Origin of the sequence: Pseudomonas sp. SJZ131 (assembly GCF_007828705.1) — a bacterium.
Lineage (GTDB): Bacteria > Pseudomonadota > Gammaproteobacteria > Pseudomonadales > Pseudomonadaceae > Aquipseudomonas > Aquipseudomonas prosekii.
In genome coordinates this window covers 115,185-155,846 of sequence record NZ_VIVC01000005.1, presented here as the reverse complement: position 1 = coordinate 155,846, position 40,662 = coordinate 115,185, and the positions used below count along the sequence as shown (strand labels likewise).

The 40,662-nt window shown below is 59.4% G+C and carries 38 protein-coding genes (1 of these 38 cut by a window edge); 14 read left to right on the top strand and 24 right to left on the bottom strand.

The window, feature by feature from the left end:
• Window positions 1-307: 307 nt before the first annotated feature.
• On the bottom strand, window positions 308-781 hold the full coding sequence (gene bfr / locus FBY12_RS21685) for a bacterioferritin (RefSeq protein WP_092278624.1): 474 nt from the start codon (window positions 779-781) through the stop codon (window positions 308-310).
• A 198-nt stretch (window positions 782-979) separates the two neighbouring features.
• Window positions 980-1,198, bottom strand: a complete 219-nt coding sequence (locus tag FBY12_RS21680; RefSeq protein WP_008057530.1) for a bacterioferritin-associated ferredoxin — start codon at window positions 1,196-1,198, stop codon at window positions 980-982.
• Between the two features lie 314 nt (window positions 1,199-1,512).
• Between FBY12_RS21680 and FBY12_RS21675 the strand changes: the two genes are divergently transcribed.
• Window positions 1,513-2,115: a peroxiredoxin gene (locus tag FBY12_RS21675; RefSeq protein WP_121733910.1), complete on the top strand. Its 603-nt coding sequence runs from the start codon at window positions 1,513-1,515 to the stop codon at window positions 2,113-2,115.
• Window positions 2,116-2,190: 75 nt separating this feature from the next.
• Here FBY12_RS21675 and rnt read toward each other — a convergent pair whose 3' ends face one another.
• A complete protein-coding gene (gene rnt, locus FBY12_RS21670; protein WP_092278628.1) occupies window positions 2,191-2,868 on the bottom strand; it encodes a ribonuclease T in 678 nt (225 codons plus the stop codon).
• Window positions 2,865-3,911, bottom strand: a complete 1,047-nt coding sequence (gene pyrC, locus FBY12_RS21665; RefSeq protein ID WP_145255789.1) for a dihydroorotase — start codon at window positions 3,909-3,911, stop codon at window positions 2,865-2,867. The genes rnt and pyrC overlap by 4 nt, the downstream gene beginning before the upstream one ends.
• 159 nt (window positions 3,912-4,070) lie before the next feature.
• On the opposite strand from pyrC, the gene FBY12_RS21660 reads away from it, so the two are divergent.
• Window positions 4,071-4,979 (top strand): OmpA family protein, encoded by a 909-nt coding sequence (locus FBY12_RS21660; protein ID WP_145255786.1) that lies wholly within the window; start codon window positions 4,071-4,073, stop codon window positions 4,977-4,979.
• A gap of 128 nt (window positions 4,980-5,107) precedes the next feature.
• A complete protein-coding gene (locus tag FBY12_RS21655; protein ID WP_092278635.1) occupies window positions 5,108-6,325 on the top strand; it encodes an argininosuccinate synthase in 1,218 nt (405 codons plus the stop codon).
• Between the two features lie 125 nt (window positions 6,326-6,450).
• Here FBY12_RS21655 and FBY12_RS21650 read toward each other — a convergent pair whose 3' ends face one another.
• On the bottom strand, window positions 6,451-7,149 hold the full coding sequence (locus tag FBY12_RS21650) for a hypothetical protein (RefSeq protein ID WP_145255783.1): 699 nt from the start codon (window positions 7,147-7,149) through the stop codon (window positions 6,451-6,453).
• A gap of 549 nt (window positions 7,150-7,698) precedes the next feature.
• Between FBY12_RS21650 and FBY12_RS21645 the strand changes: the two genes are divergently transcribed.
• Window positions 7,699-8,325 (top strand): response regulator transcription factor, encoded by a 627-nt coding sequence (locus FBY12_RS21645; protein WP_092278639.1) that lies wholly within the window; start codon window positions 7,699-7,701, stop codon window positions 8,323-8,325.
• 43 nt (window positions 8,326-8,368) lie between these two features.
• Here the strand turns inward: FBY12_RS21645 and FBY12_RS21640 are convergent, their stop codons facing one another.
• From FBY12_RS21640 to metG, 8 genes are all read right to left on the bottom strand, one after another.
• The gene (locus tag FBY12_RS21640) at window positions 8,369-8,548 is read right to left on the bottom strand and encodes a PA3496 family putative envelope integrity protein (protein WP_092278641.1); all 180 of its coding nucleotides are present in this window, start codon (window positions 8,546-8,548) and stop codon (window positions 8,369-8,371) included.
• Between the two features lie 106 nt (window positions 8,549-8,654).
• Entirely contained in the window at window positions 8,655-9,293 is a 639-nt protein-coding gene (nth, locus tag FBY12_RS21635; protein ID WP_092278643.1) for an endonuclease III, read from the bottom strand.
• Window positions 9,290-9,898 carry an Rnf-Nqr domain containing protein gene (locus FBY12_RS21630; protein WP_145255780.1) on the bottom strand — a complete coding sequence of 203 codons (609 nt, stop codon included), beginning with the start codon at window positions 9,896-9,898 and terminating at the stop codon, window positions 9,290-9,292. The genes nth and FBY12_RS21630 overlap by 4 nt, the downstream gene beginning before the upstream one ends.
• Window positions 9,891-10,502 (bottom strand): RnfABCDGE type electron transport complex subunit G, encoded by a 612-nt coding sequence (locus FBY12_RS21625; RefSeq protein WP_145255777.1) that lies wholly within the window; start codon window positions 10,500-10,502, stop codon window positions 9,891-9,893. The genes FBY12_RS21630 and FBY12_RS21625 overlap by 8 nt, the downstream gene beginning before the upstream one ends.
• Window positions 10,499-11,491 (bottom strand): RnfABCDGE type electron transport complex subunit D, encoded by a 993-nt coding sequence (locus FBY12_RS21620; RefSeq protein WP_145255774.1) that lies wholly within the window; start codon window positions 11,489-11,491, stop codon window positions 10,499-10,501. Before FBY12_RS21620 ends, FBY12_RS21625 begins: the two co-directional genes overlap by 4 nt.
• Complete coding sequence (rsxB, locus tag FBY12_RS21615) at window positions 11,478-12,686, bottom strand: electron transport complex subunit RsxB (RefSeq protein WP_145255771.1); 1,209 nt, start codon at window positions 12,684-12,686, stop codon at window positions 11,478-11,480. Before rsxB ends, FBY12_RS21620 begins: the two co-directional genes overlap by 14 nt.
• Window positions 12,683-13,252 carry an Rnf-Nqr domain containing protein gene (locus tag FBY12_RS21610; RefSeq protein WP_145255768.1) on the bottom strand — a complete coding sequence of 190 codons (570 nt, stop codon included), beginning with the start codon at window positions 13,250-13,252 and terminating at the stop codon, window positions 12,683-12,685. Before FBY12_RS21610 ends, rsxB begins: the two co-directional genes overlap by 4 nt.
• A 128-nt stretch (window positions 13,253-13,380) precedes the next feature.
• Window positions 13,381-15,432, bottom strand: a complete 2,052-nt coding sequence (metG, locus tag FBY12_RS21605; protein ID WP_145255765.1) for a methionine--tRNA ligase — start codon at window positions 15,430-15,432, stop codon at window positions 13,381-13,383.
• Between the two features lie 316 nt (window positions 15,433-15,748).
• On the opposite strand from metG, the gene apbC reads away from it, so the two are divergent.
• A complete protein-coding gene (gene apbC / locus FBY12_RS21600; protein ID WP_121757244.1) occupies window positions 15,749-16,843 on the top strand; it encodes an iron-sulfur cluster carrier protein ApbC in 1,095 nt (364 codons plus the stop codon).
• A gap of 140 nt (window positions 16,844-16,983) precedes the next feature.
• On the opposite strand, the gene FBY12_RS21595 is transcribed toward apbC, so the two are convergent.
• Window positions 16,984-17,742 carry an SDR family oxidoreductase gene (locus FBY12_RS21595; protein ID WP_145255762.1) on the bottom strand — a complete coding sequence of 253 codons (759 nt, stop codon included), beginning with the start codon at window positions 17,740-17,742 and terminating at the stop codon, window positions 16,984-16,986.
• Window positions 17,743-17,906: 164 nt separating this feature from the next.
• Here FBY12_RS21595 and FBY12_RS21590 point away from each other — a divergent pair, with 164 nt between their 5' ends.
• The 4 genes from FBY12_RS21590 to groL all read left to right on the top strand — a co-directional run bounded on the left by FBY12_RS21590 (window position 17,907) and on the right by groL (window position 21,414).
• Complete coding sequence (locus FBY12_RS21590; protein ID WP_145255759.1) at window positions 17,907-18,638, top strand: HugZ family protein; 732 nt, start codon at window positions 17,907-17,909, stop codon at window positions 18,636-18,638.
• A gap of 66 nt (window positions 18,639-18,704) precedes the next feature.
• Entirely contained in the window at window positions 18,705-19,181 is a 477-nt protein-coding gene (locus FBY12_RS21585; RefSeq protein ID WP_109501974.1) for an FxsA family protein, read from the top strand.
• A 246-nt stretch (window positions 19,182-19,427) separates the two neighbouring features.
• Window positions 19,428-19,721, top strand: coding sequence for a co-chaperone GroES (locus FBY12_RS21580; RefSeq protein WP_019827816.1), 294 nt, complete (start codon window positions 19,428-19,430; stop codon window positions 19,719-19,721).
• A gap of 49 nt (window positions 19,722-19,770) precedes the next feature.
• On the top strand, window positions 19,771-21,414 hold the full coding sequence (groL, locus tag FBY12_RS21575) for a chaperonin GroEL (RefSeq protein ID WP_092278663.1): 1,644 nt from the start codon (window positions 19,771-19,773) through the stop codon (window positions 21,412-21,414).
• Between the two features lie 526 nt (window positions 21,415-21,940).
• Here groL and FBY12_RS21570 read toward each other — a convergent pair.
• The gene (locus FBY12_RS21570; protein ID WP_145255756.1) at window positions 21,941-22,684 is read right to left on the bottom strand and encodes a phosphatase PAP2 family protein; all 744 of its coding nucleotides are present in this window, start codon (window positions 22,682-22,684) and stop codon (window positions 21,941-21,943) included.
• Window positions 22,685-22,903: 219 nt separating this feature from the next.
• On the opposite strand from FBY12_RS21570, the gene colR reads away from it, so the two are divergent.
• The 5 genes from colR (at window position 22,904) to FBY12_RS21545 (ending at window position 26,640) form a co-directional block, all read left to right on the top strand.
• A complete protein-coding gene (gene colR / locus FBY12_RS21565; RefSeq protein WP_054045155.1) occupies window positions 22,904-23,587 on the top strand; it encodes a two-component system response regulator ColR in 684 nt (227 codons plus the stop codon).
• Window positions 23,577-24,857: a HAMP domain-containing sensor histidine kinase gene (locus tag FBY12_RS21560; protein WP_145255753.1), complete on the top strand. Its 1,281-nt coding sequence runs from the start codon at window positions 23,577-23,579 to the stop codon at window positions 24,855-24,857. The genes colR and FBY12_RS21560 overlap by 11 nt, the downstream gene beginning before the upstream one ends.
• A gap of 172 nt (window positions 24,858-25,029) precedes the next feature.
• The gene (locus tag FBY12_RS21555; protein WP_121733942.1) at window positions 25,030-25,698 is read left to right on the top strand and encodes a class I SAM-dependent methyltransferase; all 669 of its coding nucleotides are present in this window, start codon (window positions 25,030-25,032) and stop codon (window positions 25,696-25,698) included.
• 4 nt (window positions 25,699-25,702) lie between these two features.
• Window positions 25,703-26,416, top strand: a complete 714-nt coding sequence (locus FBY12_RS21550; protein WP_121733896.1) for a lipopolysaccharide kinase InaA family protein — start codon at window positions 25,703-25,705, stop codon at window positions 26,414-26,416.
• Window positions 26,417-26,418: 2 nt separating this feature from the next.
• Window positions 26,419-26,640 (top strand): hypothetical protein, encoded by a 222-nt coding sequence (locus FBY12_RS21545; protein WP_092278671.1) that lies wholly within the window; start codon window positions 26,419-26,421, stop codon window positions 26,638-26,640.
• A gap of 195 nt (window positions 26,641-26,835) precedes the next feature.
• On the opposite strand, the gene FBY12_RS21540 is transcribed toward FBY12_RS21545, so the two are convergent.
• The 9 genes from FBY12_RS21540 to FBY12_RS21495 form a co-directional block, all read right to left on the bottom strand.
• A complete protein-coding gene (locus FBY12_RS21540) occupies window positions 26,836-29,862 on the bottom strand; it encodes a multidrug efflux RND transporter permease subunit (RefSeq protein WP_145255750.1) in 3,027 nt (1,008 codons plus the stop codon).
• A 13-nt stretch (window positions 29,863-29,875) separates the two neighbouring features.
• Window positions 29,876-31,024 (bottom strand): efflux RND transporter periplasmic adaptor subunit, encoded by a 1,149-nt coding sequence (locus FBY12_RS21535; protein ID WP_145255747.1) that lies wholly within the window; start codon window positions 31,022-31,024, stop codon window positions 29,876-29,878.
• A 260-nt stretch (window positions 31,025-31,284) separates the two neighbouring features.
• On the bottom strand, window positions 31,285-32,382 hold the full coding sequence (locus FBY12_RS21530) for a DUF1513 domain-containing protein (RefSeq protein WP_121733893.1): 1,098 nt from the start codon (window positions 32,380-32,382) through the stop codon (window positions 31,285-31,287).
• Window positions 32,383-32,396: 14 nt separating this feature from the next.
• Window positions 32,397-33,461: an imelysin family protein gene (locus tag FBY12_RS21525; RefSeq protein WP_145255744.1), complete on the bottom strand. Its 1,065-nt coding sequence runs from the start codon at window positions 33,459-33,461 to the stop codon at window positions 32,397-32,399.
• 30 nt (window positions 33,462-33,491) lie between these two features.
• A complete protein-coding gene (locus FBY12_RS21520; RefSeq protein ID WP_145255741.1) occupies window positions 33,492-34,919 on the bottom strand; it encodes a di-heme oxidoredictase family protein in 1,428 nt (475 codons plus the stop codon).
• Window positions 34,920-35,210: 291 nt separating this feature from the next.
• Entirely contained in the window at window positions 35,211-36,566 is a 1,356-nt protein-coding gene (locus FBY12_RS21515) for an imelysin family protein (protein WP_092278683.1), read from the bottom strand.
• A 302-nt stretch (window positions 36,567-36,868) separates the two neighbouring features.
• Window positions 36,869-38,920 carry a bifunctional diguanylate cyclase/phosphodiesterase gene (locus FBY12_RS21510; RefSeq protein WP_092278685.1) on the bottom strand — a complete coding sequence of 684 codons (2,052 nt, stop codon included), beginning with the start codon at window positions 38,918-38,920 and terminating at the stop codon, window positions 36,869-36,871.
• A gap of 955 nt (window positions 38,921-39,875) precedes the next feature.
• On the bottom strand, window positions 39,876-40,472 hold the full coding sequence (locus tag FBY12_RS21500; protein WP_092278687.1) for a superoxide dismutase: 597 nt from the start codon (window positions 40,470-40,472) through the stop codon (window positions 39,876-39,878).
• 177 nt (window positions 40,473-40,649) lie between these two features.
• Window positions 40,650-40,662: the end of a LysE/ArgO family amino acid transporter gene (locus tag FBY12_RS21495; protein ID WP_145255736.1), read on the bottom strand. It continues 590 nt past the right edge of the window; 13 of the gene's 603 nt are visible here — the last part of the coding sequence; its start codon lies beyond the right edge, outside the window — the gene reads right to left on this strand; the stop codon is at window positions 40,650-40,652.

The following is a 40,662-nucleotide window of genomic DNA, read 5'->3' as shown; positions in this document are numbered from 1 at the left end:
GACGTATGCGATCTGCTTCTGCCGTTGTAGGAGCAAAGCTTGCTCGCGAAGCAGGCGCCGCGGTTTATCAATAACACCGCGTCATCGTTCTTCGCGGGCAAGCCTCGCTCCTACAGGACGTATGCGATCTGCTTCTGCCGTTGTAGGAGCAAAGCTTGCTCGCGAAGCAGGCGCCGCGGTTTATCAATAACACCGCGTCATCGTTCTTCGCGGGCAAGCCTCGCTCCTACAGAAGGCATGCAATAAAAAGCCCCGCACCTCATAAGAGGGCGGGGCTTTTTAGCGTCTCGAGTTTAGCGAACGCTAATTACTCTTCGCCCATCTGCGATTGCAGATAGTTCTCAAGACCAATCTTGTCGATCAGGCCCAGCTGAGTTTCCAGCCAGTCGATATGTTCTTCTTCGGCTTCAAGAATATCTTCAAGCAGTTCACGGCTACCAAAGTCACCCACTGTTTCGCAGTGTGCGATCGCGACCTTCAAGTCCGCGTGACCGGTGCGTTCGATACGCAGGTCGCACTCAAGCATTTCGCGGGTGTGCTCGCCAATCTGCAGCTTGCCCAGGTCCTGCACGTTCGGCAGACCTTCGAGAAACAGGATGCGCTTGATCAGCTTGTCCGCATGCTTCATCTCGTCGATGGATTCTTTGTACTCGTGCTTGCCCAGCTTGTTCAGGCCCCAATCTTCGTACATGCGTGCATGCAGAAAGTATTGATTGATCGCGACCAGCTCATTGGCAAGGATCTTGTTGAGATGCTGGATGACTGTAATGTCGCCTTTCATGATCGGGTCCTGTCCTGTATTAACTGACTATGGGCCAGAGTTTGAGCCGCACAACTAACAGTGTCAAACCTAAGTTATTGAAAGTTATATGAAAATTAATCGGAATAAGAATGTTTGTGTTCCGCGTCTGGAACCTAAGCGATTGATTTTCAGGCATAAAAAAACCGGACATGAGCCCGGTTCTTTGAAATTGGGTAGTTATGCGGCTGTAAATTCAACTGGAAAAGGAATCGCAGCCTGGGCCGTTTGCAGCTTGGTAAGGGTTTCGCGAACCACTTCCTTGGCCAGGCAGGCGCATTTGCCGCATTGGCTTGCTACGCCGGTAGCCTGACGGACTTCCTTGTAGCTGCAGCATCCTTCATAGATTGCATCGCGGATTTGACCGTCGGTGACGCCAGTGCAGAGGCAGACATACATAAGTGAGAACCGTCGCTGGTTGTGACTCAATTGCGGTGGATCTTAATGTTAACGAGAATGATTGTCAAAGTGGTTTCTGTAAACCCTGTGCAACAACTGGCAATGTCTGACGAACGGTTTTAATCGGGGTAATCGGCCATTAGCGCTCTCGGCAGCAAATTGCCGTGCCATCAAAAAACCATTAAAGACAGCTCAAATACGCCGTGTATGATGGGCGGTCCTTACCAAGCAGGTTCGTGTCACAGGGATGTCGCTTGCGGGTGGCAGGCTGACGCGAAACCCGAGCTTCACGTTATTAGACCAGGAGATATCCAATGAGCGTACTCGTAGGCAAACAAGCACCGGACTTCACCGTACCGGCCGTTCTCGGCAACGGCGAAATCGTCGACAGCTTCACCCTGTCCTCGGCCATCAAAGGCAAATACGGCCTGGTGTTCTTCTACCCACTGGACTTCACCTTCGTTTGCCCGTCCGAGCTGATCGCTCTGGACAACCGCGTTGCTGACTTCAAGGCACGCAACGTTGAAGTGATCGCCGTTTCGATCGACTCGCACTTCACCCACAACGCATGGCGCAACACCCCGGTGAACAATGGCGGTATCGGCCAGGTTCAATACACCATGGCTGCCGACATCAAGCAGGAAATCATGAAGGCCTACGACGTTCAGTCCGCTGACGGCGTGGCATTCCGTGGCGCGTTCCTGATCGACGACAAAGGCGTTGTCCGCTCGCAGATCATCAACGACCTGCCGCTGGGCCGTAACATCGAAGAGCTGGTCCGTCTGGTCGACGCTCTGCAATTCCACGAAGAGCACGGCGAAGTCTGCCCAGCCAACTGGAAAAAGGGCGACAAAGGCATGACCGCTTCCACCGAAGGTGTTGCGGCTTACCTGACCGAGCACGCTGCGGCGCTGTAAGCCCAAGCGTCAGGCATAAAAAAACCGGCCATTGCGGCCGGTTTTTTTGTGGGCGGGATAAACCCAGCGACTGCATCAGTCGTTGAAGTCTTCCCAGCCGCCCATTTGTTTCCAGCGATTGACGATGCCGCAGAACAGCTCAGCGGTCTTCTCGGTGTCGTAGCGTGCCGAGTGAGCCTCGCGACCGTCGAAGTCGATGTCGGCAGCCTGGCAGGCCTTGGCCAATACAGTCTGGCCGTAAGCCAGGCCTGCAAGGGTCGCGGTGTCGAAACTGGAGAACGGGTGAAACGGGTTGCGTTTCATGTCCAGACGCGCGACCGCGGCGTTGAGGAAGCCCAGGTCGAAGCTGCTGTTGTGGCCGACCAGAATCGCCCGTTTGCAGCCGTTGGCTTTCAGCGCCTTGCGGATCCCGCGGAAAATGTCGGTCAGCGCGGTTTCTTCGCTGACGGCCATGCGCAGCGGGTGATCAAGTTTGATCCCGGTGAATTCCAGTGCCGCCGCTTCCACGTTCGCGCCTTCAAACGGCTCGACGCGGAAGAAGTAGGTGTGGTCGGGATACACGAAGCCTTTTTCATCCATCGCGATGGTGGTCGCGGCGATTTCCAGCAATGCGTCGGTGGCCGAGTTGAAACCACCGGTTTCTACGTCGACGACAACCGGCAGGTAACCACGAAAGCGCGCTGCCATTGGATGGCGAGGACCGCCGCCGCCGCCCTGACCGTCCTGTTCGTCGTCGAAATGGTCTTCACTCACGCGTGTTCCTCCAGCAGGCGCCAGCGCAGTTTTTCACCGGCGCGCAGCGGGATTACGGTCAGCTCGCCAAATGGCAGGCTGGTTGGGGCGGTCCACTCTTCGCGGACCAGGGTAATGCGATCGGTGTTCACTGGCAGGCCATAGAAACGCGGGCCGTTGAGGCTGGCGAAAGCTTCGAGCTTGTCCAGCGCATTGCGTTGTTCAAAGGCTTCGGCGTACATCTCGATCGCCGCATAAGCGGTGTAGCAACCGGCGCAGCCGCAAGCGGCTTCTTTGGCGTGTTGCGCATGCGGCGCCGAGTCGGTGCCGAGGAAGAACTTCGCGCTGCCATTGGTGGCGGCGTCAAGCAGGGCTTCCTGGTGCGTATTGCGCTTGAGAATCGGCAAGCAGTAGAAGTGCGGCCGAATCCCGCCCACCAGCATGTGGTTGCGGTTGTACAGAAGGTGATGCGCGGTGATGGTCGCGCCAACGTTGGCCGGGGCCGCGTTGACGAATTCCACGGCGTCGCGGGTGGTGATGTGTTCGAACACCACTTTGAGCGTCGGGAAACGCTCGACCACACGCCGCATGTGCTCATCGATGAAGATTTTTTCGCGGTCGAAGACGTCGACATCGCCACGGGTGACTTCACCGTGAATCAGCAAAGGCATCCCGACTTCGGCCATGGCCTCGATCGCCGGGAAGATCTTGTCGATGCTGGTGACGCCAGAATCCGAGTTGGTGGTGGCGCCGGCCGGGTACAGCTTGGCGGCGTGAACGAAACCGCTGGCCTTGGCCTCACGAATTTCTTCGGGCTGGGTGCGGTCGGTCAGGTACAGCACCATCAGCGGTTCGAAGCGACTGCCGGCCGGGCGTGCAGCGAGAATCCGCTGGCGATAGCCGTCGGCTTCAGCGGCGTTTCGCACCGGAGGTACCAGGTTGGGCATGATGATGGCGCGACCAAAGGTGCGCGCGACATCCGCAACGGTATTGGACAAAACAGCACCATCGCGAAGATGAATATGCCAGTCGTCGGGACGCAGCAGGGTCAGGCGGTCGGACATGAGGGGATTCCAGGCGGGTCAAACTGAGGGGAATGCTACCGGAAAAGACTCTCTCAGGCACTCGCTATCAAGTTTTGCAGGAACCTGACGATATCCAATGGGTATGCCGTAAACATGTGTGTGTCGGTCTTTTTGTTGTAGAAGCCAGTGGAGCCTCCCGTGCGCCAGCGTTATTTAGCCTTGCTCAGTGTGTTTGCCAGCCTTCCCGCAATGGCGCTCACTTTCCAGACACGTCTGGAGAGCATCGAGTGGACGGTCGAAGGTGACAAGTTCGAATGCCGCCTGACCCAGCCGATCACCGATTTCGGTTCGGGCGAGTTCGTGCGACGTGCTGGCGAGCAGGCGATCTTTCGTCTCAAGGCCTACAACTCGGTGATCGGCGGCGGTTCCGCGACCTTGCTCGCGGCCGCTGCGCCGTGGCAACCGGGGCGCGGCGACATTAACCTGGGTTCGGTGAACATCGGCAGCGGCAACGTCCTGTTCAACAGTTCGCAAGTGCAGGCCGGGCGCCTGATCAGCGGTTTGATGGACGGCCGCAGCCCGGTGATTCGCCGCGCTTCGGGCGATGGCCGGGTGTCTGAGGTACGACTGCTGCCGGTGAAATTCAGCAAGGCTTTTAATGACTATCAAAGTTGCGTAGCCAAGCTGCTGCCACAGAATTTCGAACAGGTGAAGCAGTCCGAAGTCGGCTTCCCCGGTGAAGGCGTTGATCTCGATCCACACGCCAAAGCCAAATTGCAGGTGATGCTGGAATTCATCAAAGCCGACCCGACTGTCAATCACATTGAGCTCGACGGTCACTCCGACAACAGCGGCAACCGCCTGACCAATCGTGAACTTTCACGCCGTCGCGCCTTGGCGGTCATGGACTTCTTCAAGGCCAATGGCATCCAGGAGTCGCAGATCACCATGCGTTTCCATGGCGAGCGCTACCCGCTGGTGCCGAACTCGAATGCGGCCAACCGGGCGAAGAATCGCCGGGTCGCGGTGCGCCTCGAACGCGTCGCGCCGACCGACAAACCGGCACCGCAATCGTCCTCGGCGGCGAGTGCTGCGGCCACTTCCTGACTCGGCGGTCATCGTCGCGCCGGCGTAACAATCTGTCGCTTCGTCGTCATAAGCTGTCGCGCCTCTGTAAATTATTCCGTATGAGCGGTAGACTTCCCGGCTTTCCGTAAACCCCGTGGAGTGATGGCATGGCGGACGTAAACAAGGTCGTTCTGGCGTATTCCGGCGGCTTGGACACTTCGGTGATCCTCAAGTGGCTGCAGGATACTTATAACTGTGAAGTAGTGACCTTCACTGCTGACCTGGGGCAGGGCGAAGAGGTCGAACCGGCCCGCGCCAAGGCTCAGGCCATGGGCGTCAAAGAAATCTACATCGACGATCTGCGCGAAGAGTTCGTGCGTGACTTCGTCTATCCGATGTTCCGCGCCAACACCGTTTACGAAGGCGAGTACCTGCTGGGTACTTCCATCGCTCGTCCGTTGATCGCCAAGCGCCTGATCGAAATCGCCAACGAAACTGGCGCCGACGCCATTTCCCACGGCGCGACCGGCAAGGGCAACGACCAGGTCCGTTTCGAACTGGGCGCCTACGCGCTCAAGCCAGGCGTGAAAGTCATCGCCCCGTGGCGCGAATGGGACCTGCTCTCGCGTGAAAAGCTCATGGATTATGCTGAAAAGCACAACATCCCGATCGAGCGTCATGGCAAGAAAAAATCCCCGTACTCGATGGATGCCAACCTGCTGCACATCTCCTATGAAGGCGGCGTGCTGGAAGACACCTGGACCGAGCACGAAGAAGACATGTGGAAATGGACCGTCTCCCCGGAGAAGGCTCCTGATAAAGCGCAGTACCTGGAACTGACCTACCGCAATGGCGACATCGTTGCCCTGGACGGCGTTGAAATGACCCCGGCCACCGTGCTGGCGACGCTGAACAAAATCGGTGGCGAACACGGTATCGGTCGCCTCGACATCGTCGAGAACCGTTACGTGGGCATGAAGTCCCGTGGCTGCTACGAAACCCCTGGCGGCACCATCATGCTGCGCGCTCACCGTGCGATCGAATCGATCACCCTGGACCGCGAAGTCGCTCACCTCAAAGACGAGCTGATGCCGAAATACGCCAGCCTGATCTACACCGGTTACTGGTGGAGCCCTGAGCGTCTGATGCTGCAACAGATGATCGATGCGTCCCAGGCACACGTGAATGGCGTTGTGCGCCTGAAACTGTACAAGGGCAACGTGATCGTCACCGGCCGCAAGTCCGACGAGTCGCTGTTCGACGCCAACATCGCAACCTTCGAAGAAGATGGCGGTGCTTACAACCAGGCCGACGCGGCGGGCTTCATCAAGCTCAACGCCTTGCGCATGCGCATCGCCGCGAACAAGGGTCGCAAGCTGTTCTGAGACCTTGGTTGCGCTGATTGAAGATATGGCCCTGTCGTTTTGTCGACAGGGCCATTTTCGTTTCTGGTGGCTGACATCTGTTTTTCCGCCCCCGAGCGTTTCCCGCCCAGCCTTGCTTTTGCCGATCATTCATCTTCCGTTTGATCCAGTACTGTCACCGCCAGTGAGCTCAGGTTGTAAACAACACTGAAGGCGCAAATGTCTTTTTGTTGCTGTTGCGAATACGCGAGCAAGCCTGCCTGAAGCAATTTCTGCGACTTGTTGCACGCCAAAAACACAATCGCTTTCGCCGGATGACCGCGTGGGCTGTGGATGCCATGCATCAACGTGCCGAAGTCCTCGGCAGTGTTCATTCCGCGCGTGTCGATGATCTGCAGCTTCTTTAACGGCCTAGGCAGATGAAAACTGTGCTGCACACCCGTGCGGGTCTGCAGATGGATGTGCGTAGGTGAATCCTGTGCGCTGTAGCCTGGGCGCCAGAGTTGCCGAGGCGAGGGCGGAACCTTGCTCCTCAGTCTGGCAAACGCACCTTCGCGCTCTTCAGATTTCGCGCTCGATGGGCGTTCGGCGTCATCAAGGATTGTCAGAAAACTCTTGTCCTCTGCAAAGTCTGACGGCGCATAGAGGGATCGATAGTTGAAGTTGAGCGTCAGAAAGAAAAGGAACAGCAAGTAAAAAGGAAAGCTGATCAAAAACCATACATAGACTTCTCGTTCGTCATCACCGAGGAAAGGTAAAGACACCGCGGCGGATGTTTCGGAGAGCGTTGCGAATATGGCAATAATTGTCATCGGGTTGGATATCTTTTTCGGTATTTTTTTCATGGCTGTTGCTCATAGATATAAAGGGGTTCTCATGGGTTGAAGTGGTAGTCAAAGTTTAAGGTTTGCGATTTTTATTGTTGTTGCTGTGTTCGGTGTGCGTGCTGTAGTGCAAGTGAGTGACTTTAGTTGGGTTGAATTATTTTTGTTTGCCCTAGTTGTTTCAAGACTTTATCAAACACTTTCGGAGGAATTTGTCCGCTAAGAAAATGGTTGGTGAGTTATGCGACCGGCATGAATTTTGATTCGACAATATTGGTTGCTTTTAAACGCTGTTATCCATTCAATATGTACTGATTCAGCGCTCAAACCTGCACTTGCGTGCGGTGCAGGTTGTAGGCCGATACAAAAAAATCTTCTTCCTTGTGCTCGGCTGTCGGGTTTCGCGTTTTTTTGCCCTGTGCATTCAGGGTTTTTTTGTAGGAATAATCCGCGTTAGTTGTAGGGAATGTCTCTCGCTGTAGGTGCTTGGGGGGGGCAGCGTCCCATGGGCGAAACGACTACGTTATTGTGCGGGCTCTAAAAATTCGAACAGCGAAATTGGACTTGCCCATGAATAAAGTGCTGATCGTGGATGATCACCCCGTCATTCGTCTTGCGGTGCGTTTGCTAATGGAACGTCATGGCTACGAAGTCGTCGCAGAAACAGATAACGGTGTCGATGCATTGCAACTTGCGCGTGAACATATGCCGGATATTGTCATCCTGGATATAGGCATACCGAAGCTCGACGGACTTGAAGTCATTGCGCGCCTGACATCCGTGCAACTGCCTTTGAAAGTATTAGTGCTGACCTCGCAGGCGCCGGGGCATTTTTCAATGCGCTGCATGCAGTCGGGGGCTGCCGGTTATGTATGCAAACAACAGGATCTGACGGAACTGCTGAGTGCAATAAAGGCTGTATTGTCCGGTTATAGTTACTTTCCCAATCAAGCGTTGCATACCGTCCGTGCAAGTCTGGGTAATGCCAGCGAAGCGGATATGGTTGATCGGTTGTCAGGCCGGGAAATGATGGTGCTGCAACAACTGGCTCGGGGTAAGACCAACAAGGAAATTGCCGATGGCATGTTCCTCAGCAACAAGACGGTCAGCACTTACAAGACGCGTTTGTTGTTGAAGCTTAATGCACGATCGCTGGTGGACCTGATCGAACTGGCGCAGCGCAATGGACTGGTTTAATGGCAGCAAAGAAAAAGCCTCCGTTGCGGGAGGCTTTCAGGTGTCATAGATCAAAATCGTAATCGGCCAACTGCTTTTGCAACCGGCGCTCCTCCAGCAGATTGTCGATGGTGCGGCGCTTGCTCAGGTTGGTTTTCGCGACCTCGACCACCGGTTCAGCGTCATCGGCCTCAACGGGGGTGAAGTCTTCTTCCACTTCCAATTGCTCTTTGCCAGTACTCATTTTGTTACTCCAGGCCAAGAGTGCCTTTGGCGCTCCTTATATCGACATTCTCCCGGCGGGTAAAAAAGATTTTTTCAATCGACAAATCAATAAAGCTAATAGCCGCTCAATCGTCCGAGGTCTTTTGCTTGTACTCGCACAAATCCTCGATTCGGCAACTGCCGCAGCGAGGCTTGCGCGCCAGGCACACGTAGCGCCCATGGAGGATCAGCCAGTGATGTGAATCGAGCAGAAACTCCTTGGGCACAAACTTCATCAGCTTCATTTCCACTTCGACCACGTTCTTGCCCGGGGCAATCCCGGTGCGGTTGCTGACGCGGAAAATGTGCGTGTCCACGGCCATGGTCAGTTGCCGGAACGCAGTATTGAGCACCACGTTGGCAGTCTTGCGGCCCACGCCCGGCAAGGCTTCCAGCTCTTCGCGGGTCTGCGGCACTTCACCGCCGTGGCGCTCGACCAACAAACGACAAGTCTCGATGACGTTTTTTGCCTTGCTGTTAAACAGGCCGATGGTCTTGATGTAGTGCGACAGACCTTCGACGCCCAACGCGTAAATCGCCGCCGGGGTATTGGCCACCGGGTACAGTTTGGCCGTGGCTTTGTTGACGCCAACGTCGGTGGATTGCGCCGACAGGATCACCGCGATCAGCAGTTCGAATGCTGAGGAATAGGCCAGCTCGGTCTTCGGTTCCGGGTTGTCTTCGTGAAGCCTGCGAAAGATTTCGTAACGTTTTGCGGCATTCATGGATGATGCGTTTCCTCGAAAGCGGTCGATTGTGAAGGCGTTGGGCGGACCCAGGCTTGCCACCCGGCGATCAATAATCCCAACAGGATAAATCCGCCAGGGGCGAGGGTGGCCAGGCGCAAACCGCCGTCGGCATTCAGCACCAGGCCTGGCCAATCTGCAGCGCCGATCAGCCACGACAGATGCGCCGCCAATGTGCCGTTGCCGATGAGTTCGCGCAGCGCACCCATGACCAGCATCAGCGCGACGAAGCCGCCGCACAGACGCATTCGGTCACGCCGTGGGCTGCGGAAAAAACCGTTGTACTCCAGCACCATGCATTGCAGCGCGATCAGCCCGGCGTACATTCCCAAATGTTGCTGCCATTGCAGCGACCACGCTTGCCCGGCGATTTGCGCGCAACTGGTCAGCGTCGCGGCCAGCAACACGCCAGCAGGCAGGCGTGCCCACGGCGCAAGGCGCGAGCGCAGTGGCGCCATCGCCACGCCAAACAGCGCAATCACCAACAGCAACATCAGGCTCACGCCCATCGCGCTCATCAGCGAACCAGTGGCGCCGATCAGTGGCAGCAGCATCAGCGAGTTCTGCAAACATGGTTTATTCATTGGCGACGCTCCCGACCAGCGTTTGCCGATGTTCGTCGAAGTAGCGCAACGCATCGTGAATCGCTTTGATCACGGCCCTTGAAGTCGTGGTCGCTCCGGCGATCTGATCGAATTGACCCTGATCCTTTTTCAATGCCCAAGCGCTATCAGCGGGATCGTTGCGCGACTTGCCGCTGAAGCTCTGCAGCCAGGCATTCGGCCATTCGGCAATCCGTCCGCCCAAGCCTGGGGTTTCCGCTTGCTTGAGGGTTTTCACCCCCAGCAGTTTGCCGTTGGCATCGATGGCAATCAGCAACTCGATGCTGGCGGTGTAACCCGTAGTTTGGCTGCGCAGCAACACGGCGCTGGTTTGACCGGCATGGGTCGCCCGGTAGCCCGTCAGCAACGTACTGGTGCTCAGCGACACTTTGTCGAGCGCCAGTGGTCGGTCCAGCGGCTGATTGTCGTAGCTGGCGGGCGGCAGCATATCGAGCAAGGTGCGGCTGTCGATCTGCCGCTGTTCGCTGGCGATGCGCGCCGTGCTCAGCTGTTGCAGCGCGTAAGTCCCGCCGAGCCCCAGCCCGCCCACCAGCAGCAACGTCGCAATACTCGCGGCCCGGTTCATGACGCGGCTCGCTGCTGTCGTGCGACGACAAACCGGTCGAGTGCCGGTACGCAGAGGTTCATCAGCAGCACGGCAAACGCGACGCCATCGGGGTAGCCGCCCCACGTCCGAATCAGGTAGGTCAGCAGCCCGACGCCGACACCGAACAACAACCGCGCGCCGGGGCTTTTGGCGCCGGACACCGGTTCAGTGACGATGAAGAGCGCGCCCAACATGCTTGCGCCGCTGAGCAGATGAAACAGCGGCGAACCGTTCGAGTCGGAGCCCGAGCCGTTCCAGCACAGCAGGCTGATGACGAACAGGCTGGCGAGCATGCCGACCGGCGCATGCCAGGTGAACACGCGGCGTTGCAGCAAAAATACGCCACCGGCGAGAAACGCCAGGTTGAGCCATTCGACGCCGCGCCCGCCGAACCGCCCGAACGCCGAATGGCTGGCGAACAGTTCATCAATGGTCAGGCTTTTATTAACGCGCAAGGCGTCCAGCGCCGTCGCTTGCACCCAGGCGTCCGGCGTCTGGCTGAGGCTGAAACCGAAAATCTGCTGCAGGCCGGTAAACAGATCCACGCCATGCGCAGCCGGCCAATGGGTCATCGATTGCGGAAAAGACACCAGCGCCAACGCCACACCGAGCATCGCCGGGTTGAACGGGTTGCTGCCGACGCCGCCATACAAATGCTTGCCGAACAACAACGCTGCCGCCGCCGCGCTGACCGTCAGCCACCACGGGCAATAGGGCGGCAACGCCAGTGTCAGCAGCGTTGCGGTGACCAGCGCGCTGCCGTCGCTCAAGCTCGATTGGACGGGCCGCCGGCGCAGTTTGAGCACCGCGGCTTCGACCGCCAACGCGGTCAGCGCGGTCAGCATCAGGTTGATCAGAACGCCCCAGCCGTACAACCAAAACATCACCAGCAAGCCCGGCGCAGCGGCGAGCAAGACCAGTTTCATTGCCTGCTGCAGGCGTTGATCCACCGATTCAAGGGGCGACATAGGCCTCCACTTGCTGTTCGGCTTGCGCGAGTCGGGCGCGGGCCTTTTCCAGCACCTCGCTCGGCGTATCGGCTTGCCGCTCGAGTTTGCTGACGTCGGCGCGGGCGTAGGCCAATTCGGTTTTCAGCTGGCGAAGCTGATTGTTGATCGGGCGTTTTTCGACGCGCGTCAGTTCAGGCAACGGTTGCTCGCTGACGGCTTCCGCTGCGTGCAAGGCTTGTTCGGCGTTCTCCAGCGCCTGCTGCAAAGCTTGAATTTGCTCTGCCGGCGCTTCGTTGGTCTGGGCTTTTTTCAGTTCGGCGCGACGCATCGCCAATTGGATTTTCGCCCTTTTCAGCTCCGCGTCTTTCGGCGTGGCAACCGGCGCCGGCGCTGGCGCCGCACTTTCCAGTTGCGCCAGCGCGCGTTCGGCAGCTTCAAACTGTTGTTGCAGGACGATCAGTTGCGATTGCTGTTCGAAGGTCGGCGGATGGCCGAAAGCTTTCAGCGATTTGTTCAGTTGCGCCCGACTCATCGCCACGTCGATCTTGGCTTTTTTCAGCGCCGCGTCAGCCGTCGCGGCTTTCTGTGCGCGAACCCGTTCCAGCGCGGCTTGCACTGGATTGACCGCCGCCGCGCTTGGTTGCGCGGCACGTTGCGCGCGGGCCTGACGCTCGGCGATGCGCTGTTGTTCTTCACGTTGCAGGCGTGCGTTGCGTTGCTCGAAGCGGCGCCGTGCGCGGTTGCGTTTGAGCGCCCGCGCCCGTTGTTCTTCAAGGCTGAAGGCCAAGCCACCGACAATCGGCAGCACCGTGGCCAGCGGCAATGGCTGCATTTCAATGCAGTCCACCGGGCAGGGCGCCACGCACAAATCGCAACCGGTGCATTCATCGACAATCACCGTGTGCATCAGCTTCGCCGCGCCGACGATCGCATCGACCGGGCAGGCCTGAATGCATTTGGTGCAACCGATGCATTCGGCCTCGCGGATATAGGCGATTTGCGCCGGCGCCGCGCCGCGACTGGTGTCGAGTTCGAGCACCGGCACCTGCAGCAATTCGGCGAGCGCGGCGATGGTTTCGGCGCCGCCCGGCGGGCACTTGTTGATTGCCTCGCCGCTGACGATGCCGGCGGCGTAGGGCTGGCATCCGGGGTGGCCGCACTTGCCGCACTGGGTCTGTGGCAGGAGGGCGTCGATGCGTTGAATCAGACTCATGTTTTGATCAGTCCACTGAATCCGAGAAAAGCCACTGCGAGCAATCCGGCGCCGATCAACTGGATCGGCAAGCCACGAAAGGGCAGGGGAACATCGTTGTCGAGGGTGCGTTGGCGCAAATCGCTGAACAGGCTCAGCACCAGCCAAAAGCCCAGCCCGGCGCCGAGGCTCAGCGCTGTGGCCTGCAGCAGTCCTTTATCGTCCTCGGCATTGAGCAAGGTCAGCCCGAGCACGCCGGCATTGCCGAGCAACAACGGCCACAGGCCATCGAAGGACAGTCCGGGCAGCGCCCGCGCGAGCAATTTCAGCAGCGGCGCGATCAGCAGAACGCTCAGCGGCAGAAACACAAACAGCCGCAACGCCGTCAGGTCCAGCGGCACCAGCAACCCGCGATAGAGCAAATCACCGAGCACGCCGACGATCAACATCAGGCTCGCGGTCGCCACACCCAAGGCGTGAACCTGCCTTCGTTCGGCGGCCAATAGCGGATCGACGCCCAGCGGCCACTGCAACACGAGGTTGTTGATCAGGGCGGCGCTGATAATCGTGAGGAGCAATGCGGTCATGATCGTGCCGGTCACTACGGGCTGTGTGCCAAGGTCAGGCATTATCCGGCAAGGAAGGAGGGTGGGCCAGACATGAAAATCCCACAGTCGCGCGGGGCACGACTGTGGGATCGGTTCAGCGCGAAATCTTACTTGATGCGTTGACCCGGCTTGGCGCCGCTGTCAGGGCTCAGCAGGTAGATTTCTTCGCCGCCAGGACCGGCGGCCATCACCATGCCTTCGGAGATACCGAACTTCATTTTCCGTGGCTTGAGGTTGGCGATCATCATGGTCAGGCGACCATCGAGCTTGGACGGATCCGGGTAAGCACTCTTGATCCCGGAGAAAACGTTGCGTTGCTCGTCACCGATGTCGAGGGTCAGGCGCAGCAGTTTGTCGGCGCCTTCCACGGCTTCAGCCTTAATGATCAGCGCCACGCGCAAATCGATGGCGGCGAAGGCATCAAAGTCGATTTCCGGCGACAGCGGTTCCTTGAGCAGTTCACCGTTGCCGGCCGGTGCAGTTGCGCCGGTATCGGTGGCGCTGGCGGTCAGGTCTTCTTTCGAGGCGTCGGTCATGGCTTGGACTTTTACCGGGTCGATGCGGGTCATCAACGGTTTGAACTCGTTCAACTGGTGATTGCTCAGCAGCGTGGCGTGGTCGTTCCAGGTCAGCGGCGCGACGTTGAGGAACGCCTCGGCGTCGGCGGCCAGCAGCGGCAACACCGGTTTGAGGAAGATCACCAGTTGGCGGAACAGGTTGATGCCCAGAGCGCAAATAGCCTGGACTTCGTCGTGCTTGCCTTCCTGTTTGTTCAGCGACCACGGCGCTTTGTCGGCGATCCAGGCGTTGGCGCGGTCGGCCAGGCCCATGATTTCGCGCATGGCGCGGGCAAAGTCGCGAGCCTCGTAGGCATCGGCGATGCTCGGCGCGGCGGCGAGGAAGGCGTCGGTCAGTTCCGGCGCGGCGTTGCCTTCGACCAGTACCCCGGCGTTGCCTTTCTGGATGAAACCGGCGCAACGGCTGGCGATGTTGACGACTTTGCCGACCAGGTCGGAGTTGACCTTCTGCACGAAGTCTTCGAGGTTCAGGTCGAGGTCATCGACGCCGCGGCCCAGTTTCGCCGCGTAGTAATAACGCAGGTACTCCGGCGACAGGTGATCGAGGTAAGTGCGCGCCTTGACGAAGGTGCCGCGGGACTTGGACATCTTCTGGCCGTTGACGGTCAGGTAGCCGTGGACGTTGATGCCGGTCGGTTTGCGCAAACCCGCGCCTTCGAGCATCGCTGGCCAGAACAGCGCGTGGAAATTGACGATGTCCTTGCCGATGAAGTGGTACAGCTCGGCGGTGGAATCCTTGGCCCAGAACGCATCGAAATCCAGGTCCGGACGACGTGCGCAGAGGTTCTTGAAGCTGGCCATGTAGCCGATCGGCGCGTCCAGCCACACGTAGAAATATTTGCCCGGCTCGCCCGGAATCTCGAAACCGAAATACGGCGCATCGCGGGAGATGTCCCACTGTTGCAGGCCGGCGTCCAGCCATTCGGCGATCTTGTTGGCGACGGCGTCTTGCAGGGTGCCGCTGCGGGTCCAGGCCTGAAGCATTTCCTGGAAGTCCGGCAATTTGAAGAAGAAGTGCTGGGAATCCTTGAGCACCGGGGTGGCGCCAGAGATTGCCGACTTCGGATCCTTCAAATCGGTCGGCGCGTAGGTCGCGCCGCATTTTTCGCAATTGTCGCCGTACTGGTCTTCGGTGCCGCATTTCGGGCAGGTGCCCTTGATGAAGCGGTCGGCCAGGAACATTTTCTTTTCCGGGTCGAAATATTGCGTGATCGAACGCTGGGCGATGTGCCCGGCGTCGCGCAGTTTCAGGTAGATCTGACTCGACAGCTCACGGTTTTCATCGGAGTGAGTGGAGTGGAAATTGTCGAAGTCGACCAGGAACTCGGCAAAGTCGGCGCTGTGTTCAGCCTGGACGTTGGCGATCAGTTGTTCCGGGGTGATGCCTTCCTTTTCCGCGCGCAGCATGATGGCCGAACCGTGGGCGTCGTCGGCGCAGACATAAATGCATTGGTTGCCGCGGTGCTTCTGGAAGCGCACCCACATGTCGGTCTGGATATATTCCAGCATGTGGCCAAGATGGATCGAACCATTGGCATAGGGCAGGGCGCTGGTGACGAGGATCTTGCGTGGCTCGGACATGGGGCTCGGCTACTTGATGAAACGGAGGTCGGCCACTATAAAGCGCCGGGCAATAATTTTCACCCCCGCCACCTAAGGGCTCATTTTGACAATCATGCTTTTGTGGCGAGGGGGCTTGCCCCCGTCCGGCTGCGCAGCAGTCGTGAATCCAGACGACTCGGTCTGTCTGACAGATTGCAGGGGCGGCTCCGCCACCCAACGGGGGCAAGCCCCCTCGCCACAGGAAGCGCTCCAGCCACAGTAATCTGTTCGCCACACATCCGCGTCCGGCGTACGATACCCGCCTGATTTTCCAGTCTTGCTATCGGAGTTGCCCATGAGCGCCGTCAATCGCGCAGCGGTGGAAGCCGTCCTTCGCCAATACACCGACCCTTATCTGAACCAGGATCCGGTCAGCGCCGGGTGCGTGCGCACTATCGAGATTCAGGGCGATCGCGTCAGCGTCCAGCTCGAACTCGGTTATGCCGCCGGCCTGTTCAAAAGCGGCTGGGCGCAGATGCTGGAAATGGCCATTCAAGGCCTCGACGGCGTGACTGCCGCGCGCGTCGAGATCACCAGCGTGATCGCCGCGCACAAGGCTCAGGCACAGATTCCAGGCTTGGCCAACGTCAAGAACGTGGTCGCCGTGGCCTCGGGCAAGGGCGGCGTCGGCAAGTCGACCACCGCCGCCAACCTTGCGCTGGCGCTGGCCCGCGAAGGCGCCAAAGTCGGGATTCTCGACGCCGACATCTATGGCCCGAGCCAAGGCATCATGTTCGGCATCGCCGAAGGCACGCGGCCGCAGGTCAAGGATCAGAAGTGGTTCGTGCCGATCGTTTCGCATGGCGTCGAAGTGATGTCGATGGCGTTCCTCACCGATGACAACACGCCGATGGTCTGGCGCGGCCCGATGGTCTCCGGCGCCTTGCTGCAACTGGTCACGCAAACCGCGTGGGGCGACCTCGATTACCTGGTCATCGACATGCCGCCAGGCACCGGCGACATTCAGCTGACCCTGGCGCAGAAAGTCCCGGTGGCTGGTGCGGTGATCGTCACCACGCCGCAGGATCTGGCCCTGCTGGACGCGCGCAAAGGCGTGGAAATGTTCCGCAAGGTCAACATTCCGGTGTTGGGCGTGGTGGAAAACATGGCCGTGCACATCTGCTCCAACTGCGGGCATGCCGAGCATCTGTTCGGTGAAGGTGGCGGGGTCAAGTTGGCCAATCAGTATGGCGTCGAACTGCTGGCCTCACTGCCGCTGGCGATGGACATCCGCGAGCAGGCCGACAGCGGTAAACCAACGGTAGTCGCCGAGCCGGACGGCCCGATTGCCCTGGTTTACCAGGAACTGGCCCGGCATGTCGGCGCACGGATCGTGTTGCAGGAAGCGGCAAGCCCGGCAATGCCGAACATCACCATCAGCGACGACTAATCGCGCAAAGGTATTTGTAGCAGCTGCCGAGGCACGAGGCTGCGTTGGGCTGCGCAGCGGCCCCCTAGGTCGGTCCCCGAGGCGGTCCTGCGGACACGCAACGCAGCCTCGTGCCTCGGCAGCTGCTACAAGGTTTTGTTTTAGATGCGCAGCCCGCCGTCCATCTCCAGAATCCGTCCGGTGTAGTAGTCGTTCTCGAAGATATACGCCGCCGAATGGGCAATCTCATCCGGTTTGCCCATGCGCTTCAGCGGAATCCCGGAGGTCATCTTCTCCAGCGCTTCGGGCTTCATGCCCAAGGTCATCTCGGTTTCGATAAAGCCTGGCGCAATGCCGGCGACCCGAATCCCGTAGCGTGCCAGTTCCTTGGCCCAGGTTACGGTCGCTGCAGCGACGCCAGCCTTGGCGGCGGAATAGTTGGTCTGGCCAACGTTGCCGGCACGCGAGATCGACGAAATATTGATGATCGCGCCGCTGTTTTTCAGCTCGACCATTTTCGCCGCGACCTCGCGGGTGCACAGGAACACGCCAGTCAGGTTGACGTCGATAACCGCCTGCCATTGCGCCAGGCTCATCTTGGTCATCTCGCCGTCCTTGACCTTCAGCAGCAGGCCGTCGCGCAAGATCCCGGCATTGTTGATCAAGCCGTGAATCGCGCCGAAATCTTCGGCCACTTGCGCCACCATGTGCGTCACCTGTTCTTCATTGGCGACGTTGCACACATAGGCGCGAGCCTCGACACCCTTGGCTTTGCACGCGGCAACCGTGTCGTCGAGTTTCTCCTGGTTCAGATCGACCAGCGCCAATTTCGCGCCTTTGCCGGCGAAATACTCGGCCATCGAACGGCCTAAACCCTGGCAACCGCCAGTGATAATGATTACTTTGTCAGTGAGTTGCATTCGCATGCCCCAATAGCAGGTCTGAGTGGTTGTCCTTGAAGAGGGCCTCTCGATCTGCGCCTGAAGTGGCCGGCTGCACATGAGAACTGCCCCGAGCGCGACTGGAAACTTATTCCCAGGCGCCTGTCCGTTTTTTCGACGGATTCTATATAAGGAGTCATAAATTGAGCGTTGAAGCGGCCAAGAATGCACGAGAATTGCTTCTCAAGGAATACCGGGGCGTGTTGTCGACGCACTCCAAAGCCATGCCCGGTTTCCCGTTCGGCTCGGTGGTGCCTTACTGCCTCGACCAGCAGGGCCGGCCGCTGATCCTGATCAGCCGCATCGCCCAGCACACGCACAACCTGCAAAAAGACCCGAAGTGCTCATTGTTTGTCGGTGAGCGCGGGGCTGAGGATGCGCAAGCGGTCGGGCGCCTGACCTACCTCGCCCAAGCGCAGAAGCTTGAAGGCGAGGCGGCCATCGAAGCGGCGGCCGGGCGTTATTACCGCTATTTCCCTGAATCGCAGAGTTACCACAAGGCCCACGATTTCGATTTCTGGGTACTCGAACCGGTGCGTCATCGCTACATCGGCGGTTTCGGCGCGATTCATTGGGTCGATCAATTGACCCTCGCCAACCCGTTCGCCGGCAAGGCTGAAGTGAGCATGGTCGAGCACATGAACGCTGACCACGCCAAGGCCATTGCGCACTACGTCGAACTGGCCGGCCTGCCGACGACCAGCCCGGCGCAACTGGCCGGCATCGACACCGAAGGCATGCACCTGCGCATCGGCCAAGGGCTCTACTGGCTGCCGTTTCAAGCGCCATGTAATACGCCGACACAAGTGCGCGAAGCCTTGGTTTTCCTGGCTCACGCCGAACATTGGCCGAAAAATGCCGAGGCCGACGCTTGAATTCACGAAACGGCGACGTCATCTAGGGAAGACTGGCAAGGCATTCTTGCGTTGAGGAACCATTAGATGCGCCCTTTTTTATTGCTCTTTGTACTGTTTCCGGTGTTGGAGCTGTTCGTATTCGTCAAGGTCAGCGGCGCGATCGGGTTTTTCCCGGCGCTGCTGCTGGTGATTCTCGGCTCGATGCTCGGCGTGTTCGTGCTGCGCATCGCCGGTCTGGCGACTGCACTGCGCGCCCGGGAAAGCTTGAATCGCGGCGAACTGCCGGCGCAGACCATGCTCGAAGGCTTGATGCTGGCATTGGCCGGCGGCCTGTTGATCCTGCCGGGTTTCGTCACTGACGTGCTGGGTCTGATCATGCTGCTGCCTATTTCGCGTCGACTGCTGGCGAACAAAATGCGCCAGCGCGCCGAAGAGGCAGCGATCCGCCAACGCGCGTTCGCCGATGACCTGCAGCCGCGCGGCGGTCCTGCGCCGCGCCAGCCACTGAGTCGCGAGCCGGATGTGATCGAAGGCGAGTTCGAACATCGCGATCCCAAGTAAAGCGTTCAGCGCCACGGCACCCTCGGGTGCCGTGTTCGTTTGCGCCGCAAAAACACAAAAATTTTGTCTGTCCGCCCTTGTAATAAGCTTATGCGCCCTTATGTAACGGTCACCGCAAGGTTTCTGGCGAACACGCCAGACAGACTTCCGCGGTTCGCTTGACGAACCGCACCCGGCACCGCCGGATTTGTTAAACCCGCCGGGAACACACCGGCCGATGAAAACCACAATTAGGAGAGATCGACAATGAAGCTTCGTCCTCTGCATGACCGCGTCGTCATCCGTCGCAGCGAAGAAGAAAAGAAAACCGCTGGCGGTATCGTCCTGCCAGGTTCGGCTGCTGAAAAAGCCAACAGCGGCGAGATCCTCGCTGTCGGTACCGGCCGCGTGCTGGACAACGGTGAAGTGCGCGCACTGGCCGTTAAAGTGGGTGACAAGGTTGTGTTCGGTCCGTACTCCGGCAGCAACACTGTGAAAGTTGACGGCGAAGACCTGCTGGTAATGGCTGAGAACGAGATTCTCGCTGTTATCGAAGGCTGATTCCCCGCTCATTTTCCCGTTACTACAAAGTATTTAAGGAATATCGATCATGGCTGCTAAAGAAGTTAAATTCGGCGATTCCGCCCGCAAGAAAATGCTCGCCGGTGTCAACGTCCTGGCTGACGCAGTAAAAGCGACCCTGGGCCCTAAAGGCCGTAACGTGATCATCGAGAAGAGCTTCGGCGCTCCGACCATCACCAAGGACGGCGTGTCCGTCGCCAAAGAAATCGAGCTGAAAGATCGCTTCGAAAACATGGGCGCGCAGCTGGTCAAAGACGTTGCCTCCCGTGCCAACGATGACGCCGGCGACGGCACCACTACCGCTACCGTTCTGGCTCAATCGATCGTCAACGAAGGCCTGAAAGCCGTCGCTGCCGGCATGAACCCGATGGACCTGAAGCGCGGCATCGACAAAGCGACCATCGCTATCGTCAAAGAGCTCAAAGCCCTGTCCAAGCCTTGCGCTGACACCAAGGCAATCGCTCAGGTCGGCACCATCTCGGCCAACTCCGACAACTCCATCGGCGACATCATTGCCGAAGCCATGGAAAAAGTCGGTAAAGAAGGCGTGATCACCGTTGAAGAAGGCTCGGGCCTGGAAAACGAACTGTCGGTTGTTGAAGGCATGCAGTTCGACCGTGGTTACCTGTCCCCGTACTTCGTCAACAAGCCGGAAACCATGACCGCCGAGCTCGACGGTCCGCTGATCCTGCTGGTCGACAAAAAGATCTCCAACATCCGCGAAATGTTGCCAGTACTGGAAGCCGTTGCCAAAGCCGGCCGTCCACTGCTGATCGTTGCTGAAGACGTTGAAGGCGAAGCCCTGGCGACTCTGGTAGTGAACAACATGCGTGGCATCGTCAAGGTTGCAGCCGTCAAGGCTCCAGGCTTCGGCGACCGTCGCAAGGCAATGCTGCAGGACATCGCTGTTCTGACTGGCGGTACCGTCATCTCCGAAGAGATCGGCCTGAGCCTGGAAAGCACCACCCTGGAACACCTGGGTAATGCCAAGCGCGTGATCCTGTCCAAAGAAAACACCACCGTGATCGACGGCGCTGGCGTTGAGACTGATATCCAGGCTCGCGTTCTGCAGATCCGTCAGCAAGTGGCTGACACTTCGTCCGACTACGACCGTGAAAAACTGCAAGAGCGTCTGGCCAAGCTGTCCGGCGGCGTTGCAGTGATCAAGGTTGGCGCTGGTTCCGAAGTTGAAATGAAAGAGAAGAAAGCCCGCGTTGAAGACGCCCTGCACGCAACTCGTGCAGCCGTTGAAGAAGGCGTGGTACCTGGCGGCGGCGTGGCACTGGTTCGCGCTCTGCAGGCTATCTCCGAACTGAAAGGCGACAACGCCGATCAGGACGTTGGTATCCAGTTGCTGCGTCGCGCTGTTGAAGCGCCACTGCGCCAGATCGTTGCCAACTCCGGCGACGAGCCAAGCGTAGTAGTCGACAAGGTCAAGCAGGGTTCGGGTAACTACGGTTACAACGCTGCTACCGGCGAATACGGCGACATGATCGAAATGGGTATCCTCGACCCGGCCAAAGTGACTCGTTCGGCTCTGCAGGCAGCGGCTTCCATCGCCAGCCTGATGATCACGACCGAAGCCATGATCGCCGAGATCAAGGAAGAAGGCTCTGCTGGCGGCGGCATGCCAGACATGGGCGGTATGGGCGGCATGGGCGGCATGATGTAAGCCAGCCCGACCCCGTACACAAAAACCCCGCTGGCGTTAAGCCCGCGGGGTTTTTTATTGCCCGGCATGCGCCAACACCAAACCCTGTAGGAGTGAGCCTGCTCGCGATAGCTGACGACCCGTCAGCATTGAAGTGACTGACCCACCGCCATCGCGAGCAAGCTCACTCCCACATTAAAACTTGGCCAGCCACAAATTCCGTGAACAACGCTAAACCCGTGGGAGCAAGGCTTGCCCGCGAAAGCGGTCTTCCAGTAGACATTGATGTTGGACGTGCCGGCCTCTTCGCGGGCAAGCCTTGCTCCTACAGGGATCGTGGTGATCCGCCAATTGCCGCTCCACCACAGATCACCTGTAGGAACGTGGCCAGCCACAAATTCCGTGATCGATGCCAATCCTGTGGGAGCAAGGCTTGCCCGCGAAAGCGGTCTTCCAGCCGACATTGATGTTGGACGTGCCGGCCCCTTCGCGGGCAAGCCTTGCTCCTACAGGGATCGTGGTGATCCGCCAATTCTGGAGCTACACCTCAGGCGTTGGCCGTTTGTACATTTCCCAACCGCTCATCCCTGGAAGCCGGTCGATAGAGGATGTAGTAATACGACCCCAGGCATATCAACCAGCAGAAGATTGCGGTCCACACGTTGTGCGAGAAGAAGTGTGCGCCTTGCATCATGCGGCTGATCGAGAACACCGAGCCCAGCGCGAACGCGAAGATAAACGCATTCCTTGCCAATCGTGGCCGCCGATCGCGCAATACAAAAAACAACGCAAACAAGGTGAAACCGGTCGCCGCATGCCCGCCCGGCCAGCAACGGCCCGGCTTGTCGGTGGGCGGACGCGGGCTCAGCAGTTCGCTGTACTGTTCGTGCCCGCCAAACTGCTCAAGGCTCCACGGGCACTGCACCGCCGTCACCACTTTCACCGGAGTGACAAACGAAGTGGCCAAGCCCAGCGACAACACCAAACAGCCCAATTCGCGCTTGAACGGCTTGAGCCGCTGAACAAAAAATGCACCGACAAAGCCGATCACCGCAAACAACGAAAACCCGATCACCACCTGCTTGGCCCGGTCATGCAGGATGTCTTCGAGAAAATAACTGTGCCGACCAATAAAATCCCCGGCCAGCGGATCGTAAAACAGCCGGGCCAGCGCCATGTCCAGATCCGTCAGTTCCAGCAACACCAGAATCATCGCCGCAACGGCGGGAACCCCAAGGCATACCCAGAAATTCAGCGGGCGCGAGGCGGGGCGGGCAGGGGTCGAAACCATGGCAATTCCTTGATCGTCGGGCAGGTTCTGGGGAGGTCAGCCGCGCGGAGTTTGGGCTCGCAACTGTCGCGGCGCCGTGAATGGCGAGTGAAAAACTCGTTAAAACCGGACGTGCCACGTTGATCAAATATCCCCTGCACTCAGGCCTAGCCGTGAGCCACACTTGGCCGTAAGCTGCGCGAGCCGAAGACGGCCGTTACTGTGTGCGGAGGAGTGCCCATGCGAATTTTATTGGTTGAAGACAACCGCGATATCCTCGCCAATCTGGCGGATTATCTGGGGCTTAAGGGTTACACCGTGGATTGTGCGCAGGACGGCTTGTCGGGGCTGCACCTGGCGGCCACCGAGCATTACGACTTGATCGTGCTCGACATCATGCTGCCCGGCATCGACGGCTACACCTTGTGCAAACGCCTGCGCGAAGATGCGCGGCGCGACACGCCGGTGATCATGCTCACCGCGCGCGATCAGCTCGACGACCGCCTGCAAGGCTTCAAATCCGGCGCCGACGATTACCTGATCAAACCGTTCGCATTGTCCGAACTTGCCGCGCGCATCGAAGCGGTGATGCGCCGAGCCCAGGGCGGCGGGCGTCGCGCGTTGCAGGTCGGCGATCTGAGCTACGACCTCGACACTCTCGAAGTCACCCGCGAAGGCCGTTTGCTCAAACTCAACCCGGTCGGCCTGAAGTTGCTCGCCGTGCTGATGCAGAAAAGCCCTCACGTATTGCGCCGCGAAATCCTCGAAGAAGCGCTGTGGGGCGACGATTGCCCGGACAGTGACAGCCTGCGCAGCCACGTTCACCAATTGCGCCAGGTGATCGACAAACCGTTCGCCAAACCGCTGCTGCAAACCGTGCACGGCGTGGGTTACCGCTTGGCCGAGGGCCGAGATGGAGTTTAAGCAGAGCCTTGCCCAACGGATCATCATTGCCTTCGCGCTGATGAGCGCATTGGTTGCCGGGGCGTTCGCCATGGGCATCGTCGCCACCGTGCACCTGGTCGAAGAGAAGCTGATTTCTGCCGGTCTTGGCGGCGATTTGCAGCGCCTGTTGCTGATGGACAGCGTCTCGGACTGGAGCCATCGTCCGGAACCGGACCAGTTGTTCTACTTCAGCGGCGGCCCGGGCGACTTCGAGTTGCCCAAAGACCTGCGCCACCTCGAGCCGGGTTTCCACGAAGTGTTTCGCGAACAATTGTCGTATCACGCGATGGTCGAAGTGGTCGACGGCCGGCGTTATGTGCTGTTGCAGGATCAAAGCGATTTCGAAGAACGTGAACGCGTGCTGTTTGCCGTGGTGCTGGTCGGTTTTGTACTGAGCCTGGCGCTGGCGGTGTTCCTCGGCTGGATCCTCGCGCGCAAGGTCATGGCGCCGGTGGTGCGGCTGGCGCGGCAAGTGCGCCATCGCGACCAGTTGCTCGGATTGGCGCCGCCGCTGGCCCCGGATTATGCCGCCGATGAAGTCGGTGAGCTGGCCGTAGCGTTCGACGCCACCCTCGGGCGTCTGCGTCAGGCATTGACCCGCGAGCGGTTGTTTACCAGCGACGTCAGCCACGAATTGCGTACGCCGTTGATGGTCCTCGCCAGCTCCTGCGAACTGCTGCTGGAAAACCCCGGCATCGACCAGCGCGGGCGCAATCAGGTCGAGCGCATCGCTCGCGCCTGTGAAGAAATGCGCGAACTGGTGCAAACCTTCCTCACGCTTGCCCGCGCGCAACGTGAAGACTCCAGCGCATCGCCGCAGCAAACCGTGACCCAGGTCGCCGACAGCTTGCTGTGCCTGTGGCGCGATCCGATCGAATCGAAAGGCCTGATCCTCAATTTCGAGCCGGGCAATCCGCCGGACGCGCGCTACAACGCAACGTTGTTGAACGCGGTGATGGGTAACCTGTTGCGCAACGCGCTGCACTACACCGAAACCGGCTTCATTCGTCTGGCCCTGACCGAAACAGGCTTCATGGTCGAGGACAGCGGCGTCGGCATTCCCGAAGAGAAGCGCGAAGCGATGTTCGAACCGTTTGTGCGCGGCAGCGAAAAGCGCGGCGAAGGCCTCGGGCTGGGCTTGTCGCTAGTGCAGCGGATCTGTGAGAACCAGGGCTGGACGGTCAGCCTGACGACCATGGAGCCCAACGGTTGCCGCTTCGAAGTTGAACTGACTCAAACCGCGAAGTAAAAGGCCTAGAACCTGAAATCTTCTTCATAAAGACGATTGCTACTAGTCAACGTTTGTAAAACCCTGAAATACTTCAGTGTTTTGCTCAACGAAGTTTTCACAAAGTCATGACCTGACGCTGACACGGCGCTACCTAAGGTGGTCGCCATCAGCAGTTCAGGAGATTTTGATGATGACTACGCCGATCAAACTGGATTTTTCCGAGAAGTACGACGATCAGCACGCGCAGAAATATCTGCGCAAACACCAGAACGGGATCGGTCGTCGCTTGTCCCATTGGCGGGATGAACAATTGGCCCGCAAGGCGCTGGCCTTGGCCGGCGATCCTGGACTGGTGCTTGATTTGCCGAGCGGAGCGGGGCGTTTCTGGCCGTTACTGGCCGAGAAACACAACCGTGTAATCATCGGGGCCGACAACTCCGAGTCGATGCTGAAGATCGCGACGCAGGCGCAACCTGCCGACGTAGTGAAACGGGTACAACCCTTGCACACTTCTGCATTCGACATTGCCTTGCCGGATAACGCCGTCGACAACATTTTCTGCATGCGTTTGCTCCATCACGTTGGCGAAGCCGAGCACCGACTGGCGATTTTGCGCGAGTTCGAGCGTGTCACCCGTGACAGCGTGATCATTTCGCTGTGGGTGGACGGCAATTTCAAAGCCTGGAAACGCAAGCGCGCGGAAGAAAAACGCGGGCAGGAAGGTTACCAAAATCGCTTTGTGTTACCGGCCGCTACGGTCGAGAAAGAGTTCGAGCAGGCTGGTTTCCGCATTCAGGAACAATTGGATTTCATACCGCTTTATGCCATGTGGCGAGTTTACGTATTACGCAAGAGGTAGCAGGATGGCAGTGCAATATGCGGCAGAAACGGAAGTTGCTCCTCAGGATCGCTTCGACTATTTCTGGAATCAGCGCGGCGAATGGGTAGAAGAACCCAACGTTCGACGCGGTGGCGAGAGTGGCGTGCAGCGGGTCGTGGGCAGCGATGGACAACTGCTGTATGCCAAGCGCCAGACCGGCCATATCTATCGCAGTTGGCTGCACCCGTTCGGCCGCCCGACCGTGTTGCGCGAACGTGATGCGCTTAATGGCGTTTCGGCATTGGGTGTGCGGGTTCCGGAAATGGTCTTCTGCGGCGCGCAACGTGACCCGGTGCACAAATGGCGTGCGCTGCTGGTGACGAAGTCGCTAGACGGTTTTCAGGAAATCGAACATTGGCGCGCCGGTGGTGGTGTCGAGCGCCACGGTCAAGTGGTCTGGGAGCGTGTGCTCAAGGATCTGGCCGAGAACCTCGCCCGCATGCACAAAGGTCGGTGGCAGCACAGTTGCATCTATATCAAACACGCCTTTGTGCGAGTAACCGGCGAAGGTGAGGCCGCGACGGCGGAAGTGGCGCTGATCGATCTGGAGAAGTGCCGTCAACGCCTGACCGCCTACCGCGCAGCTTCGCACGACATGAAGCAATTACGTCGCCACTCGTCGTTCAGCGACGCGGACTGGCGCAAACTCGTCTACTTTTACGAGACGGCGTTTGGCAGCGCTATCAAGGGTTTATAGCGATGAAACTCGAAATTGCACGAGGTGTGTTTCTCATAGGTGCCTTGGCAGTTGCTTCATTGGCGATGGCTGCCTGGGAGCAGCCGCGCACTCAAGTCCTCAGTGCAGTGAGCGATGGCGCTCACTGCCCGTTGCCACGGATTGCCAAGGCATCCGTGGCGACACAACCTGATCATGACTTGTTGCTGTTCATGTTCGGTCTTTCCCAAGGATTGAGGCCGTAGCATTGAACAGATTGAAGCCAAAATAAAAAGCCTCGCAGATGCGGGGCTTTTTTTTGCCTTCTGTTTTTTTGCCTACTGTTTTTTTGCCTTCTGTGGGAGCAAGGCTTGCCCGCGATGAACGATAACGCGGTGTAACTGACACACCGAGGCGCCTCAATCGCGGGCAAGCCTTGCTCCTACAGAGATTATGTAAGGTCAGGGTTTATCGGGTTTGGCCAGCAGCGTGTACACGCACGGCAACACGAACAGGGTAAACAGCGTGCCGATCGACATTCCCGTGGCGATCACCGTACCGATATCAAACCGGCTGACCGCGCCCGCGCCGCTGGCCAGAATCAGCGGCACCATGCCGAACACCATCGCCGCCGTGGTCATCAACACTGGCCGCAGGCGAATCGCCGCCGCTTCCTCCACCGCGTCACGCGGGCTCAGGCCCTTTTCCTTGCGCAGTTTGTTGGCGAACTCGACGATCAGAATCCCGTGCTTGCTGATCAAACCGATCAGCGTCACCAGCCCGACCTGGGTGTAAATGTTCATGCTCGACCAACCGAGGAACAGCGGAATCAACGCCCCGCAAATCGACAGCGGCACGGTCACCAGAATCACCAGCGGGTCGCGGAAGCTTTCAAACTGCGCCGCCAGTACCAGAAAAATAATCGCCAGCGCCAAGGCAAACGTCACCCACAACGCGCTTCCTTCCTGGACGAATTGCCGCGACGCGCCGCCGTAATCGAAGGCAAACCCGGCCGGCGCTTCTTCGCGGGCGATTTGCAACACGGTCTCGATGGCCTCGCCCATGCTCACCAGCGGAAACCCCGACAGCTTGGCCGCATTGAGTTGCTGGAATTGCTTGAGCTCCCTCGGTCGTGCGCGATCAGTCACGGTGATCAGAGTCGACAAGGGCAGCAATTCGCCCTGCGTGTTTTTCACGTAGTAGTTGTTGAGCCAGTCCGGGTTGTCGCGGAAGGCCCGCTCGACCTGGGCGATCACTTTGTAGCTGCGGCCCTCGATGGTGAATCGGTTGATTTCCGCCTCGCCCAGCAGGGTCGCCAGCGTGCCACCCAGATCCTGCATCGACACACCCATTTGGGCGGCTTTCGCGCGGTCGATATCAACCACCACTTCCGGTTTGTCGAACGCCAGGTCGAGGTCGACGAAAGCAAACTTGCCCGACTCGGCAGCGCGTTTTTTGATCCGATCCGCCACTTGCAGCAACAACTGGTAATCGTTGGCCGTGTTGATCACGAACTCGAACGGCAAGCCTTCGCCAGTGCCCGGCAGTGACGGCAGGTTGAAACCGAATATCTGCAGGCCCGGAATGCCTTCGAGTTTGCTTTGCACCTCGGGCAGGATCTGCATTTGCGTGCGGTCGCGCTCGTTCCACGGTTTCAGCAGGAAACCGCCAATCCCGGATTGCACACCGTTGTAGCCATTGATCTGGAACGACGAGTAGTACTCCGGGAATTGCTTGAAGTTCTCGATGAACTCGTCGGTGTAGGCATTCAGGTAATCAAGGTTGGTCGGCTGCGGGGCGGTGGCCATCATGAAAATGATGCCCTGATCCTCGTCCGGCGCCAGTTCGGTTTTGGTGAACTTGAGGAAAACCGGAATCAGGCACAGCACGATCACTGCGAACACCAACACCACCGGCCGCGTGTTGAGCGTGCCGTGGAGCATGCTTTGATAGCGGCGCTTGAGGCTTTCGAAGATCCGGTCGAGGCGATGCGCCAGGCCGCTGGGGTTTTCGTCGTGGCGCAGCAGCAGGGCGCACATCATCGGCGACAGCGTCAGGGCAACGATCCCGGAAATCACCACGGCACCGGCCAGCGTCAACGCGAATTCCTTGAACAACGCGCCGGTCAGGCCGGTGAGGAACCCAATCGGCGCATACACCGCCGCGAGGGTGATGGTCATCGAAATCACCGGCATGGCGATTTCTCGCGCGCCTTCAATCGCGGCGTCGAGCGGGGTTTTGCCTTCCTCGATGTGCCGGTGAATGTTCTCCACCACGACAATTGCGTCGTCCACCACCAGGCCGATGGCCAACACCATCGCCAGCAGGGTCAGCAGGTTGATCGAGTAGCCCATCATCTGCATGAAAAACATCACGCCGATCATCGACAGCGGGATCGTCACCACCGGAATCACCACCGAACGCAGGGCGCCGAGGAACAGGAACACCACGACGATGACGATCAGTACCGCTTCGAACAAGGTCTTGATCACTTCGTTGATCGAGGCCTGAATAAACAGTGTGGCGTCGTAGGCAATTTCGCTTTTCAGGTTGGGCGGCAACTGCGCTTCGAGCTCCGGCATGATCTTGCGCACTTCCTTGATCACGTCCAGCGGGTTGGCGCCGGGCGTTGCCTTGATGCCGATGTAGACCGACGGCGTACCGCCGAACGAGCTGATGGAGTTGTAGTTTTCGGCGCCCATTTCGACCCGCGCGACATCGCTGAGCAGCACGCGGCTGTCACCGTCGACCTTCAGCGGAATCGCCGCAAACGCCTCGGCGGACTTCAATTCGGTGTTGGCGTTGATGCTGGTGACCACGTACTCGCCTTTCACTTCGCCGGCGGCGGAGAGGAAGTTGTACTGGCGCACCGCGTTGGTCACGTCGCTGGCGCTCAGGCCGAAACCGGCAAGTTTTACCGGGTCGAGCCACAGGCGCATGGCGAACACCTGATTGCCGAGAATTTCCGCTTCGGCCATGCCCGGCAGCGTCGCCAGTTTTGGCTGGATCACCCGCGAGAGGTAATCGGTGATCTGCGGGTTGTTCAGTTCCTTGCTGAAATAACTGATGTACATCAGCGCCGAGGCATCTGCGGCTTCCTTGCTCAGCACCGGGTCTTCGGCGTCTTGCGGCAGCTGGTTTTTCACCTCGTTGGCCTTGGCCAGCAACTCGGTGAACAAGCGGTCGCTGTTGGCGCCGATGCGCGCGTAGATCGAAATCACCGAGAAATTCTGTCGACTCACCGAAGTCATGTAGTCGATGCCTTCGGCGCTCGCCAGGCTCTGCTGCATCGGCTGGGTGATGTAGCCCTGGATAGTTTCGGCGTTGGCGCCGGGGTAGGCCGTGGTCACCGTGATCAGGGCGTTTTCCATTTGCGGGTATTGGCGCAGCGGCAGCTTGCTCCAGGCCTGGAAGCCCAGCAGCACAATCAGCAGGCTGACCACGGTGGCGAGCACCGGGCGGCGGATGAACGGATCGGTAAAAGCCATGCGGATTCCTTGATCAGTCAGTGCGTGGCTGACTGTTCTTATCGGTCAGGGTCTTGTCGTCGCTGATTGCAATGTGCGCGCCGTTGTCCAGTTTGAGCTGGCCGGCGGTGACCACTTGTTCGCCGTTCTGCACGCCTTTGTTGATCATCACCCAGCCATCACGGCGCTCGCCGGTTTCGATGAAGCGGCGTTCGGCGATCAGGATCGGTTGGCCCTGATCATCTTTTTCGACGCTGCCATCCTCGGCTTTTTTCTGTCCGACCACGTAGAGCGAATTGCCGTAAAGGGTGTAGGTGATCGCGCTTTCCGGCACGACGATGTGCGCTTGCGGGTCTGGCAGCAGCACTTGCAGGCTGGCGAACATACCCGGCAACAGTTTGCCGTCCGGGTTGGCGAGGGTGGCCCGCACGAGGATGTTGCGGGTGCTGTTCTCGACTTTCGGGTTGATCGCGCTGATGGTCCCGGCGAAGCTTTCGCTCGGATAGGCCGAAACGATCACCTGCACCGGTTGGCCGAGGGCGATTTTCGGCACCGATTGCTCGGGCAGGAAGAAGTCGACATACAGGCTGCTGAGGTCTTGCAGGGTGGCGATCATGGTGCCGCTGGCGAGGTAGTCGCCGACGTCCACCTGGCGAATGCCGATGGTGCCGCTGAACGGCGCGAGAATGCGTTTTTTCGCCAGCGAGGCCTTGAGCTGATTGACCGTGGCTTTGTTCTTTTGCAATTGCGCGGAGAGCCGGTCGAACTCGCCTTTGGAGATCGCGCGGCTGTCGACCAGTTGACTGCCGCGACCGAAATCCAGCTGGGCCAAACCGAGGTCAGCCTGGGCGGTTTCGAGCAGGGCGCTTTCGACCGCGCTGTCGAGTTGCAGCAGCGGCTGGCCGGCCTTGACCTTCTGCCCGGATTCGAACATCAGGTCTTTGACGGTGCCGGCAATCTCCAGACTGAGGTTGACCCCTTGCAACGCCTTGAGCGTGCCCACCGTGGGCAAGCGCATTTGCCACGGCTGTTCGGCGACCGTGGCCACGGCAACACTGATGGGCGGTTTCGGTTTGGAGAACCCCTGAATCATCGTGTAGACCGAAAACGCTTTGTAAGCGCCCAGAACCAACACGATCAGCAGCACAACCCCCAGCATGATCAGCATGCGGCGACGCAGCATATTTCCACTTCCTTGGAGAAAATCAGGTGAGACAGGCGCTGACATTACTCCGAGTGTGGCAGTGAATCCAACTGCTGCTTTTTGCCATCTGGCTTTGCCTGAAGCCAATCCCTGTGGCGAGGGGGCTTGCCCCCGTTCGGCTGCGTAGCAGTCGTGAAACCGGCGAATGCGTGATCACTGCAGGAATGCAGGGGAGCGCTTCGCACTCCAACGGGGGCAAGCCCCCTCGCCACAGGGGCAATGTGCACAGGAGGGCGTTTTCAGATCAGGTGAAGATGGTTGTCCCAGAGCCCTGCCGGCAGGTCCAGCGGTTTGGCCACCAACTCAGCCTGACGACAATCGTAATAGCGGCAACGCCCCTGACCTGAGGTCACCACAAAACCGTCGGCCACCGCGCCAACCCCGGCGCAGTCCGGCAGCGGCGCATCGAGGCGCACTTCGCCGCTGTCCAGGTCCCAGATGAAAAACCGGTTACCGCGCGGCGCGGTCAACGCCACCAGCCGCAGATCGCTGTGCACCGCGACGCTCGCGGTGTAATGCCCCATCGCCTGCAACTGATGTTCCGGCACCGGGAACGCCACGAACGGCTGGCCCGGACGCTTGATCGCCAGCAGCTCCGACGATTCATGGGACGGCCCCATGAATTGCTGGCCGGCGACAATCGTGCCGTCGCTGGCGATGCCCATGTGGCGCACGCTGTTCATTTGCTGGGCGAGGGTTTCCTTGCTCAGCAACGTGCCGTCGCGCTGCATCAATACCAGGCTTGGCTCCATGGCATTCAGGTTCATCTCGACGCGGCTTTCGGCCTCGGTGCGAATCCCACCGTTGGCCACCACCAGGGTTTCGCCGTCAGGCATCCATGACACCTGATGCGGGCCGATGCCGTGAGTGGCAATCTCGCCGCTGTGGATAAGTCGCTCGCCCTCGAACTTATACACACCGAGCAAGCCACGGCCCGGATCGGACGTGTCGTTCTCGGTCGCGTATAAAAACTCGCCATCCTTGTGAATCACCGCGTGCCCGTAGAAATGCCGGTTCGGCCGCGAGGTGACGGTTTGCAGCAGCGTGCCGTCGCGCAGGTCGATCAGGTAACTCTCGGTGCCCGGCCGCCGCGCGACAAACAGCGCGATTGGCAGCGTCGGGTGATTGATGATGTCGTGGCAGCGCTGGCCGACTTCGGTGGCGAACACCCGCGTACCATCCAGCCGATAGCCGACGGCGTAATGCTTGCCGTCGGTATCGTCGCGCGCCGACAACAGCAGCGGGCTTTTGTCCTTCTGTTTGAACAGCGTCCAGCCGCCCAGCGTCACTGCTCCCAGCAGCAAACTACCTAAAGTCAGAGCCTGACGTCGCAGCATGGCACTCGTCCTCATCAGTCACCGTCGTTGGCGTTGAAGCCCAGTTGAATGCCCAGCGCCTTGGCCAGTTCGCCTTCGTGCAGGCGATGGACGACGTTGAGGCTGTCGTAGATATCGTTGAGTTGCTGGCGCCCGGCATCGTCGTTGAGCATTTCGCTGAGCGAGCGCTGGTTGCTGGCGAACAGTTTCAAGGAGGCGGCATAAGCGGCGTCGATCTTGTCGGCCAACGGCTTCTGTTCGCTTGGCAACAGACCGCGCAGGCCTTGGTTGTCGACACCTTCCCAGACCGTTTTGGCGGCGGCAAGGCTGGCTTCCAGAGCGGTCAGCGAAGACGCGCTGCGCCATGCATCGGCCTGGAACGGTTGCGGCACGCCTTTGCTCTGGCGGCCCATCGGCGTGCCGAGTTTTTTCTTCAGGCTGTCGAGGGCGGTGACTTGCACGCGCAGCAGGTCGGCGATGGCTTCGTGGGAATCGGCGTAACGCTGATTGGGGAATTTGCTCATCTGCGCGAGCATGCCGTCAGTGTTGTTCCAGCTCTGCAGAATCTCTTCGGCGAGAAGTTTCTGGTGCTCGCCAATCGCTTTGAGCAGCGGGCAATACTTGGCTTTCTGCTCTTCGTTGGCAACGTCAGGCTTGCTGTCGAAGAGGATGTATTCGTAAGCCGACAGGCCTTGCACGACGACGCTGGATTTCGCCAGCGCAGCGGCATCGATCTGTGGCTGGGCGATCACCAGTTGCTCGACCTGACGGCCGACGAGGTTTTTCTTGTCCGGCCAGAACTGCACCGACCAGGCGCGATTGCCTTCCGCCAACGGCCCGATCAGCAGCGGTTGCAGCTGTGCCCAGGCTTTTTGCGCGTGGAGGAAATCCTTGCGCGCGGTGTCGAGGGTTTCCTTGCCTTCGCAGTAGGCGAGGGCGCTGACGGCCAATTGGCGATCGGCTTCAACCCAGCGCGTGTAGGTCGGCAAAATGACCGATTTGGCGATGGCGGCCGAGGTCACGGCTTGCGGGTCTTGCGGCGAACAGGCGCCGAGGGCGAGCGCTGCAAGGCTGGTGAACAACAATTTGGGACGGAACATGTCGGGCTCCCGATTCTTTTATAAAAGTGTTTAAAGAGAATTCAAAAACGCCAGCAACGCAGCGCGCTGCTCGGCATTGAACGCTAAAACCTGTTGCTGCGCCGCCGTCGCTTCGCCGCCATGCCAGAGCACGGCTTCAAGTAGATTGCGCGCGCGTCCATCGTGCAAAAACTGGGTGTGGCCGCTGACCGCTTGCGTCAGGCCAATACCCCACAGCGGCGGGGTACGCCAGTCGCGGCCACTGGCCTTGAATTCGGTGCGGTTGTCGGCCAGGCCGTCGCCCATGTCATGCAGCAGCAGATCGCTGTAAGGGCGAATCACTTGATTGGCCAGTTCAGGTTCGGCGGCGTCGGCACGGGTGGTGTATTTCGGTGTGTGACAGGACTGGCAACCAGCCTGGAAAAACAGGTTTTTCCCGGCCAGCACCTGCGGCGCATTGACCTCGCGGCGAGCGGGCACGGCGAGGTTGCGGCTGTAGAACAGCACCAATCGCAGAATGTTGTCGCTGACTTCCGGTTCGCCGTCGGCGCCGTTGCCGTTGGGCGCCTGTTTGCACGCGGTTTGCGTCTCGGTGCAATCGTCGAAGGGCCGCAGGCTGGTGGTCAGGCCCATGTCGCCAGAGAACGCGTGGACGTTTTGCTGATTGAGGTTCGGTTGTCCGGCCTTCCAGCCAAATCGTCCGAGCACGGTTTTTTGCTGTGTATCGTCCCATACCTGGTTCGGCCGGCCGGCAATGCCGTTTGTGTCTTTTGCCTGCGCTTGCGCATTGGCGAGGATCGCTTCGTCGGGGATCGCTTCGAGCAGGCCGAGGCCGATCATCGGCGGCGCGACGCGGGCCGAAAAGCGCGTGTCGGGGTGCATCGGGCCGTAGCCGAGTTGGCTGATCTGCAGCGTCGGTTTGCGCAGTTCGACTTCGCTGCCGTCCTTGAAGCGCACCGGCACCGGCGTGTAGTCAACGCGGACCTTGCCTTCCGGCACCACGCCGGGCACCGACATGTCCTGGAACTGGCCGCCATAGACCGGCTCCGGGACCACGCCGAGTTGCTCGATGACTTTGGCGTAGGCGGGCGCATCGGGAATCGACAGGCGCACCAGCATCGACACGGCGTTCGGCGCATCAGGCGTCGGCGGATGCCCGCGACCGTCCTTGATGTGGCAGTTCTGGCAAGCGTTGGTGTTGAACAGCGGCCCGAGGCCATCGCGCGCCGTGGTGGTCGACGGGGCGATCACCCACGGGTTGCGGAAGAAACTGTTGCCGACGCTGAAATCCACGCGCCGCGAGGGCGGCAGATTGGCCGAGGGCAGCGAGAAGGCATTCTGATCGGTCTTGCGCACCGTCGCGCCGCCACCGGACCGCGCTTCACCGGGTTCGGCCTGGGTGAAACGCGGGGCGTCATCGCAGGCACTCAGGCCCAGGGCCATGAACAGGGTGCACCAGCGAAGAGGCAGCGACGGCATCAGAATTCCTGACGGGCGAGCAAAATATGGGTCGCAAAGTCTAACAGGGCGGGGGGGATTGAATAAGAGGAATTATCGTTTGGTTGACGTGGGGCAGGTTTCCCCGAATACCACGGTCACTGCGATCCAATGTGGGAGCGAAGCTTGCTCGCGAAAGCGGCGTGTCAGTCGCTAAAGATGTTGCATGTTAGGCCGTCTTCGCGGGCAAGCCTCGCTCCCACAATGGATCGTGTTTGTGGCGGACATAAAAAAGGCGACCCGAAGGTCGCCTTTTTACTCGGCCAGCGTTGATCAGAATTCGTGATCAGCGTTGTCCGGGTTGAGGTCGCTGATCCCCAGTTTGCCAGCGGCGGCTTCGATCGAACCGGTCTGCTTGACCAGCGATGCGATGGCGTCGCGGACGATCTGGTTGCCAGCGGTATTGCCGGCGGCGATCAGTTGGTCGTAGTGCTCACCCTTGTTGGCGTGATCGACGATGACCTGCATCTTCGCTTCGGTGGCTTCCAGGTCAGCTTTCAGCGCGGTGTCTGCGGCTGGGTCAGCCTTGGCCACCAGCGACGACAGGCTGGCGCCGGTCATTTTGGTGCCGTCAACGCGGGTGTATTCGCCCAGGTAGACGTTACGAATGCCTTTGGCATCGTAAAACTGCGAGTTGTGCGTGTTGTCGCTGAAGCAGTCGTGTTCGTCTTCCGGGGAGTTGGCTTCCAGGGAAACCTTCATGCGCTCGCCCGCCAGTTCGCCCAGGGACAGGCTGCCCATGCCGAAGAGCATTTTGCGCAGGCCGCTTTCGCCTGGCTCGGCTTCCAGCGTGGCGCGGTAGTTGTCAGCCACGTTCGGCTTCCAGTTACCGACCATTTCTTCGAGGTCGCTGACCAGCAGTTGGGTCACGGATTTCAGGTAAGCGCGACGACGATCGTTATGCCCGCCAGTTGCGCCTTTGCCTTCCAGGTAGTCGGAAGCAGGACGGTTGCCCGCGCCAGGGCCGGTGCCGTTGAGGTCTTGGCCCCAGAGCAGGAATTCGATGGCGTGGTAGCCGGTCGCCACGTTGGCTTCGGAACCGCCCAGCTCGTTCAGGCTGGCGAGTTTTTCCGGGGTGATGTCCTTGACGTCGATCTTGTCTTCGCCAACCTGAACCTGAGTGTTGGCGATGATGTTGGCCGTGGCGCCCGGGTTACCCAGTGCGTGTTCGTAGGATTTGTCGACGTAGTCGATCAGGCCTTCGTCCAGTGGCCAAGCGTTCACCTGACCTTCCCAGTCGTCGATGATGGTGTTGCCGAAGCGGAACACTTCGCTCTGCAGGTAAGGTACACGTGCCGCAACCCAGGCAGCCTTCGCGGCTTTCAGGGTCTCGGCGTCCGGCTTGGCGAGGAAAGCGTCGACGGCGGTTTGCAGGGTTTTCGCGGTAGATTCGGCATCGCTGTAAACGGCGAAGACGACGTCAGCGTAATGCGCGACAACGGCTTTGGCCGCGGCTTCGTCGACTTTGCCGGCGGCGGCTGGCGCAGTGGCGGGTGCCGCTGGCGTCGCGGTGCTGGCGGCCGGGGTCGGCGTTGCTGGCGCGGCGGCCTTGTCTTTGCCTTCGCCGCAACCGGCGAGGGAAATAGCGATGGCCAACAGACTGGCGGTAGCCAGAGGCATACGAATCATGGCGAACATCCTGCTTCGATGGGGGGTGGAATGGCGCCCGGAGGCGCGCAAAGCTGCGACATAATGCAAATCTTTCGCATTATGTGTAAAGGGTTGTGCTTGGAAATATTTCTTATTCAGGAGGGATAGTGCGATAGATCAAAAGATTGTGGCCCTGTAGCAGCTGGCGCAGCCTGCGTTCGGCGGCAAAGGCGTCGTGAAATCATGCACTTTAGTGTGTCAGGCAGACCGCAGCGCCTGGATTTACGACGGCTGCGCCGCCGGACGCAGGCTGCGCCAGCTGCTACATGGGACCGCGGGGGTCAGAGGATCGCGGCGTTGCTGCGTTGGGCCTGCTTGAGGTAGGCGCTCAATTCGCGCGCCGGCAGCGGTTTGCTGTAGTGGTAACCCTGACCTTCGTGGCAGCCCTCGGAAATGATGTACGCCTCTTGTTCGGCGGTTTCCACGCCCTCGGCGATCACCTGCATGCCGAGGCTCTTGCCGAGCTGAATGATTGCGCGAACGATGGTCGCGTCATCGTCGTCATCGAGCAGGTCCTGAACGAAGCTTTTGTCGATCTTGATCTTGTCCAGCGGCAGGCTTTTCAGGTAGCTGAGGGACGAGTAACCGGTGCCGAAGTCATCAATCGCAATCAACGCGCCGGAGCGCCGCAGGCTGAGCAAATGCTGGGCGGCGGTGCTGATGTCTTCCATCAGGCCGGTTTCGGTGACTTCCAGTTCCAGGCTGCGCGGCGGCAGGCGATAGATCTGCAGCAGGTTGTTGACCACCCTCGGCAACTCGGCGTGGTGCAACTGCACGGTGGACAGGTTGACCGCCATGCGCAGGTCGGCGAACCCTTGGTCATGCCAGTCGCGCAGCTGTTTGCAGGCCTGATCGAGCACCCATTCGCCGATGGCGATGATCGTGCCGTTCTGTTCGGCCAGCGGGATGAACAGGTCTGGCGGCACCAAACCGTGCTCGGGATGCTGCCAGCGAATCAACGCTTCGACGCCGACCACGCGATGGTCGCGATAGCTGATCTGCGGCTGGTAGACGAGGTAAAACTGGTTGCGGGTCAGCGCATCGCGCAGGTCTTTTTCCAGTTCGCGGCGACGGCGCATCTCGCTGTCGACGCTGGCGATGTAGAACTGATAACGGTTGCGCGAGCGGGTTTTCGCCAGCGTCATGGTCTGCTCGGCTTTTTGCAGGAGCTTCTCGGTACTGTCGCCATCCTCCGGAAAAAGAGTGATGCCGATGGTCGCGCGCAGGCGGATTTCCTGATGATCGAGGGCAAACGGCGCTTCCAGATCGTCGAGGATGCTTTGCGCCAGTTCCGCCGCTTCGTAGGGTTGTTCGATGTCGGCCTGCACCAGCGCAAACTGGTCGCCGCCCAGGCGGGCGAGGGCGCCGAGGCGACCACTGTGGCCGCGCAGGCGATCAGCCAGCGCCAACAGCAATTGGTCGCCGGTCTGGTAGCTGAATTGTTCGTTGATGCCTTTGAAGTCATCCAGGCCCACCACCAGCACCGCAACGCGGCGTTGCAACTTGCCGGCGTCGACGAGGATTTTGTCCAGTTGTTGCTGCAATTGCTGGCGGTTCGGCAGGCCGGTGAGGAAGTCGTATTGGGCCATGCGCAGCAAGCTGTTTTCAGCTTCGTGGCGCAAATGGGTGTTGCGCTCGATGGATTCGAGCAACTGGTTGGCGGTGTTGATCCAGATGCCCAGTTCGTTCTTTTCGTGGCCCTTGAGCAGGGGGATTTTGTGTTCGCTGGGGCGATCGGGATTGATTTCGGTCAGGTGTTCGATGATCCGCGACAGCGGTTTGGTCAGCAGCCAGTGGTAAACCAGGTACAGCACCAGGCCCATGGCGAGGGCGCGCAATACGCCAGAGATGAAGATGATGACCGAGCTGACGATGAAACCCTGGCCATAGGTGGCAGTGTCGAGGGTAATGCTCAGGTCGCCGTAATATTCGCTGTACGGGCCGCGACCCACCAGTTGGGTGGTGAAGGTGCGTTCCTGGCCGAGGATCAAGTCGGTCAGCCAGCGGCTGTCGGAGTGCTGCAGTTCGCGGGATTTTTGCGCGAGCATGGCTTCGTTGGGATGGCCGATGGAGGCTTTGCGCACGGCGTCGTCCTGGAACAGGCCTTCGATGACTTGCATGCCCATTTCGCGGTCGAGGCTGTAGACGGCTTGCGTCGAGGGGTCGCGGAACATGTCGAGGATGCGTTCGGCATCGCCGGCGACGGCTTGGCGTGTTTTGTAGGCATCGAAGACGATTTGCGCGCAGCTCAAGACTACCCCGACGATCAATGCCGACAGGAGCACGACCCGGAGCAACTTCACCGACAAGCTGTTCTTGAGTTCCAGCTTCAAAGGGTTATTCCTTGTTCCGTGCGGGTAGCATCAAGTTGCCATGAGTATTGGCAATCCCGTGGTGGCAGTCAAAGGGACATTTCAGCCGTGGGGGTTTTCCTGTTGTTTGGGTTTTTTCCGGGGTTTGGGTTTTGTCCTGTTTGTAGTGTGTCGGGTGGTTTGGGGTTGGACTTGAGGCGGTTTTTGGGTTTTTTTTGGGCGTTGGGTTGATGGTAGTTGGGTGTGGCTGGGGGGCAAGCTGGATTTGTCTGGTTTTGGTGTAGGAAATTGGGTTGGGCTTTGGGGCTTGGCGGCCTTTGGGCCGACCATGTTCTTGGGGGTTGGGGGCATATCCGTTGCTGCGGGTGGGGCGGATGGCGGTTTCGCTCTTACAGCGAGTGACTTTTTCAGACGCCAAAAAGTAACCAAAAGGCTTTGCCCCGGCGTTCGGCCCCTCGCTTGGGCTCGGGGTTCCTTCGTTCCGGTGTCGATCTGGGGGCATCGCCTACGGTCTGCTTCGCTACGACCTCCTCTCGATGCGTTCGGCTTCGCCAAACGGCGCTTCGCGCCCACCCCCAGATCAACACCTCCTCTCAGCCTGCCGAAGGGGCAACACGGCAAGATCAAGAGCTGCAGGCGAGCTAACGCTCGGCCTGTTGAGTGGTGAGAAGCACAGCGGATCTGCGTTTGATTTTGCCTTTGTAGGAGCGAGGCTTGCCCGCGAAGGCGTCCTGACAGACGACCTGGTTTTCCCGAAAACACCCAAATCCACTGTGGGAGCAAGGCTTGCCCGCGAAGGCGTCCTGACAGACGACCTGGTTTCCCCGAACACGCCAAAATCCCCCTGTGGGAGCAAGGCTTGCCCGCGATGACGCCCCAACAATCCCCCCCAATCCCCCCGCCAATCCCACAATCCCATTTCCCATCACCCATAAAAAAACCCGACCTGAGCCGGGTTTTTTTCTGTCATTCGATCTTAAGCAGTGAAGGTTTTGCCTTCGAATTGCTCAGCGACGAACTTCCAGTTGACGAGGTTCCAGAACGCTTCGACGTATTTCGGACGAACGTTGCGGTAGTCGATGTAGTAGGCGTGTTCCCAGACGTCGCAGGTCAGCAGCGGGGTGTCGCCGCTGGTCAGCGGGTTGCCGGCGCCGATGGTGCTGGCGAGGGCCAGGGAACCGTCAGCTTTTTTCACCAGCCAGCCCCAGCCGGAACCGAAGGTGCCGATGGAGGTTTTGCTGAATTCTTCTTTGAACTTGTCGAACGAACCGAACGAAGCGTTGATGGCTTCAGCCAGTGCGCCGGTTGGTTGGCCGCCGGCGTTTGGCGCCAGGCAGTTCCAGTAGAAGGTGTGGTTCCAGACTTGAGCGGCGTTGTTGAAGATGCCGCCCGAGGAAGATTTGACAATTTCTTCCAGGGTCTTGCCTTCGAACTCGGTGCCTGGCACCAGGTTGTTCAGGTTCACGACGTAGGTGTTGTGGTGCTTGTCGTGGTGGTATTCCAGGGTTTCCTTGGAAATGTGCGGCTGCAGGGCATCGTGTGCGTAGGGCAGCGGCGGCAATTCGAAAGCCATGATGATTCTCCTAATCAGGTCAGTTGCGGTGAGCGCAAGGCCGATCACGGGCGGCCAGACAAGCGCCGGGGAGTTTGTACTCTTTGCGGCGCATCGAACCGGATCATAGCACCGGGGGTGCGGCATAACCACGCAACAACTGTGTGGAATAGAGGTTCCAGAGCCTTTTGGAATAAATCACGTGCTGATG

Coding starts and splice junctions, on each gene's coding strand:
- groL (WP_092278663.1), top strand. CDS start 19,771: ATGGCTGCTAAAGAAGTTAAATTCGGCGATTCCGCCCGCAAGAAAATG.
- pyrC (WP_145255789.1), bottom strand. CDS start 3,911: ATGTCCGACCGCCTGACCCTGCTGCGTCCCGACGACTGGCATATTCAT.
- FBY12_RS21650 (WP_145255783.1), bottom strand. CDS start 7,149: ATGAAAAAAATACCGAAAAAGATATCCAACCCGATGACAATTATTGCC.
- FBY12_RS21555 (WP_121733942.1), top strand. CDS start 25,030: ATGACTACGCCGATCAAACTGGATTTTTCCGAGAAGTACGACGATCAG.
- FBY12_RS21540 (WP_145255750.1), bottom strand. CDS start 29,862: ATGGCTTTTACCGATCCGTTCATCCGCCGCCCGGTGCTCGCCACCGTG.
- FBY12_RS21530 (WP_121733893.1), bottom strand. CDS start 32,382: ATGCTGCGACGTCAGGCTCTGACTTTAGGTAGTTTGCTGCTGGGAGCA.
- FBY12_RS21550 (WP_121733896.1), top strand. CDS start 25,703: ATGGCAGTGCAATATGCGGCAGAAACGGAAGTTGCTCCTCAGGATCGC.
- FBY12_RS21570 (WP_145255756.1), bottom strand. CDS start 22,684: ATGGTTTCGACCCCTGCCCGCCCCGCCTCGCGCCCGCTGAATTTCTGG.
- nth (WP_092278643.1), bottom strand. CDS start 9,293: ATGAATGCCGCAAAACGTTACGAAATCTTTCGCAGGCTTCACGAAGAC.
- FBY12_RS21630 (WP_145255780.1), bottom strand. CDS start 9,898: ATGAATAAACCATGTTTGCAGAACTCGCTGATGCTGCTGCCACTGATC.
- FBY12_RS21585 (WP_109501974.1), top strand. CDS start 18,705: ATGCGCCCTTTTTTATTGCTCTTTGTACTGTTTCCGGTGTTGGAGCTG.
- colR (WP_054045155.1), top strand. CDS start 22,904: ATGCGAATTTTATTGGTTGAAGACAACCGCGATATCCTCGCCAATCTG.
- FBY12_RS21610 (WP_145255768.1), bottom strand. CDS start 13,252: ATGACCGCATTGCTCCTCACGATTATCAGCGCCGCCCTGATCAACAAC.
- FBY12_RS21620 (WP_145255774.1), bottom strand. CDS start 11,491: ATGTCGCCCCTTGAATCGGTGGATCAACGCCTGCAGCAGGCAATGAAA.
- metG (WP_145255765.1), bottom strand. CDS start 15,432: ATGTCCGAGCCACGCAAGATCCTCGTCACCAGCGCCCTGCCCTATGCC.
- FBY12_RS21515 (WP_092278683.1), bottom strand. CDS start 36,566: ATGATTCGTATGCCTCTGGCTACCGCCAGTCTGTTGGCCATCGCTATT.
- FBY12_RS21595 (WP_145255762.1), bottom strand. CDS start 17,742: ATGCAACTCACTGACAAAGTAATCATTATCACTGGCGGTTGCCAGGGT.
- FBY12_RS21545 (WP_092278671.1), top strand. CDS start 26,419: ATGAAACTCGAAATTGCACGAGGTGTGTTTCTCATAGGTGCCTTGGCA.
- FBY12_RS21500 (WP_092278687.1), bottom strand. CDS start 40,472: ATGGCTTTCGAATTGCCGCCGCTGCCCTACGCACACGATGCCCTGCAG.
- FBY12_RS21560 (WP_145255753.1), top strand. CDS start 23,577: ATGGAGTTTAAGCAGAGCCTTGCCCAACGGATCATCATTGCCTTCGCG.
- FBY12_RS21535 (WP_145255747.1), bottom strand. CDS start 31,024: ATGCTGCGTCGCCGCATGCTGATCATGCTGGGGGTTGTGCTGCTGATC.
- FBY12_RS21625 (WP_145255777.1), bottom strand. CDS start 10,502: ATGAACCGGGCCGCGAGTATTGCGACGTTGCTGCTGGTGGGCGGGCTG.
- FBY12_RS21525 (WP_145255744.1), bottom strand. CDS start 33,461: ATGTTCCGTCCCAAATTGTTGTTCACCAGCCTTGCAGCGCTCGCCCTC.
- FBY12_RS21645 (WP_092278639.1), top strand. CDS start 7,699: ATGAATAAAGTGCTGATCGTGGATGATCACCCCGTCATTCGTCTTGCG.
- FBY12_RS21640 (WP_092278641.1), bottom strand. CDS start 8,548: ATGAGTACTGGCAAAGAGCAATTGGAAGTGGAAGAAGACTTCACCCCC.
- apbC (WP_121757244.1), top strand. CDS start 15,749: ATGAGCGCCGTCAATCGCGCAGCGGTGGAAGCCGTCCTTCGCCAATAC.
- FBY12_RS21655 (WP_092278635.1), top strand. CDS start 5,108: ATGGCGGACGTAAACAAGGTCGTTCTGGCGTATTCCGGCGGCTTGGAC.
- FBY12_RS21680 (WP_008057530.1), bottom strand. CDS start 1,198: ATGTATGTCTGCCTCTGCACTGGCGTCACCGACGGTCAAATCCGCGAT.
- FBY12_RS21580 (WP_019827816.1), top strand. CDS start 19,428: ATGAAGCTTCGTCCTCTGCATGACCGCGTCGTCATCCGTCGCAGCGAA.
- FBY12_RS21675 (WP_121733910.1), top strand. CDS start 1,513: ATGAGCGTACTCGTAGGCAAACAAGCACCGGACTTCACCGTACCGGCC.
- bfr (WP_092278624.1), bottom strand. CDS start 781: ATGAAAGGCGACATTACAGTCATCCAGCATCTCAACAAGATCCTTGCC.
- FBY12_RS21520 (WP_145255741.1), bottom strand. CDS start 34,919: ATGCCGTCGCTGCCTCTTCGCTGGTGCACCCTGTTCATGGCCCTGGGC.
- rsxB (WP_145255771.1), bottom strand. CDS start 12,686: ATGAGTCTGATTCAACGCATCGACGCCCTCCTGCCACAGACCCAGTGC.